This is a genomic window from Pseudomonas sp. DrBHI1 (assembly GCF_002205115.1).
Lineage (GTDB): Bacteria > Pseudomonadota > Gammaproteobacteria > Pseudomonadales > Pseudomonadaceae > Aquipseudomonas > Aquipseudomonas mosselii.
On sequence record NZ_NIBE01000007.1, the window covers coordinates 1 to 57,671 of the forward strand.

General features: G+C 63.4%; 50 protein-coding genes and 2 tRNA genes (1 of these 52 running past the window's edge). 28 read left to right on the top strand and 24 right to left on the bottom strand.

Translation table 11 applies throughout. The annotated features are described in order from the left end of the window. The 8 genes from purH to CC207_RS00835 all read right to left on the bottom strand — a co-directional run. On the bottom strand, positions 1-1,556 hold a 1,556-nt coding region (gene purH / locus CC207_RS00800; RefSeq protein ID WP_088851430.1), incomplete at its 3' end, for a bifunctional phosphoribosylaminoimidazolecarboxamide formyltransferase/IMP cyclohydrolase. A gap of 79 nt (positions 1,557-1,635) precedes the next feature. Then, on the bottom strand, positions 1,636-1,956 hold the full coding sequence (gene fis, locus CC207_RS00805; protein WP_011535876.1) for a DNA-binding transcriptional regulator Fis: 321 nt from the start codon (positions 1,954-1,956) through the stop codon (positions 1,636-1,638). Further along, a complete protein-coding gene (gene dusB / locus CC207_RS00810) occupies positions 1,953-2,966 on the bottom strand; it encodes a tRNA dihydrouridine synthase DusB (protein ID WP_028691277.1) in 1,014 nt (337 codons plus the stop codon). The genes fis and dusB overlap by 4 nt, the downstream gene beginning before the upstream one ends. Before the next feature lie 228 nt (positions 2,967-3,194). Continuing rightward, a complete protein-coding gene (locus CC207_RS00815) occupies positions 3,195-4,523 on the bottom strand; it encodes a DUF3426 domain-containing protein (RefSeq protein ID WP_088851431.1) in 1,329 nt (442 codons plus the stop codon). 43 nt (positions 4,524-4,566) lie between these two features. Then, positions 4,567-5,445: a 50S ribosomal protein L11 methyltransferase gene (prmA, locus tag CC207_RS00820; protein WP_088851432.1), complete on the bottom strand. Its 879-nt coding sequence runs from the start codon at positions 5,443-5,445 to the stop codon at positions 4,567-4,569. A gap of 170 nt (positions 5,446-5,615) precedes the next feature. Then, the gene (locus CC207_RS00825) at positions 5,616-8,426 is read right to left on the bottom strand and encodes an FAD-binding and (Fe-S)-binding domain-containing protein (protein WP_088851433.1); all 2,811 of its coding nucleotides are present in this window, start codon (positions 8,424-8,426) and stop codon (positions 5,616-5,618) included. A gap of 71 nt (positions 8,427-8,497) precedes the next feature. After that, positions 8,498-9,643, bottom strand: coding sequence for an FMN-dependent L-lactate dehydrogenase LldD (lldD, locus tag CC207_RS00830; RefSeq protein ID WP_028691273.1), 1,146 nt, complete (start codon positions 9,641-9,643; stop codon positions 8,498-8,500). A gap of 63 nt (positions 9,644-9,706) precedes the next feature. Further along, a complete protein-coding gene (locus CC207_RS00835) occupies positions 9,707-11,377 on the bottom strand; it encodes a lactate permease LctP family transporter (RefSeq protein ID WP_028691272.1) in 1,671 nt (556 codons plus the stop codon). A 260-nt stretch (positions 11,378-11,637) separates the two neighbouring features. On the opposite strand from CC207_RS00835, the gene CC207_RS00840 reads away from it, so the two are divergent. Then, positions 11,638-12,405 (top strand): FCD domain-containing protein, encoded by a 768-nt coding sequence (locus tag CC207_RS00840; RefSeq protein ID WP_028691271.1) that lies wholly within the window; start codon positions 11,638-11,640, stop codon positions 12,403-12,405. A 126-nt stretch (positions 12,406-12,531) separates the two neighbouring features. Here CC207_RS00840 and smpB read toward each other — a convergent pair whose 3' ends face one another. After that, positions 12,532-13,014: an SsrA-binding protein SmpB gene (gene smpB / locus CC207_RS00845; protein ID WP_011532120.1), complete on the bottom strand. Its 483-nt coding sequence runs from the start codon at positions 13,012-13,014 to the stop codon at positions 12,532-12,534. 161 nt (positions 13,015-13,175) lie between these two features. On the opposite strand from smpB, the gene CC207_RS00850 reads away from it, so the two are divergent. Next, on the top strand, positions 13,176-13,610 hold the full coding sequence (locus CC207_RS00850; RefSeq protein ID WP_028691270.1) for a type II toxin-antitoxin system RatA family toxin: 435 nt from the start codon (positions 13,176-13,178) through the stop codon (positions 13,608-13,610). 85 nt (positions 13,611-13,695) lie between these two features. Here CC207_RS00850 and bamE read toward each other — a convergent pair whose 3' ends face one another. After that, entirely contained in the window at positions 13,696-14,214 is a 519-nt protein-coding gene (gene bamE, locus CC207_RS00855) for an outer membrane protein assembly factor BamE (RefSeq protein WP_028691269.1), read from the bottom strand. A gap of 97 nt (positions 14,215-14,311) precedes the next feature. Between bamE and fur the strand changes: the two genes are divergently transcribed. Then, positions 14,312-14,716, top strand: a complete 405-nt coding sequence (gene fur, locus CC207_RS00860) for a ferric iron uptake transcriptional regulator (protein WP_028691268.1) — start codon at positions 14,312-14,314, stop codon at positions 14,714-14,716. Between the two features lie 95 nt (positions 14,717-14,811). Here fur and recN read toward each other — a convergent pair whose 3' ends face one another. Beyond that, a complete protein-coding gene (recN, locus tag CC207_RS00865) occupies positions 14,812-16,485 on the bottom strand; it encodes a DNA repair protein RecN (RefSeq protein WP_028691267.1) in 1,674 nt (557 codons plus the stop codon). Positions 16,486-16,667: 182 nt separating this feature from the next. On the opposite strand from recN, the gene grpE reads away from it, so the two are divergent. The 8 genes from grpE to CC207_RS00905 all read left to right on the top strand — a co-directional run bounded on the left by grpE (position 16,668) and on the right by CC207_RS00905 (position 26,989). Beyond that, the gene (gene grpE / locus CC207_RS00870) at positions 16,668-17,222 is read left to right on the top strand and encodes a nucleotide exchange factor GrpE (protein WP_028691266.1); all 555 of its coding nucleotides are present in this window, start codon (positions 16,668-16,670) and stop codon (positions 17,220-17,222) included. 101 nt (positions 17,223-17,323) lie between these two features. After that, positions 17,324-19,249 (top strand): molecular chaperone DnaK, encoded by a 1,926-nt coding sequence (gene dnaK, locus CC207_RS00875; protein ID WP_088851434.1) that lies wholly within the window; start codon positions 17,324-17,326, stop codon positions 19,247-19,249. 211 nt (positions 19,250-19,460) lie between these two features. Further along, a complete protein-coding gene (dnaJ, locus tag CC207_RS00880) occupies positions 19,461-20,582 on the top strand; it encodes a molecular chaperone DnaJ (protein ID WP_088851435.1) in 1,122 nt (373 codons plus the stop codon). A gap of 13 nt (positions 20,583-20,595) precedes the next feature. Then, on the top strand, positions 20,596-21,402 hold the full coding sequence (dapB, locus tag CC207_RS00885; protein ID WP_028691263.1) for a 4-hydroxy-tetrahydrodipicolinate reductase: 807 nt from the start codon (positions 20,596-20,598) through the stop codon (positions 21,400-21,402). Positions 21,403-21,628: 226 nt separating this feature from the next. Beyond that, entirely contained in the window at positions 21,629-22,765 is a 1,137-nt protein-coding gene (gene carA / locus CC207_RS00890) for a glutamine-hydrolyzing carbamoyl-phosphate synthase small subunit (protein WP_023629348.1), read from the top strand. Between the two features lie 105 nt (positions 22,766-22,870). Next, positions 22,871-26,092, top strand: a complete 3,222-nt coding sequence (gene carB / locus CC207_RS00895; RefSeq protein WP_028691262.1) for a carbamoyl-phosphate synthase large subunit — start codon at positions 22,871-22,873, stop codon at positions 26,090-26,092. Next, positions 26,089-26,571, top strand: a complete 483-nt coding sequence (gene greA, locus CC207_RS00900) for a transcription elongation factor GreA (RefSeq protein WP_011532131.1) — start codon at positions 26,089-26,091, stop codon at positions 26,569-26,571. The genes carB and greA overlap by 4 nt, the downstream gene beginning before the upstream one ends. Continuing rightward, entirely contained in the window at positions 26,549-26,989 is a 441-nt protein-coding gene (locus CC207_RS00905) for a hypothetical protein (RefSeq protein WP_011532132.1), read from the top strand. Before greA ends, CC207_RS00905 begins: the two co-directional genes overlap by 23 nt. 146 nt (positions 26,990-27,135) lie before the next feature. Here CC207_RS00905 and yhbY read toward each other — a convergent pair whose 3' ends face one another. Next, the gene (gene yhbY / locus CC207_RS00910; RefSeq protein WP_003249945.1) at positions 27,136-27,444 is read right to left on the bottom strand and encodes a ribosome assembly RNA-binding protein YhbY; all 309 of its coding nucleotides are present in this window, start codon (positions 27,442-27,444) and stop codon (positions 27,136-27,138) included. 102 nt (positions 27,445-27,546) lie between these two features. Between yhbY and rlmE the strand changes: the two genes are divergently transcribed. The 16 genes from rlmE (at position 27,547) to CC207_RS00990 (ending at position 43,520) form a co-directional block, all read left to right on the top strand. Continuing rightward, positions 27,547-28,173: a 23S rRNA (uridine(2552)-2'-O)-methyltransferase RlmE gene (gene rlmE / locus CC207_RS00915; protein WP_011532133.1), complete on the top strand. Its 627-nt coding sequence runs from the start codon at positions 27,547-27,549 to the stop codon at positions 28,171-28,173. A 203-nt stretch (positions 28,174-28,376) separates the two neighbouring features. Continuing rightward, positions 28,377-30,284, top strand: a complete 1,908-nt coding sequence (gene ftsH / locus CC207_RS00920; RefSeq protein ID WP_028691259.1) for an ATP-dependent zinc metalloprotease FtsH — start codon at positions 28,377-28,379, stop codon at positions 30,282-30,284. An 8-nt stretch (positions 30,285-30,292) separates the two neighbouring features. Then, positions 30,293-31,144 (top strand): dihydropteroate synthase, encoded by an 852-nt coding sequence (gene folP / locus CC207_RS00925; RefSeq protein WP_088851436.1) that lies wholly within the window; start codon positions 30,293-30,295, stop codon positions 31,142-31,144. A gap of 16 nt (positions 31,145-31,160) precedes the next feature. Further along, positions 31,161-32,501 carry a phosphoglucosamine mutase gene (gene glmM, locus CC207_RS00930; protein WP_088851437.1) on the top strand — a complete coding sequence of 447 codons (1,341 nt, stop codon included), beginning with the start codon at positions 31,161-31,163 and terminating at the stop codon, positions 32,499-32,501. Positions 32,502-32,567: 66 nt separating this feature from the next. Beyond that, complete coding sequence (gene tpiA, locus CC207_RS00935) at positions 32,568-33,323, top strand: triose-phosphate isomerase (protein ID WP_062572734.1); 756 nt, start codon at positions 32,568-32,570, stop codon at positions 33,321-33,323. A gap of 4 nt (positions 33,324-33,327) precedes the next feature. After that, complete coding sequence (gene secG / locus CC207_RS00940) at positions 33,328-33,720, top strand: preprotein translocase subunit SecG (RefSeq protein WP_028691255.1); 393 nt, start codon at positions 33,328-33,330, stop codon at positions 33,718-33,720. A gap of 21 nt (positions 33,721-33,741) precedes the next feature. After that, positions 33,742-33,827, top strand: a tRNA-Leu gene (locus tag CC207_RS00945). A 98-nt stretch (positions 33,828-33,925) separates the two neighbouring features. Further along, a tRNA-Met gene (locus CC207_RS00950) sits at positions 33,926-34,002 on the top strand. A 130-nt stretch (positions 34,003-34,132) separates the two neighbouring features. Next, positions 34,133-34,591 (top strand): ribosome maturation factor RimP, encoded by a 459-nt coding sequence (gene rimP, locus CC207_RS00955; RefSeq protein WP_036986186.1) that lies wholly within the window; start codon positions 34,133-34,135, stop codon positions 34,589-34,591. Positions 34,592-34,650: 59 nt separating this feature from the next. Then, positions 34,651-36,132, top strand: a complete 1,482-nt coding sequence (gene nusA / locus CC207_RS00960) for a transcription termination factor NusA (RefSeq protein WP_028691253.1) — start codon at positions 34,651-34,653, stop codon at positions 36,130-36,132. A gap of 27 nt (positions 36,133-36,159) precedes the next feature. Then, positions 36,160-38,700, top strand: a complete 2,541-nt coding sequence (gene infB, locus CC207_RS00965) for a translation initiation factor IF-2 (protein WP_028691252.1) — start codon at positions 36,160-36,162, stop codon at positions 38,698-38,700. Between the two features lie 116 nt (positions 38,701-38,816). Then, complete coding sequence (gene rbfA / locus CC207_RS00970) at positions 38,817-39,215, top strand: 30S ribosome-binding factor RbfA (protein WP_028691251.1); 399 nt, start codon at positions 38,817-38,819, stop codon at positions 39,213-39,215. Positions 39,216-39,218: 3 nt separating this feature from the next. Next, on the top strand, positions 39,219-40,136 hold the full coding sequence (gene truB, locus CC207_RS00975; RefSeq protein ID WP_062360905.1) for a tRNA pseudouridine(55) synthase TruB: 918 nt from the start codon (positions 39,219-39,221) through the stop codon (positions 40,134-40,136). 149 nt (positions 40,137-40,285) lie between these two features. Continuing rightward, positions 40,286-40,555 carry a 30S ribosomal protein S15 gene (gene rpsO, locus CC207_RS00980; protein ID WP_003249971.1) on the top strand — a complete coding sequence of 90 codons (270 nt, stop codon included), beginning with the start codon at positions 40,286-40,288 and terminating at the stop codon, positions 40,553-40,555. A 248-nt stretch (positions 40,556-40,803) separates the two neighbouring features. Continuing rightward, complete coding sequence (pnp, locus tag CC207_RS00985; RefSeq protein ID WP_028691249.1) at positions 40,804-42,909, top strand: polyribonucleotide nucleotidyltransferase; 2,106 nt, start codon at positions 40,804-40,806, stop codon at positions 42,907-42,909. Positions 42,910-43,169: 260 nt separating this feature from the next. Continuing rightward, positions 43,170-43,520 carry a BON domain-containing protein gene (locus tag CC207_RS00990; RefSeq protein ID WP_028691248.1) on the top strand — a complete coding sequence of 117 codons (351 nt, stop codon included), beginning with the start codon at positions 43,170-43,172 and terminating at the stop codon, positions 43,518-43,520. A gap of 94 nt (positions 43,521-43,614) precedes the next feature. Here the strand turns inward: CC207_RS00990 and CC207_RS00995 are convergent, their stop codons facing one another. Beyond that, entirely contained in the window at positions 43,615-43,917 is a 303-nt protein-coding gene (locus CC207_RS00995) for a putative quinol monooxygenase (RefSeq protein WP_028691247.1), read from the bottom strand. A gap of 61 nt (positions 43,918-43,978) precedes the next feature. Between CC207_RS00995 and CC207_RS01000 the strand changes: the two genes are divergently transcribed. Then, positions 43,979-44,392, top strand: a complete 414-nt coding sequence (locus CC207_RS01000) for a VOC family protein (protein ID WP_028691246.1) — start codon at positions 43,979-43,981, stop codon at positions 44,390-44,392. 69 nt (positions 44,393-44,461) lie between these two features. Here CC207_RS01000 and CC207_RS01005 read toward each other — a convergent pair whose 3' ends face one another. From CC207_RS01005 to CC207_RS01055, 11 genes are all read right to left on the bottom strand, one after another. Continuing rightward, positions 44,462-47,398, bottom strand: coding sequence for a DUF748 domain-containing protein (locus CC207_RS01005; RefSeq protein WP_088851438.1), 2,937 nt, complete (start codon positions 47,396-47,398; stop codon positions 44,462-44,464). A 79-nt stretch (positions 47,399-47,477) separates the two neighbouring features. Then, positions 47,478-48,347, bottom strand: a complete 870-nt coding sequence (locus CC207_RS01010; protein WP_088851439.1) for an oxygenase MpaB family protein — start codon at positions 48,345-48,347, stop codon at positions 47,478-47,480. A gap of 31 nt (positions 48,348-48,378) precedes the next feature. Continuing rightward, positions 48,379-48,732 carry an antibiotic biosynthesis monooxygenase gene (locus tag CC207_RS01015; protein ID WP_028691243.1) on the bottom strand — a complete coding sequence of 118 codons (354 nt, stop codon included), beginning with the start codon at positions 48,730-48,732 and terminating at the stop codon, positions 48,379-48,381. Positions 48,733-48,759: 27 nt separating this feature from the next. Then, complete coding sequence (locus CC207_RS01020) at positions 48,760-49,743, bottom strand: zinc-dependent alcohol dehydrogenase family protein (RefSeq protein WP_088851440.1); 984 nt, start codon at positions 49,741-49,743, stop codon at positions 48,760-48,762. 169 nt (positions 49,744-49,912) lie between these two features. Further along, the gene (locus tag CC207_RS01025; RefSeq protein ID WP_028691241.1) at positions 49,913-50,215 is read right to left on the bottom strand and encodes a helix-turn-helix transcriptional regulator; all 303 of its coding nucleotides are present in this window, start codon (positions 50,213-50,215) and stop codon (positions 49,913-49,915) included. A 76-nt stretch (positions 50,216-50,291) separates the two neighbouring features. Then, a complete protein-coding gene (gene acs, locus CC207_RS01030) occupies positions 50,292-52,226 on the bottom strand; it encodes an acetate--CoA ligase (protein ID WP_088851441.1) in 1,935 nt (644 codons plus the stop codon). A gap of 156 nt (positions 52,227-52,382) precedes the next feature. Then, the gene (gene pgi, locus CC207_RS01035) at positions 52,383-54,047 is read right to left on the bottom strand and encodes a glucose-6-phosphate isomerase (protein ID WP_028691239.1); all 1,665 of its coding nucleotides are present in this window, start codon (positions 54,045-54,047) and stop codon (positions 52,383-52,385) included. A 188-nt stretch (positions 54,048-54,235) separates the two neighbouring features. Continuing rightward, on the bottom strand, positions 54,236-55,099 hold the full coding sequence (panC, locus tag CC207_RS01040; RefSeq protein ID WP_028691238.1) for a pantoate--beta-alanine ligase: 864 nt from the start codon (positions 55,097-55,099) through the stop codon (positions 54,236-54,238). Next, positions 55,096-55,896: a 3-methyl-2-oxobutanoate hydroxymethyltransferase gene (panB, locus tag CC207_RS01045; RefSeq protein ID WP_028691237.1), complete on the bottom strand. Its 801-nt coding sequence runs from the start codon at positions 55,894-55,896 to the stop codon at positions 55,096-55,098. The genes panC and panB overlap by 4 nt, the downstream gene beginning before the upstream one ends. Positions 55,897-56,146: 250 nt before the next feature. Continuing rightward, positions 56,147-56,626, bottom strand: a complete 480-nt coding sequence (gene folK, locus CC207_RS01050) for a 2-amino-4-hydroxy-6-hydroxymethyldihydropteridine diphosphokinase (protein ID WP_088851442.1) — start codon at positions 56,624-56,626, stop codon at positions 56,147-56,149. 2 nt (positions 56,627-56,628) lie between these two features. Next, positions 56,629-57,671, bottom strand: partial view of a polynucleotide adenylyltransferase PcnB gene (locus CC207_RS01055; protein ID WP_028691235.1) — the 3' portion only. It continues 352 nt past the right edge of the window; the window shows 1,043 of its 1,395 coding nt (coding positions 353-1,395); its start codon lies off the right edge, out of view; its stop codon occupies positions 56,629-56,631.

Genomic DNA, 57,671 nt, shown 5'->3' on the forward strand with positions numbered 1-57,671 from the left:
TCGGCAGCGGCGATGACTTCGGCATCACGCATCGAGCCACCCGGCTGGATCACGGCGCTGATACCCACTTTAGCCGCATTGTCGATGCCGTCGCGGAACGGGAAGAACGCGTCCGAGGCCATCACCGCGCCCTGCACCTGCAGACCGGCGTGTTCGGCCTTGATCGCGGCGATGCGCGCGGAGTTGACGCGGCTCATCTGGCCGGCGCCGACGCCGATGGTCTGGCGGTTCTTGGCGTAGACGATGGCGTTGGACTTGACGAACTTGGCCACTTTCCAGGCGAAGACCAGGTCGTGGACCTCCTGCTCGGTCGGTGCGCGCTGGGTGACGATCTTCAGGTCGTCGGCGCTGATCATGCCGATATCGCGGCTCTGCACCAGCAGGCCACCGTTGACGCGTTTGAAGTCCCAACCGGCGGCGCGCTCGGCTGGCCACTCGCCGCACTCCAGCAGGCGTACGTTCTGCTTGGCGGCCACGACTTCGCGGGCGGCCTGGGAGATTGTCGGGGCGATGATCACTTCGACGAACTGACGTTCGACGATAGCTTTGGCGGTTTCGCCGTCCAGTTCGCGGTTGAAGGCGATGATGCCGCCGAAGGCCGATTCGGTATCGGTGGCGTAGGCCAGGTCATAGGCCTTGCGGATGCCGCCCTCATCTTCAGGCACCACGGCCACGCCGCATGGGTTGGCGTGCTTGACGATGACGCAGGCCGGCTTGACGAAGCTCTTCACGCACTCCAGCGCGGCGTCGGTGTCGGCCACGTTGTTGAACGACAGCTCCTTGCCTTGCAGCTGGATCGCGGTGGAGATGCTGGCCTCGCCCTTCTTGGCCTCGACGTAGAACGCCGCGCTCTGGTGCGGGTTCTCGCCGTAGCGCATTTCCTGGGCTTTGACGAACTGACTGTTGAAGGTGCGCGGGAATTCGCTGCGGCCTTCGGTCGACAGGGTCTGCTTGGCCTGGTCGATGGTGCCCATGTAGTTGGCGATCATGCCGTCGTAGGCGGCAGTGTGCTCGAACGCCTTGAGCATCAGGTCGAAGCGCTGGGCGTAGGTCAGGCCACCGGCCTTGAGGCCCTCGACGATACCGGCGTAGTCACCAGTGTTGACCACGATGGCCACGTCTTTGTGGTTTTTCGCTGCCGAACGGACCATGGTCGGGCCGCCAATGTCGATGTTCTCGATGGCGGTCGGCAGGTCGCAGCCCGGCTTGCTGATGGTGGCTTCGAACGGGTACAGGTTGACCGCGACCAGGTCGATCGGCTTGATGCCGTGCTCGTTCATGATGGCGTCGTCGGTGCCGCGACGGCCGAGGATGCCGCCGTGGATCTTCGGATGCAGGGTCTTGACCCGGCCGTCCATCATTTCGGCGAAGCCGGTGTAATCGGCCACTTCCACCGCGCTCACGCCATTGTCCTTGAGCAGCTTGTAGGTGCCGCCGGTGGACAGGATCTCGACACCGAGCTGTTGCAGCTCACGGGCGAATTCGAGGATACCGGTCTTGTCGGAGACGCTGATCAGGGCGCGGCGGATCGGCAGGCGGGTAGTCTGGTCGGTCATTTCAGATTCCATAACGCGGTGGAGTCAGCAAAAAAGGCGCCTCTTTGCATGAGCGCCTTTTCTGGTTGGGGTTCTGGCCTTACAACAGATCGTACTGCTTGAGCTTCTTGCGCAGCGTGCCTCGGTTGAGTCCGAGCATCTCGCTGGCCTTGGTCTGGTTGCCCTTGACGTAGTTCATCACGCATTCGAGCAAGGGCGCCTCGACTTCCGAGAGCACCAGGTTGTACACGTCCGTGACGGTAGCGCCTTCCAGGTGGGCGAAGTAGTTGTGCAGCGCCTTCTCGACGCTGTCGCGCAGGGTCTGGCCCTCCTCGCTCGGCGTGTTCAGGTGCTGCTTGAGGTTGGCGTTGTCGCTCACGGGCGTTGTTCCACTCACTAATGTCTCGGTCATCATCGTCATGCGGCCACCCCTTGTTCGTCCTCTGTCCCAAGGCTCTGTCGACGTTCGGCGAAAAACGCCTGAACGTTGGCGCACTGCGCTTGTGTGTCTTCCAAAGCGTTGAACCGGCTGCGGAACTCCTTGCCGCCGGGTCGGGTCGCCAGGTACCAGCCCACGTGCTTGCGGGCGATACGCACGCCCATCACATCGCCGTAGAAGGCGTGCAGCGCAGCCAGGTGCTCCAGCAGAATGCGTTCCACTTCGTCCAGCGCCGGTGCGGGCAAATGCTCGCCCGTGCGCAGGTAATGCTCGATCTCGCGGAAAATCCACGGCCGCCCCTGGGCGGCACGGCCGATCAGCAGGCCGTCGGCACCGGTGGCGTGCAGCACCGCCCGGGCCTTTTCCGGCGAGGTGATGTCGCCGTTGGCAAATACCGGGATCGACACCGCCTGCTTGATCGCGGCGATGGTGTCGTACTCGGCGTCACCGGTGTACAGGTCGGCGCGTGTGCGGCCATGCACCGCCAGCGCCTGGATGCCGGCCTGTTCGGCGATCTTCGCCACATTCAGGCCGTTCTTGCTCGCCCGGTCCCAGCCGGTGCGGATCTTCAGCGTCACCGGGACGTCCACGGCGCCGACGACGGCGTGGAGGATCTCGGTGACCAAGGCTTCATCTCTCAATAAAGCAGAGCCTGCGGCCTTGTTGCAGACTTTTTTCGCTGGGCAACCCATGTTGATGTCGATGATCTGGGCGCCGGCCTCGACGTTGGCCCGGGCCGCCTCGGCCATCATCTGCGCGTCGCCGCCGGCGATCTGCACCGAGCGCGGCTCGGGATCACCTTCGTGGATGCGGCGCAGGCTCGACTTGCGGCTGTTCCACAGGCGCATGTCGCTGGAGACCATCTCCGAGACCACCATGCCCGCCCCGAGGCGTTTGCACAGGGTGCGAAAAGGCTGGTCCGTGACGCCGGCCATGGGAGCCAGGATCAGGTTGTTCTGCAGTGTGTAAGGGCCGATGCGTACCGCCGACATAGGTGTTCCCTGTTGTGGGGCCGAATCATTGGAGTTCGAAAAAGGGATGGCATGATACCCGCTCTCGATGACCGGATAAAGATGAATCTGGATAAAATCTGAACAGTTGCAGCGTTATGACCGATGCCGCGGGTACTGGAAATTCAGCACGTTGCGCTGAACCTGGGGCCGCTTTGCGGCCCGTTCGCAACGCTGGCAAGCCAGTAGGGCGGGCTTGCCGCCGGTCGCTTATTCCGGCGAGCGGAAGCTCAGGCTGTAGTTCACCGCCTTCGGCCCCGGGTCGAGGATGTCCAGGGCGATATGGATCGGCGTTTGGCTGGGCATCTCGCCGCGGCCGGCCAGTTCGCCCGACAGGTATTCGCTGGGCTTGAAGCGCCGGCTGGCGATCAGCTGGCCGTTGAGGTCGGCGAAGCGCAGTTCCAGCAAGGGGAAGGGCTGGGCGAAGGGGGCACGGTTGTAGATGATCGCGTCGACGATCAGCGCGCCCTTGAAGTCCGGGTGGCTGCGCACCACCAGATTGCTGCTCTTGATCCGCGAGATGTCCACGCGGGTCGGCACCTGGCAGCCGAGCGCCGGACACAGTTGCTGGAACCAGGGGCGGTACTGGTCCTGGCGGGCCATCTCGTCGAAGTGGAACCAGACGTACTGGAACGCCAGCAGGGCGGCGGCCAGCAGCGTCAGGAAGCTCCACAGCAGGCGCTTGCCCCAGTTCGGCGCGGGCTTTTCCCAGTCCAGCTGCAACGGATCGTCGACCACATTGACCAGCGGCTCCTTGCGCGTGCGCTCGGGCTTGATCGCCAGGCTCGGCTCCATGCGCTGCCCGTGCTGTTCATCGGGCTCCTCGTCGCGGGCCGAGAGCGGCTCGCTGCGGACCTCGTCGTCCAGCGCCGACAGCCCCTTTTGCGGAACCGGCTCGTCGTTGACGGACAACCGCTCCAGTGGCTCGTCGAGGTCGTCGGCCGGTGGCTGGTGGCGCACCGGCGGTTCGTCGTCCAGGTCGAGATCGGCGTTGCCGAGCGTCGGTTCGGTGCGTTCGTCGGCCGCGGCTTCCAGGTCCAGCGGTTCCTGTTCGACCAGTACCGGCGCTTCCTCGCGCACCTGTGCGGGCGTCAGGTCGTCATCGGTGGCCGTGCCGAACAGTTCATCGCCATGTCCATCGCCGACTTGCTCATCGCGACGGGCTTGCAGCACGCTCTGCGCCGCGCCGCGCCGGTCACCCGGGCTGCGTCGTTCAAGGCGCGCCAGTTCCTGGTCGAGGTCGAGGGCGTCCAGTTCCTCGGCGGTGACGCTCCAGTTGTCGTCGCCCGGTGCCGGGGTTTCGGCCGCCGGCTCGGCTGCCGTGGCCACCGGTGCGACCGGCTCGGCCACGGCGGGCGGTGCCTCGGCGCTGCCTTCGGCGGTGGCGGCGCGGTTCTGCTCCAGCAGCTGTTTCGCCGCGTTGAACACCTGCAGGCAATGGCCGCAACGCACCACGCCGCGGGCCACGCTCAACTGGTGATGGGTGACGCGAAAGCTGGTCTGGCAATGCGGGCACTGGGTGACGAAACTGTCGGTCATGCGGCTGTCCGGGGAGCTGTGCAGGAAATGAGTCTAGGCGCGCTTAGCGGCGGCGACCACTGATACGTACCCAGCCGTCGCGCACGACGATCGGGTCCAGGTCGAAGTCGGCCGTATAGGCGGCGGCCACTTCCTCGCCTTGTTCGGCAAGGATGCCCGACAGCGCCAGCAGGCCTCCGGGCCGCACCAGGCCGGACAGTTGCGGCGCCAGCGAGACCAGCGGGCCGGCCAGGATATTGGCCACCAGCACGTCGGCCTGCATGGCCGGCATCTGCTCGGGCAGGTGCAGGGCGAACCGCGCGTCGGCGATACCGTTGCGCTGGGCATTGTCGCGGGAGGCTTCCAGCGCCTGCACGTCGATGTCGGTGCCGACCGCCTCGCGGGCGCCCAGCAGCAGCGCGGCGATGGCGAGGATGCCCGAGCCGCAGCCGAAGTCCAGCACCTGCGTGCCTTCCAGTTGCTGGCCGTCAAGCCATTCCAGGCACAGCGCGGTGGTTGGGTGGGTGCCGGTGCCGAACGCCAGGCCCGGGTCGAGCAGCAGGTTGACGGCGTCCTTTTCAGGTGCTTCGTGCCAGCTCGGCACGATCCACAGGCGCTGGCCGAAGCGCATGGGCTGGAAGTTGTCCATCCAGCTGCGTTCCCAGTCCTGGTCCTCGATCACCTCGGCGTGGTGCTCGGGCAGCTCGGCGCCGGTCAGCAGGTGCAGGTGGGCGAACACCTGCTCGGGCTCGGCATCGGCCTCGAACAGCGCCAGCAGGTGCGTGTGCGACCACAGCGGGGTGGTGTTGAGGTCCGGTTCGAAGATCGGTTGGTCTTCGGCGTCCATGAAAGTCACCGAGACGGCGCCTACTTCGAGCAGGGCATCTTCGTAGGTTTCGGCTTGTTCCGGGCTGATGGCCAGGCGTACTTGCAGCCAGGGCATGGCGGGCACCTTTGGTAAATCGACAGGGGCAGCCCGAGGCTGCGCGAAAAGGCCGCCAGTTTACTTGAGTGCGGGGGCTTTGTGCAGGACGCAGTTGTGGGGCCGCAATTAACCGGTGCCATCGCCGGGCTAGCCCGCTCCCACGGGAGAGCGCGGGGCAGCCCTGCGGTTCAGAGGCTTCGCGCGCGGGTAACCCGGTCGACCAGGTACACCAGGCCGTGATAGTCGATGCCGCTGTGGCTCGACAGGCCGATTTCGCAGGTGCGGCTGGTGGAGATCCCTTCGCTGCAATACTGCACGGCGTCCTTGAGTGTGCGCAGGGAGTGGGCGTTGAGCTCCGGGGTGGTGAAGCCCTTGTCGCCGGCGAAGCCGCAGCAATGGATGCCCTCGGGGATCACCACCTGCCGGCTGCAGCGGCGCGCCAGGTCGATCAGCGCCTGGCTTTCACCCAGGTGCTGGGTGCTGCAGGTCACGTGCACCGCCACCGGCTCGTCCTGGGGGGTGAACTCCAGCCTGTCGACCAGGTGGGTGCGGATGAAGCGCACCGGGTCGTACAGGTCCAGCCGCGACTCGCCCAGGTCCTGCACCAGGCGCAGGGTGCAGGGACTGGTGTCGCAGTAGATCGGGTCGAGGCCGCCGCGGCTGGCGTGCAGCAGGGCGTTGATCAACTGCTGGCGCTTGTGCTCGGCCTGCTCGGGATAGCCCTTGGAGGCGAACGGCTGGCCGCAGCACAGGCTGTCGGCGTTGTCCGGGAATACCACCTGGTAGCCGGCCTTTTCCAGCAGGGCGCAGGTCTTGTCCAGCAGCGAGCTCTGTTCGCGGTCGGCGTAGGCCGGGCCCATCACTCGCGACACGCAGGCGGCCAGGTAGACGACCCGTGGTCGGGCATCGTGGCTCGGCGCGGGGAAGTCGATGGCGCGCAGCGGCTGCGGCATGGCGGGCGTCCACTGCGGCAGGCGGCCCTTGCTGGCCCTGCTCAGGCTGGCGCTGAGGCGGCTCATGCGTGGAGCGCCGAGCAGCTTGCGCGCGCCATTGGCGGCGGCCAGGGTGAAGCGGGCGCCGCGCAGGGTGGTGTGGAAATGCTCGGCCAGCCAGTCGGCGGCCTTGCCGTGCTCAGCGGCCTGGCCGCGCAGCTTCTTCACCAGCTCGCCGGTATTGATGCCCACCGGGCAACGCTGGGCGCACAGGCCCGTGGCGGCGCAGGTGTCGATACCTTGGTACTGATAGGTGCGCAGCAGTTCGCGGGTGTCGACGCCGGCGCGCTTCCTCGCCTGGATGTCGCGCCACATGGCGATGCGCTGGCGTGGGCTCAAGGTCAGCCCTTTCGATGGGCACACCGGCTCGCAGAACCCGCACTCGATGCATTTGTCGACGATCTCGTCGGCGGCCGGCAGCGGCTTGAGGTTCTTCAGGTGGATGTCAGGATCCTGACTCAGCACCACATCGGGGTTGAGGATGCCGTTCGGGTCGAGCAGGCGCTTGAGCTGCCACATCAGCTGGTAGGCGTCGTTGCCCCATTCCAGCTCGACGAACGGCGCCATGTTGCGCCCGGTGCCGTGCTCGGCCTTGAGTGAGCCGCCGAACTCCACCGCCACCAATTGCGCCACATCGTCCATGAACGCCTGGTAGCGCGCCACTTCTTCGGCATTGTTGAAACCCTGGGTGAAGACGAAGTGCAGGTTGCCTTCCAGGGCGTGACCGAAAATGATCGCCTCGTCGTACCGGTGCTTGTCGAACAGCTGGATCAGGCGGTTGACGCCTTCGGCCAGTTGCTCGATGGGGAAGGTAACGTCCTCGATGATCACCGTGGTGCCGGTCTGGCGCACGGCACCGACGGCGGGGAAGGTGTCTTTGCGAATCTTCCACAGCTGGTTGTACACCGCCGGGTCTTCGCTGAAGGCGACCTTCTGCTCCAGCGGGAACTCGGCGATGGCTGCCATCACCTGGTCGAGCTGCTCGTGCAGCAGGCTCTGGCTGGCGGCGCGCGACTCGATCAGCAGGGCGCAGGCGTTGTCGGAAAGGCCTCTCACCCATGCCGGCATGCCAGGCATCTCTTGCACCGAACGCAGGCTGCGGCGGTCGAGCAGCTCCACGGCGGACACCGGTTGCGGCTTGAGCAGGGTCACCGCTCGGCAGCAGCTTTCGACGCTCGGAAACACCAGCAGCGCGCTGGCCTTGTGCGGATGGTCGGGCACGGTGTCGTAGGTGACGGCGCTGATGAAACCGAGGGTGCCTTCGGAGCCCACCAGAAGATGCTGCAGGATGTCGAGCGGCTGGTCGTAGTCCACCAGCGCGTTGAGCGACAGGCCCGTGGTGTTCTTCAATCGGTACTTGTGGCGGATGCGATCGGCCAGCTCGGTGTTGGCGCGGGTCTCGCGACCAAGGCGCGCGAGTTCATCCAGCAGGCCGGCGTGGCTTTGCTCGAACGCGGCAACACTGGCCGGGTCCTCGCTGTCCAGGCGGGTGCCGTCGGCCAGCACCAGGCGCAGGCCGGCAAGGGTGTGGTAGGTGTTCTGCGCGGTGCCGCAGCACATGCCGCTGGCGTTGTTGGCGACGATGCCGCCGATCTTGCAGGCGTTGATCGAGGCCGGGTCCGGGCCGATCTTGCGCCCGAAGGGTGCGAGCCAGGCGTTGGCCTGGGCACCGATTACCCCGGGCTGCAGACGGATCTGCGTGCCCTGGCCGCGAATCTCCCGGCCGTTCCAGTTGTCGCCGAGCACGATCAGCACCGAGTCGCTGATGGCCTGGCCCGACAGGCTGGTGCCGGCGGCGCGGAACGTCACGGGTACCCGGTCACGCTGGGCCAACTGGAGCAGGGCGACCACTTCGTCCTCGGATTCCACGCGCACCACCAGCTTGGGAATCAGTCGGTAGAAACTGGCGTCGGTACCGAACGCCAAGGTCGAGGTCGGGTCGTCGAAGCGGCGTTCGGCAGGGATCAGGCGCTCGGCATCACGCAGGAACGCGGCGGGCAGGCTCATGCAGTCTCCTCGCGGGGCCGCGGCGTCTTGTGCGCGGCGTGCCCCGGGTAATCAGGCGTTGGCGGGCGCGCTCAGGCGCCCAGTTCGCGGACCAGCGAGTCGCGGGTGATCTCGCCGATGGACTTGGCGCCAGTCAGCACCATGGCCACGCGCATTTCTTTCTCGAACAGCGCCAGCAGGTTCTTCACGCCCGCTTCGCCATGGGTGGCCAGGGCATAAAGGAAGGCGCGGCCGATCAGCACGGTATCGGCGCCCAGGGCGACCATGCGCACTACGTCCAGGCCGTTGCGGATTCCGGAGTCGGCGAGGATCTTGATGTCGCCCTTCACCGCGTCGGCGATCGCCGGCAGGGCGCGGGCGCTGGACAGCACGCCGTCGAGCTGGCGGCCACCGTGGTTGGAGACGACGATGCCGTCGGCGCCGAACTTGACCGCGTCGCGGGCGTCATCGGCGTCGAGTATGCCTTTGATGATCATCGGGCCGTCCCAGAATTCGCGGATCCACTCCAGGTCTTTCCAGGAGATGGACGGGTCGAAATTGTTGCCCAGCCAGCCGATGTAGTCGGCCAGGCCTGTGGGGTTGCCCCGGTATTTGGAGATGTTGCCCAGGTCATGGGGGCGGCCGAGCAGGCCGACATCCAGCGCCCACTGCGGGTGAGTCATGGCCTGCCACATGCGGCGCAGCGGCGCGTTCGGGCCGCTCATGCCGGAGTGGGCATCTCGGTAGCGGGCGCCGGGCACGGGCATGTCGACGGTGAACACCAGGGTCTTCACGCCGGCCGCCTTGGCGCGCTCCAGGGCGTTGCGCATGAAGCCACGGTCTTTCAGTACATACAGCTGGAACCACATCGGCCGGTCGATGGCCGGGGCCACCTCTTCGATCGGGCACACCGATACCGTGGACATGGTGAATGGGATGCCGTGGGCCGCCGCCGCGCGCGCCGCCTGCACTTCGCCACGGCGGGCGTACATGCCGGTGAGGCCGACCGGGGCCAGGGCCACAGGCATGCTCAGGGTTTCGTCGAACAGCCGGGTCTCCAGGCTCAGGTCCGACATGTTCTTCAGCACGCGCTGACGCAGGGCGATGCTGGCCAGGTCCGAGACGTTGTGGCGCAGTGTGTGCTCGGCGTAGGCGCCGCCGTCGGCGTAGTGGAAGAGGAAGGGGGGCAGCTTGCGTTGGGCCGCGGCGCGATAGTCGGTGGAGGCGGAAATGATCATGGATTCTCGCAGCGTGGGTTGAAGGAGGTGCCGGGCGCTGGTCGGCGCCCGGGCCCTTTCACTTTAGTGATGAACCAGCATGCCGGTCAGCCAATAGGCCTGGATCAGGGTGATCAGGCCGACGATGGTGGCGAAGAACAGGCTGTGCTTGACGGTGAAGCGGAACAGGTCGGATTCCTTGCCGACCAGGCCGGTGGCGGCGCAGGCCACGGCGATCGACTGCGGCGAGATCATCTTGCCGGTCACGCCGCCGCTGGTGTTGGCCGCCACCAGCAGGGTGTCGTTGACCCCGATCTGGTGCGCGGTGGTGGCCTGCAACGAGCTGAACAGGGCGTTGGACGAGGTGTCGGAACCGGTCAGGAACACGCCCAGCCAGCCCAGGAACGGCGAGAAGAACGGGAACGCGGCGCCCGTGCCGGCCAGCACCAGAGCCATGGTCGAAGACATGCCCGAGTAGTTGGTGACGAAGGCGAAGGCCAGCACCATGCCGATCGACAGGATTGGCCAGCGCAGTTCCCAGAAAGTCTCCTTGAAAGTGGTCAGACCAGTTTTGAAGTTGATCTTCAATACCCACATCGAGATCAGCGCCGAGAGGAAGATCGCGGTGCCGGTGGCGGAGATCGGGTCGAGCTTGAAGACCGCCGGCATGGCGGTCGGCGCGGTGACGATCGGCGCGGTCTTGATCACCAACTGGTCGAGGTGCGGGATGGCGAAGTTGAACACGAAGTTGTACATCGCGCCGCCCGGGGCGAAGGCCGCCTTGAACGGCTTCAGGGTCCAGATCGTGACCAGCACGGTCAGGATCAGGAACGGCGACCAGGCCTTGAAGATCTCGCCGAAGCTGTACGGCGAAGGCTGGCTGCCTCCCGATTGCACGACGGCGGCGCCGACGCTGCCCTTGGCTTCGGCGAACGAGCGCTTGGGCTGCCAGACCTTGAGGAACAGGGTCAGGGCGATCAGGCTGGCCAGGGCAGAGGTGATGTCCGGCAGCTCCGGGCCGATGAAGTTGGAGGTGAAGTACTGGGTGACGGCGAAGCTCAGGCCGGCCACCAGGGCGGCGGGCCAGGTCTCTTTCACGCCGCGCACGCCGTCCATCATGAACACCAGCCAGAACGGCACGAACAGCGACAGCAGCGGCAGCTGGCGGCCAGTCATGGCGCCGATGTGGAAGGCGTCGATACCGGTCACTTGCCCGGCGACGATGATCGGGATGCCCAGGGCGCCGAAGGCCACTGGCGCGGTGTTGGCGATCAGGCACAGGCCGGCGGCGTACAGCGGGTTGAAGCCCAGGCCCACCAGCAGCGCGGCGGTGATGGCCACCGGGGCGCCGAAGCCGGCCGCGCCTTCGAGGAAGGCACCGAAGCAGAAGCCGATCAGCAGCACTTGCAGGCGCTGGTCGTCGGTGATCGACAGCACCGAGCTGCGAATCACCTCGAACTGGCCGCTCTTGACCGTGAGCTTGTAGAGGAATACCGCAGCGACGATGATCCAGGCAATCGGCCACAGGCCGTAGAGGAAGCCATAACCCGCGGCGGCCAGGGCCATGTCGACAGGCATCTGGAAGGCGAAGATCGCCACCAGGATCGACAGCGCAAGGGTGATGCTGCCGGCGACGTGGCCCTTGAGGCGGAACACGGCAAGGGCGAGGAAGAAGAATACGATGGGGATGACCGCCGCCAGCGCGGACAGGCCTAGGCTACCAAGCGGAGTATAGAGTTGTTGCCAGGTTTGCATATGGGGTGGCCCCTAATTGTTGTTGGTCAAGGCTCTGGCATTGGATAATTGGTAATACCAATTTACAATGGCTGGGCGCTAGGTTAAGAGCGCCGCGCAGGGTGTGTCAATTTGTCCTGTGGAAAACTTTGGTCGGATGCCGATGAGCGGGCATCTGAGCGGCAGGGAAAATCGCCGCCTGATGGGTGTCGGCGCCGGCCGGATAGGCGCAGAATAGGCGCCCCCGGATTCGCATCCCCGGGGTTCGTGGAGAGCAAGCAATGGTTTTTGATCAGGTCCGTCAGCGGCGCCTGTCCGACGACATCGTCGACCGGTTGGAAGGGATGATTCTCGAGGGCACGCTGACTTCGGGGCAGCGCCTTCCCGCCGAGCGCGTCCTGGCCGAGCAGTTCGGCGTGTCTCGTCCGTCACTGCGCGAGGCCATCCAGAAGCTGGTCGCAAAGGGGCTGCTGGTCAGCCGTCAGGGTGGCGGCAACTATGTGGCCGAAGCCCTGGGTTCCACCTTCAGCGACCCGCTGTTGCAGCTGTTGGAGCGCAATCCGGAGGCTCAGCGCGACTTGCTGGAGTTCCGTCATACCTTGGAGGCGTCATGCGCCTACTACGCGGCCCAGCGTGCTACCGAGCCTGATCGCGAGCGTTTGAAGACGGCGTTCGATGCGCTGCAGGATTGCTACAGCCGTGTCGGCGAGGTGGACCGGGTGGAGGAGGGCGCGGCCGATGCGCGTTTCCACCTGGCCATTGCCGAAGCCAGTCACAACGCTGTGCTGCTGCATACCATCCGCGGCTTGTTCGACCTGCTCAAGCGCAACGTGGTGACCAACATCGGCGGCATGTACCAGCAGCGCACGGAGACCCGCGACATGCTGATCAGTCAGCATCGCGAGTTGTACCTGGCGATTGTCGAGGGGCGGGCGGACGATGCGCGGGAGGTGTCGAGCCGGCACATCCTGTATGTGCAGGAGGTGCTGCAGGAGGCGCAGCAGGAGGCCCAGCGGGTGGCCCGGGCGGAGCGGCGCAGCGGGCGCTGAGAGACGGCGTACGCGGTTCTTGTGGGAGCGGCCTCGGGATCTTTGTACCACTCAAGATCGTCGGGGCTGCTTCGCAGTCCTATCGCGACACGAGGCCGCCCCTACAGTGACCGAGCAGGGCAGGAATTATTCTTCCTTGCCCTTGTTGCGCATCGTGCGTTGCAGTTCGCGGTTGGAGTCGCGTTCGCGCACGGTGTCGCGCTTGTCGAACTCCTTCTTGCCCTTGCCGAGCGCGATTTCGCACTTGATCAGGTGCTTGCTCCAGTACAGCGACATCGCCACGCAGGTGTAGCCCTTCTGCGCCACGGCCGCTTCCAGGCGCTCCAGCTCGCGCTTGTTCAGCAGCAGCTTGCGGGTGCGGATCGGGTCGGCGATGACGTGGGTGCTGGCGGTTGTCAGCGGGGTGATGTGGCTGCCGAACAGCCAGGCTTCGCCATCCTTGAGCAGCACGTAGCTGTCGGTCAGGTGCGCCTTGCCGGCCCGCAGGCTCTTTACTTCCCAGCCGGACAGGACCAGCCCGGCCTCGAACTTGTGTTCGATGAAGTAATCGTGTCGCGCCTTCTTGTTCTGCGCGATGGTCCCGGTCGGATGTTTCTTTTGCTTAGCCATAGGGGCGGCATTATAGGGAGAGTCCGCGTCCTCGGCTATGGGGTTTAGGTGCGCTTGAGCCAGTTGTGTGAATCCCGGACAATACAGGCCTCGTTCTGCCACACAGAACCGTATTCGAGGCGCTGCGACGCGCCGCCGCCCAGATTGGAAGTGACGCCTGGATGACTACCCATATTCAACGCTCCGCCCTGCTGCCGTTCCCTGCCCAGGCGCTCTACGACCTGGTCAATGATGTGGCCAGCTACCCGGAGTTCCTGCCCTGGTGCTCGGCTTCCACCGTGCTCGAGGCCAGCGACACGCACATGCGGGCCAGGCTGGAAGTGGCCAAGGGCGGTATGAGCCAGCAGTTCACCACGCGCAATGTGCTGGTGCCGGGCCAGTCGATCGAAATGAACCTGGAAGATGGGCCGTTCACCCAGCTGCACGGTTTGTGGGTGTTCAAGCCGCTGGGCGAGAAGGCCTGCAAGATCAGCCTCGACCTGTCGTTCGATTATGCCGGCGCCCTAGTGCGGGCGACACTGGGGCCATTGTTCAATCAGGCGGCCAATACCATGGTCGATGCGTTTTGCCAGCGTGCCAAGCAGATCAATGGCTGATTAGGGCTCGTGGTCTGATCCGCAGGCTTTTCGACAGCGCAATAAAAAGCCCGGACTGGATCCGGGCTTTTTAGTGTCGGCGCATTTACTGCGGCGAGGTTTCCAGCGGTGCTGGCGTCGGGACCGGGGTGGTCTCGATGTTGTCGATTTCTTTTTGCAGTGTGTCTTCCAGCGAGCCTGGCTTGGCCGGCTTTTCGGATTGGCTGGGCTGCTTGACCGGGCTGACCGTGGTGTCGCCGCTGCCGCCGAGGATTTCCTGGTCGCGGCTGACGCCCGGCATGAAGTCGCCGGAGAGGCTGACCAGTTGGTCGCTCTCGTTGAAGAAGATGCTCATGCGCTCTTGCTGGCGCTGGCCGCCGCCGGGCTGCAGGCTGTACAGGTAGTCCCAGCGGTTGGTGTGGAAAGTGTCCTGCAGCAGCGGGTTGCCCATGATAAACCTTACTTGCCGGCGGGTCATTCCCGGACGCAATTGGTCTATCATGTCCTGCGTGACGACATTGCCCTGCTGGATGTCGATTTTGTAAACCCCGGGAAACGAGCAACCGGCGAGTGCGAGCAGTCCCACTAGGGTGAGGCTGGTTAGCAAGAGCTTGGTGTTTTGCATCGGTGGGCGACTTCCACTATCTTGGCTGGACAACGTAAACCCCGATCATACCCGTATTAAGAGAAGCTGCGAAGCAGCATCGGCGAGAAAGCTGACCATGGTTGAAAATAGCGAATTGCGCAAAGCGGGCCTCAAGGTTACCCTGCCTCGAGTCAAGATTCTTCAGATGCTCGACTCCGCCGAGCAGCGTCACATGAGTGCCGAGGATGTCTACAAGGCGCTGATGGAAGCTGGCGAGGATGTCGGTCTGGCGACCGTGTACCGCGTACTGACCCAATTCGAAGCGGCGGGCCTGGTGGAGCGCCACAACTTTGATGGCGGCCACGCGGTGTTCGAGCTGGCGGATGGCAAGCACCACGATCACATGGTCAACGTGGACAGCGGTGAAGTCATTGAATTCTTCGATGCCGAAATCGAGAAGCGCCAGAAAGAGATCGTTGCCGAGCATGGCTTCGAGCTGGTGGACCACAATCTGGTTCTGTATGTGCGTAAAAAGAAGTAACGATTTAGATCGTTATTGATGACAAAGGCGACCTTCGGGTCGCCTTTGTGCTTTGTGGTGCCTCAAGTCTTGCGCGATTTCTGGAGCGCGAAGGCTCAGGCCTTGCTGCTCACTACCATCTTGCGCGCATGGGCCAGCGACTCCTTGGTCAAGTCGATCCCACCCAGCATCCGCGCCACTTCCTCGACCCGCTCGCGCTTGCCCAGGCTGGCCACGGCGGTGTGCGTGGTGTCGCTGTTGCGCACCTTGTGCACGAACAGGTGGTGATGGCCCTGCGCTGCCACCTGGGGCAGGTGGGTCACGGTCAGGACCTGGCCGCGCTCGCCGAGGCGGCGAAGCAGTTGGCCGACGATCTCTGCCGTCGGGCCGCCGATCCCCACGTCCACTTCGTCGAACACCAGGGTCGGAATGCGCGAGGTCTGCGCGGTGATCACCTGGATCGCCAGGCTGATACGCGACAGCTCACCGCCCGAGGCGACCTTGGCCAGGCCCTTGAGTGGCTGGCCGGGGTTGGCGCTGACCAGCAGTTCGATCTGCTCCAGGCCATGGGGCGAAAGGTCGCCGTTGTCGAAGGGCGTAAGTTCGATGCAGAAGCGCCCGCCGGGCATGCCCAGGCGCTGGATTTCCTGCTCGACGGCGGTGGCCAGTTGCTTGGCGGCCTGCTGGCGCAGCGCGCTCAGCTCGCTGGCTTTCTCTTTATAGTGCTGGGCGTAGGCGGCCAGCTCCTCGCCCAGGCGCTCAACCGACTCGTCGCTGGCGTTAAGTCCCTCGAGCTCCTCCATCAGGCGTTGTTGCAGGTGCGGCAGCTCGGTAGGGTGTACACGGTGTTTGCGGGCGAGGGTATAGATGGTGTCCAGGCGCTCTTCCAAGGCCTGAAGGCGCATCGGGTCGGCGTCGAAGTTGTCGAGGAAGCGGTTGAGTTCGCCAACGGCCTCCTCTACCTGGATCTGCGCGCTGGCGATCAGGTTGACCGCCTCGTCCAGCGCCTTTGGGCCGTTGACGACTGCGGTGAGCCGGTTGAGGCTGACAGTCAGGGCGCTCAGCACGTTGCCCGAGTCGCTTTCGCTGCACTGCTCGATGACCTGGCGGCAGATGCCGAACAGCGCCTCGGCGTTGGTCAGGTTCTTGTGTTCCTGTTCCAGCTGTTCCAGCTCGTTCTCGCCAAGGCCGAGGTTGTCCAGTTCTTCCAGTTGGTAGCTGAGCAGTTGATGGCGCGCCCGTTGCTCGTCTCCGGAATTGCTCAGGCGCTCCAGCTCCTGGCGTGTCTGGTTCCAGCGCTTGGCGGCCAGTTGGACCTGGCGGGCCAGGTCGCTGGCGCCGGCGTATTCGTCAACCAGTCGGCGGTGGGTGTCGGTCTTGAGCAGTGACTGGTGTTCATGCTGGCTGTGGATGTCGATCAGCAGTTCGCCCAGGGCCTTGAGGTCGCCCAGTGGGCAGGGGGTGCCGTTGATGTAGCCTCGGCTGCGGCCCTCGGCGGTAATCACCCGGCGCAGGATGCACGGCCCGTCGCTTTCCAGGTCGCGCTCGGCGAGCCAGGCGTGGGCCTCGGGGATGTCGATCAGGTCGAAGGTGGCGAGGATGTCTGCCTTGTCGGTGCCCGGGCGCACCACGCCGCTGTCGGCGCGGTCGCCCAGGGCCAGGCCGAGGGCGTCGAGCATGATCGACTTGCCAGCCCCGGTCTCGCCGGTGATCACGGACATGCCGCGGGCGATTTCGAGGTCGAGGTGTTCGACGATGGCGTAGTTGTGAATGGACAGGTGCACCAGCATGGGGCGGCTCCCGGAAGGTCGTGTCTGGATATTTATACAGTGCTTTTCGCGAGTCTGCCAATAGCCGGTCGACGAATGTGGAAAAGCACCTTCCCCCTTGAACCTGGTTTTTCCGACCCCATATAGCCGGCAAGACATGGCGAGCCTGGCTCGCACGACAGAAATCGTGGAGGAGAAACCCAATGGCTGACGAACAGCTGGATGAGAAGAACCTGAATTCCGAAGAAGCAGGCGCCGCGAATGCCGATGCCCGTGTCCTGGAGCTCGAGGAGCAGCTGGCCGCCGCCAAGGACCAGTCCCTGCGCGCCGCCGCCGACCTGCAGAACATCCGCCGCCGTGCCGAGCAGGATGTCGAGAAGGCCCACAAGTTCGCCCTGGAGAAGTTCGCCGGCGACCTGCTGCCGATCATCGACAGCCTGGAGCGTGGCCTGGAACTGTCCAATGCCGACGACGAGACCATCAAGCCGATGCGCGAAGGCATCGAGCTGACCCTGAAGATGTTCCAGGACACCCTCAAGCGCTACAACCTCGAGGCCATCGATCCGCACGGCCAGCCATTCAACGCCGAGCACCACCAGGCGATGGCCATGCAGGAAAGCGCCGAGGTCGAGCCGAACAGCGTGCTGAACGTGTTCCAGAAAGGCTACCTGCTCAACGGCCGCCTGCTGCGCCCCGCCATGGTGGTGGTCAGCAAGGCGCCGAGCGCTGCGCAGCCTTCGATCAATGAAAAGGCTTGAAATCTTTCCGGGCACCCCCATCTAGGTGTCAAGCCTTCAAGTATTAGTGCAGTGGGCCAAGGCAGTCGCTGCTATCAAATTCAAGTTTCGGGAGAATCAACATGGGTAAAATCATCGGTATCGACCTGGGGACCACCAACTCCTGCGTCTCCGTGCTGGAAAACGGCACCGCCAAGGTCATCGAGAACGCTGAAGGCGCGCGTACCACGCCTTCGATCATCGCCTACGCAAACGACGGCGAAATCCTGGTCGGTCAGTCGGCCAAGCGCCAGGCGGTCACCAACCCGCACAACACCCTGTTCGCTGTGAAGCGCCTGATCGGCCGCCGTTTCGAAGAAGATGTCGTGCAGAAAGACATCAAGCTGGTGCCTTACAAGATCGTCAAGGCCAGCAACGGTGACGCCTGGGTCGAGGCCTCCGGCAAGGAAATGGCTCCGCCGCAGATCAGCGCCGAAGTCCTGAAGAAGATGAAGAAGACTGCCGAAGATTACCTCGGCGAGCCGGTCACCGAAGCGGTCATCACCGTGCCGGCCTACTTCAACGACAGCCAGCGTCAGGCCACCAAGGATGCCGGTCGCATCGCCGGTCTGGACGTAAAACGCATCATCAACGAACCGACCGCCGCTGCGCTGGCGTACGGCATGGACAAGGCCAAGGGCGACCACACCGTCATCGTTTATGACCTCGGTGGTGGTACCTTCGACGTTTCGGTCATCGAAATCGCCGAAGTCGACGGTGAGCACCAGTTCGAAGTACTGGCCACCAACGGCGACACCTTCCTGGGTGGCGAAGACTTCGACATGCGCCTGATCGACTACCTCGTCGACGAGTTCAAGAAAGAGTCCGGCATGGATCTGAAGAACGATCCCCTGGCCCTGCAGCGCCTGAAAGAAGCCGCTGAAAAGGCCAAGATCGAGCTGTCCTCGAGCCAGCAGACCGATGTCAACCTGCCGTACATCACCGCAGATGCGACCGGGCCGAAACACTTGAATGTGAAGATCTCCCGCTCCAAGCTGGAGTCGCTGGTCGAAGACCTGGTCAACCGTACCATCGAGCCATGCCGCATCGCCCTGAAGGACGCCGGCATCGACGCCAGCAAGATCGACGACGTGATCCTGGTCGGTGGCCAGACCCGTATGCCGATGGTGCAGAAAGCCGTTGCCGACTTCTTCGGTAAAGAAGCGCGCAAGGACGTCAACCCGGACGAAGCCGTTGCCATGGGTGCCGCCATCCAGGGCGCTGTTCTGGCTGGTGACGTCAAGGACGTGCTGCTGCTGGACGTCAGCCCGCTGACCCTGGGTATCGAAACCATGGGCGGCGTGATGACCGCGCTGATCGAGAAGAACACCCCCATCCCGACCAAGAAGTCGCAGGTGTTCTCGACCGCCGATGACAACCAGGGCGCCGTGACCATCCACGTGCTGCAGGGTGAGCGCAAGCAAGCTTCGCAGAACAAGTCGCTGGGCAAGTTCGACCTGGCCGACATCCCGCCAGCTCCGCGCGGCGTGCCGCAGATCGAAGTGACCTTCGACATCGACGCCAACGGCATCCTGCACGTCGGCGCGAAGGACAAGGCCACCGGCAAGGCGCAGTCGATCGTGATCAAGGCCAACTCCGGCCTGTCCGACGAAGAAATCGAGAAAATGGTGCGTGACGCCGAGGCCAACGCCGAGGAAGATCGCAAGTTCGAAGAACTGGCCGCCGCCCGTAACCAGGGTGACGCGCTGGTTCACTCGACCCGCAAGATGGTCGCTGAAGCCGGTGACAAGGTCACCGCTGAAGAGAAGACCGCCATCGAGGCCGCCGTGGTCGCCCTGGAAGCCGCCGTCAAAGGCGACGACAAGGCCGCCATCGACGCCAAGGTCGAGGAGCTGTCCAAGGTCTCGGCGCCTGTTGCCCAGAAGATGTACGCCGAGCAGCAGGCCGAGCAGCCACAGGGCGGCGCCCAGCAGGCCGAGCCGGAAGCCAAGCACGACGACGTGGTTGACGCCGAGTTCGAAGAAGTGAAAGACAACAACAAGCAGTAATTCCTGCATGTTGTCGGCCGGTTCACCGTCGTTTGCTGGTGAACTGGTAGGATGTCGCCGCGCGGGAGCTTGCTCCCGCGTTGGCGTGTCTGGAACACGAGAATTATTTACGGCATCTGTCGCGGCGCATTCGCCCATGACGGCAGGTGCTGGTGGCATGGCGCACGATGCGCCGAGGTATGCCGAACGCCCCCAAGAGTGCAAATGACCTATGGCAAAGCGTGATTTTTATGAGGTCCTGGGTGTCGAGCGTGGCGCCAGTGAAGGTGATCTCAAGAAGGCCTACCGCCGTCTGGCGATGAAGTACCACCCGGATCGCAACCCGGGCGACAAGGAGTCGGAAGACCTGTTCAAGGAGGCCAACGAGGCCTACGAGGTGCTGTCCGATGCCAGCAAGCGCGCGGCATACGACCAGTATGGCCACGCCGGTGTTGACCCGAGCATGGGTGGCGGCGGTGCCGGTTTCGGTGGTGCCAACTTCTCCGACATCTTTGGCGATGTCTTCAGCGACTTCTTCGGCGGCGGCCGCGGCGGTCGTGGTGGTGCCCAGCGCGGCAGCGACCTGCGCTACACCCTCGAGCTCAACCTCGAAGAGGCGGTGCGCGGCACCACGGTCAACATTCGTGTGCCCACGCTGGTCAACTGCAAGCCGTGCGACGGCTCCGGCGCCAAGAAGGGCTCGACACCGTCGACCTGCCCGACCTGCGGCGGTATCGGCCAGGTGCGCATGCAGCAGGGCTTCTTCGCCGTGCAGCAGACCTGTCCGCGTTGCCATGGCCAGGGCAAGATCATCACCGACCCTTGCGGTTCGTGCCACGGCGAAGGTCGTGTAGAGGAGTACAAGACGCTGTCGGTCAAGGTTCCGGCCGGTGTCGATACCGGTGATCGCATTCGCCTGTCCGGCGAAGGCGAGGCGGGCGCCCATGGTGGTCCTACCGGTGACCTGTATGTGGTCGTCAATGTGCGCGAGCACCCGATCTTCCAGCGCGACGGCAAGCACCTCTACTGCGAAGTGCCGATCAGCTATACCGATGCCGCCCTGGGTGGCGAGCTGGAAGTGCCGACCCTCGATGGTCGCGTGAAGCTGAAGATCCCCGAAGGCACCCAGACCGGCAAGCAGTTCCGCTTGCGCGGCAAGGGCGTGGCGCCGGTGCGCGGTGGCGCGGCAGGCGACCTGCTGTGCCGGGTGGCGGTGGAAACGCCGGTCAACCTCAGTCGTCGCCAGCGCGAGCTGCTCGAAGAGCTGCGCGATTCGCTGGAGGGCGACAGCTCCCATTCGCCCAAGGCCAGCGGCTGGTTCGAGGGTGTGAAGCGCTTCTTCGGCGATCTCTGAGAAGGAACAGGCTATGCGACGTATTGCGGTAATGGGCGCGGCGGGGCGGATGGGCAAGACCCTCGTCGAGGCTGTGCAGCAGCAGGCGCCCCAGGCCGGGCTGACAGCGGCGATTGATCGCCCGGACAGCTCGCTGGTCGGGGCCGATGCCGGTGAGCTGGCGGCCCTGGGGCGTATCGGCGTGCTGATCTGCGATGACCTGGCCAAGGTCGCCGACGAGTTCGATGTGCTGATCGATTTCACGCATCCTTCGGTGACCCTGAAGAACCTGGCGTTCTGCCGCAAGGCGGGCAAGGCCATGGTCATCGGCACCACCGGTTTCACGCCGGAAGAGAAAGGGTTGCTGGCGGAGGCGGGCAAGGAGATTCCGATCGTCTTCGCCGCGAACTTCAGCGTGGGCGTGAACCTCAGCCTCAAGCTGCTGGACATGGCGGCCCGGGTGCTGGGCGATGATGTGGATATCGAGATCATCGAAGCTCATCACCGGCACAAGGTCGACGCGCCGTCGGGGACCGCTCTGCGCATGGGTGAAGTGGTTGCCAATGCGTTGGGGCGCGACTTGCAGGAAGTGGCCGTTTATGGCCGTGAAGGCCAGACTGGCGCCCGTGATCGCAAGACCATCGGTTTCGCTACTGTACGTGCCGGTGATGTGGTCGGTGACCACACCGTGCTGTTCGCCGCCGAAGGCGAGCGCCTGGAGATCACCCACAAGGCCTCCAGCCGCATGACGTTCGCCAAGGGCGCCGTACGCGCTGCGCTGTGGCTGGAAGGGCGTGAGCCTGGCCTGTACGACATGCAGGACGTGCTTGAGCTGCGTTAATGTCGCGGGGCTGCCTGGCAGCCCCTTGTCGCATTAGTGTGGTTTAGAGACACATCTACGGTAGACCCAAAACGCACTTTTCTGTAAGCTACAGCTTTAGTGTGTCCACTAAAAGCGCGCAGCGAATTGAATTCAGCACTTAAAAGCGGGGTGACGTGTCCATACGTCACTCCGCTTTTTTGCAACCTGCGATCGCCCTTTCATGCTTGATTTACGGGAGGTCTTCTTGACAAAGCCAGCCATACTCGCCCTTGCCGACGGCAGTATTTTTCGCGGTGAAGCCATTGGTGCCGACGGTCAGACCGTTGGCGAGGTGGTATTCAACACCGCTATGACCGGCTACCAGGAAATCCTTACAGACCCTTCCTACTCGCAGCAAATCGTCACCCTGACCTACCCGCACATCGGCAATACCGGCACCACCCCGGAAGACGCCGAATCCAACCGCGTCTGGTCCGCCGGCCTGGTCATCCGCGACCTGCCGCTGTTGGCCAGCAACTGGCGCAATACCCAGTCGCTGCCTGAGTACCTCAAGGCCAACAATGTTGTCGCCATCGCCGGTATCGATACCCGTCGCCTGACCCGTATCCTGCGTGAAAAAGGCGCCCAGAACGGTTGCATCCTCGCCGGTGACAACATCACCGAAGAGCAGGCCATCGCCGCTGCCCGTGCCTTCCCGGGCCTGAAGGGCATGGACCTGGCCAAGGTCGTTTCCACCAAGGAGCGCTACGAGTGGCGTTCCAGCGTCTGGGAACTGAAGACCGACAGCCACCCGACCATCGACGCTGCCGACCTGCCGTACCACGTGGTTGCCTTCGACTACGGCGTCAAGTTGAACATCCTGCGCATGCTGGTCGCGCGTGGTTGCCGCGTGACCGTGGTGCCTGCCCAGACCCCGGCCAGCGAAGTGCTCGCGCTCAACCCCGATGGTGTGTTCCTGTCCAACGGCCCTGGTGATCCGGAGCCATGCGACTACGCCATCCAGGCGATCAAGGAAATCCTCGAGACCGAGATTCCGGTCTTCGGCATCTGCCTCGGCCACCAACTGCTGGCCTTGGCCTCCGGCGCCAAGACCGTGAAGATGGGTCATGGCCACCACGGTGCCAACCACCCGGTCCAGGATCTGGACACCGGCGTGGTCATGATCACCAGCCAGAACCACGGCTTTGCCGTCGATGAAGCCACCTTGCCGGCTAACGTACGCGCCATTCACAAGTCGCTGTTCGACGGTACCCTGCAGGGTATCGAGCGCACCGACAAGAGCGCGTTCAGCTTCCAGGGTCACCCTGAAGCGAGCCCAGGCCCGACCGACGTCGCGCCACTGTTCGATCGTTTCACCGATGCCATGGCCAAGCGCCGCTGAGCATCCTGCTTCAAGGCCCCGGGCCGGCTCGCGCCGCGCCCGGCAGTGCCTGACCCAGATTGTTCAAAGCGGCTTGCCGACTGACCCCGGATTTGAGTGACAACCATGCCAAAACGTACAGACATCAAAAGCATCCTGATTCTCGGCGCTGGCCCGATCGTGATCGGCCAGGCCTGCGAATTCGACTACTCCGGCGCCCAGGCCTGCAAGGCCCTGCGCGAGGAAGGTTTCCGTGTCATCCTGGTGAACTCCAACCCGGCCACCATCATGACCGACCCGGCCATGGCCGACGCCACCTACATCGAGCCGATCAAGTGGCAGTCGGTGGCCAAGATCATCGAGAAAGAGCGCCCTGACGCCGTTCTGCCGACCATGGGTGGCCAGACCGCGCTGAACTGCGCCCTGGACCTGGAGCGCCATGGCGTCCTGGAGAAGTTCGGCGTAGAGATGATCGGCGCCAACGCCGACACCATCGACAAGGCTGAAGACCGTTCGCGCTTCGACAAGGCGATGAAGGACATCGGCCTGGAGTGCCCGCGCTCCGGTATCGCCCACAGCATGGAAGAGGCCAACGCGGTCCTCGAGAAGCTCGGCTTCCCATGCATCATCCGCCCATCGTTCACCATGGGCGGCACGGGCGGTGGTATCGCCTACAACCGTGAAGAGTTCGAAGAAATCTGCACCCGTGGTCTGGACCTGTCGCCGACCAAGGAGCTGCTGATCGACGAATCGCTGATCGGCTGGAAGGAATACGAGATGGAGGTGGTCCGCGACAAGAAGGACAACTGCATCATCGTCTGCTCGATCGAGAACTTCGACCCGATGGGCGTGCACACCGGTGACTCGATCACCGTTGCTCCGGCACAGACCCTGACCGACAAGGAATACCAGATCATGCGCAACGCCTCGCTGGCGGTGCTGCGTGAAATCGGTGTCGAGACCGGCGGCTCCAACGTGCAGTTCGGTATCTGCCCGAACACTGGCCGCATGGTCGTGATCGAGATGAACCCGCGGGTTTCCCGTTCCTCGGCCCTGGCTTCCAAGGCCACCGGCTTCCCGATCGCCAAGATCGCCGCCAAGCTGGCCATCGGCTACACCCTCGACGAGCTGCAGAACGACATCACCGGTGGCCGCACCCCGGCGTCCTTCGAGCCGTCGATCGACTACGTCGTCACCAAGCTGCCACGCTTCGCCTTCGAAAAATTCCCGAAAGCCGACGCCCGCCTGACCACCCAGATGAAGTCCGTGGGTGAAGTCATGGCCATCGGCCGCACCTTCCAGGAATCCCTGCAGAAAGCCCTGCGCGGCCTGGAAGTCGGTGCCTGCGGCCTCGACCCGAAAGTCGACCTGGCCAGCCCGGAAGCGGCCAGCATCCTCAAGCGCGAGCTGACCGTGCCGGGCGCCGAGCGTATCTGGTACGTCGCCGACGCGATGCGTTCGGGCATGACCATCGAGGAAATCTTTGCCCTGACCGGCATCGACCTGTGGTTCCTGGTACAGATGGAAGACCTGATCAAGGAAGAAGAAAAGGTCAAGACCCTGGCCCTGTCGTCGATCGACAAGGACTACATGCTGCGCCTCAAGCGCAAGGGCTTCTCGGACCAGCGCCTGGCCAAGCTGCTCGGCATCACCGACAAGAACCTGCGCCGTCACCGCCACAAGCTGGAAGTGTTCCCGGTGTACAAGCGCGTCGACACCTGCGCCGCCGAGTTCGCCACCGATACCGCCTACCTGTACTCGACCTACGAGGAAGAGTGCGAGGCCAACCCGTCGACCCGTGACAAGATCATGATCCTGGGTGGCGGCCCGAACCGTATCGGCCAGGGCATCGAGTTCGACTACTGCTGTGTGCACGCCGCGCTGGCCCTGCGTGAAGACGGTTACGAGACCATCATGGTCAACTGCAACCCTGAGACCGTCTCCACCGACTACGACACCTCCGACCGCCTGTACTTCGAGCCGCTGACCCTGGAAGACGTGCTGGAAGTCTGCCGCGTCGAGAAGCCGAAGGGCGTGATCGTCCACTACGGCGGCCAGACCCCGCTGAAACTGGCGCGTGCCCTGGAAGAAGCCGGCGTACCGATCATCGGTACCAGCCCGGACGCCATCGACCGCGCCGAAGACCGCGAGCGCTTCCAGCAGATGGTTCAGCGCCTGAACCTGCTGCAGCCGCCAAACGCCACCGTTCGCAGCGAAGACGAAGCCATCGCTGCCGCTGGCAAGATCGGTTACCCGCTGGTGGTTCGCCCGTCCTACGTGCTGGGCGGCCGCGCCATGGAGATCGTCTACGAACTGGACGAGCTCAAGCGCTACCTGCGTGAAGCGGTGCAGGTCTCCAACGACAGCCCGGTGCTGCTCGACCACTTCCTCAACTGCGCCATCGAGATGGACGTGGACGCGGTCTGCGACGGCACCGACGTGGTGATCGGCGCGATCATGCAACACATCGAGCAGGCCGGCGTTCACTCCGGCGACTCGGCGTGCTCGCTGCCGCCTTACTCGCTGAGCAAGGAAGTACAGGACGAAGTCCGCGTCCAGGTCAAGAAAATGGCCCTGGAGCTGGGCGTGGTCGGCCTGATGAACGTGCAGCTGGCCCTGCAGGGCGACAAGATCTACGTGATCGAGGTCAACCCACGCGCCTCGCGTACCGTGCCATTCGTCTCCAAGTGCATCGGCACTTCCCTGGCGATGATCGCGGCCCGCGTCATGGCCGGCAAGACCCTGAAAGAGCTGGGCTTCACCCAGGAAATCATCCCGAACTTCTACAGCGTCAAGGAAGCCGTCTTCCCGTTCGCCAAGTTCCCGGGGGTTGACCCGATCCTCGGCCCTGAGATGAAATCGACTGGTGAAGTCATGGGCGTCGGCGACAGCTTCGGCGAAGCCTTCGCCAAGGCCCAGATGGGCGCCAGCGAAGTGCTGCCGACCGGTGGTACCGCGTTCATCAGCGTGCGTGACGACGACAAGCCGCAAGTGGCTGGCGTTGCCCGCGACCTGATCGCCCTGGGCTTCGAAGTGGTCGCCACTGCCGGCACCGCCAAGGTAATCGAAGCGGCCGGCCTGAAAGTGCGTCGCGTGAACAAGGTGACCGAGGGGCGTCCGCACGTGGTCGACATGATCAAGAACGACGAAGTGTCGCTGATCATCAACACCACCGAAGGTCGCCAGTCGATCGCTGACTCCTACTCGATTCGTCGCAATGCGTTGCAGCACAAGATCTACTGCACCACCACCATTGCGGCCGGTGAAGCCATCTGCGAGGCGCTGAAATTCGGTCCGGAAAAGACCGTTCGTCGCCTGCAGGATCTGCATGCAGGACTCAAAGCATGAGCATTACCAAATACCCGATGACCGTCCAGGGCGCTCGCGCCCTGGAGGAAGAGCATCTGTTCCTGAGCAAGACCGAGCGCCCACGCCTGAGCCAGGCGATCGGCGAGGCTCGCGAGCTGGGCGATCTCAAGGAAAACGCCGAATACCACGCCGCCCGTGAGGAGCAGGGCATGGTCGAGGCGCGTATCCGCGATATCGAAGGCCGTCTGCAGAACTCGGTGGTGATCGACGTCACCACCATCGCCCACACCGGCAAGGTGATTTTCGGCACCACCGTGGTGCTGGCGAACACCGAGACCGATGAAGAGGTGACCTACCAGATCGTCGGCGAAGACGAAGCCGACGTGAAGCAGGGCAAGCTCTCCAGCGGTGCGCCGATTGCCCGCGCCATCATCGGCAAGGAAGAAGGTGATACTGTCGTCGTCAAGACGCCAAGTGGCACGGTCGAGTACGAGATTGTCGAAGTCAAGCACATCTGACCGGCGCCTGCGGGCGCCATCCCTCGAGGGGATCCTCTGGCAGCTGGCCCAGGTGTTCTGGGTCGGCGGCCTGTGGGTGTTCCACGTGGGGCTGGTGCCGGCGCTCAAGGTCAGTGGCCTGGCGCCTTTGCTGGTGCACGACGTGGCTGCGCAGATCGACCGCTGGTTGATTGGCGTGGCCATGCTCGGGTTGTTGACCCAGTTGGCAGTGCTGGCGAGGGTGGATGGCCTGGCGGCCTGGTGGCGGCAGTTCCGCGGCCAGATGCTGCTGCTCGGCTTCGGCGCCTGCGTCAGCTACTACACGCTGCGCTACGGGATCTCCGTGGGCGAGCGTTGGCAGATGTTCTGCTTCCTGGTGCTGGGCTTCTCCGGCATCGTGCTGGTGGCCCAGCCGGTCCCGGTCAGGGCGCGGCGGTAAGCGACTCAATATCGCCGGGGCCGCTTTGCGGCCCTTTCGCGATGCAAGGCCGCTCCCGCAGGGATTGCGCTGCGCCGGAGGTCGGTGCGGCCCCCTGTGGGAGCGGCCTTGTGTCGCGAAAGGGCTGCGCAGCAGCCCTGCTACCGTTACTTGTAACGGTGGATGTTGGACAGCTGCTTGTTCGGCTGTGGGTTCTTGCGGTAGATCAGCGCTTTCTTGCCGATGGTCTGCACCAGTTCGGCGCGGCCGGCCTTGCACAGTTCGGCGATGGTCTCGGCGCGTTCCTCGCGATCTTCCGAGCGAATCTCGACCTTGATCAGCTCATGGTCGACCAAGGCGCGCTCCAGTTCGGCGATCACGCCTTCATTCAAACCGTTGCCAGCAACGATCAGGACCGGCTTCAGGTCGTGACCAATGGACTTGTATTGCTTCTTCTGCTCGTTATTGAGCGGCATAATCTGACCCTTTTCGTCTGATTCTGTAAAATTGACGGGCATTTTACCCGAGGGCCTGTGGCTCCGCCCAGTCAAACACGACGCATATCATCGAGGTGCCCCGTGGTACAACGTTCCAAAAGCAGCGCAAACTGGCTGCGTGAACATTTCAACGATCCTTTCGTCAAGCAGGCGCAGAAGGATGGCTACCGCTCGCGCGCGAGCTACAAGCTGCTGGAGATCCAGGAGAAAGACCGCCTGATCCGTCCGGGCATGAGCGTGATCGACCTCGGTGCGGCTCCCGGTGGCTGGTCGCAGGTAACCAGTCGTCTGATTGGCGGGCAGGGCCGCCTGATCGCCTCGGACATACTGGAAATGGATTCGATCCCCGACGTTACCTTCATCCAGGGCGATTTCACCCAAGACGAAGTGCTGCAACAAATCCTGCAGGCGGTCGGCGATTCGCACGTCGACCTTGTGATTTCCGATATGGCCCCCAATATGAGTGGTACGCCTGCAGTGGACATGCCGCGCGCCATGTTCCTCTGTGAACTGGCCCTGGATCTTGCGACCCGTGTGCTCAAGCCCGGCGGAGATTTCCTGATCAAGATCTTTCAGGGCGAAGGCTTCGACATGTACCTCAAGGACGTGCGCAGCAAGTTCGACAAGGTGCAAATGCGCAAGCCGTCCTCCTCGCGAGACCGTTCCCGTGAACAGTACCTGCTGGGCAAGGGTTTCAAGGGTGCATGAAAGGCGTGTTGCGGGGTTGCCGATAGTTATTTCCAATCGGCCGTCCCGACTGGATCGTCCGAACTTCGTGTAGTCTAGCTTTCACAAAGGGTTACAGACGGTGCCTGCGGATGCGTGGGTAATGTAGTAAGTTAGGGCGATGAATATCATGCGAGGCACGGCTGCGTCGTGCGCCGGCCTCAGAGGGTAGCGAATTGAACGACATGGCAAAGAATCTGATCCTGTGGTTGATCATTGCCGCCGTCCTAGTGACGGTGATGAACAACTTCTCCAGCCCTAACGAGCCGCAGACCCTCAACTATTCCGACTTCATCCAGCAAGTCAAGGATGGCAAGGTTGAGCGGGTGACCGTCGACGGCTATATCATTACCGGCAAGCGCACTGACGGCGACAACTTCAAGACCGTACGCCCGGCGATTACCGACAACGGCTTGATCGGAGACCTGGTCGACAACCACGTCACCGTCGAAGGCAAGCAACCTGAACAACAGAGCATCTGGACCCAGTTGCTGGTTGCGAGCTTCCCGATCCTGGTGATCATCGCCGTTTTCATGTTCTTCATGCGCCAGATGCAGGGCGGTGCCGGTGGCAAGGGCGGGCCAATGAGCTTCGGCAAGAGCAAGGCGCGCCTGCTGTCCGAAGACCAGGTGAAAACCACCCTGGCTGACGTCGCCGGCTGCGACGAGGCCAAGGAAGAGGTTGGCGAACTGGTCGAATTCCTGCGCGATCCGGGCAAGTTCCAGCGCCTGGGTGGTCGTATCCCTCGCGGCGTGCTGATGGTCGGCCCGCCGGGTACCGGTAAAACCCTGCTGGCCAAGGCCATTGCCGGTGAAGCCAAGGTGCCGTTCTTCACCATTTCCGGTTCCGACTTCGTCGAGATGTTCGTCGGCGTGGGCGCCAGTCGTGTTCGCGATATGTTCGAACAGGCCAAGAAGCACGCGCCGTGCATCATCTTCATCGACGAGATCGACGCTGTCGGTCGTCATCGTGGCGCCGGCATGGGTGGCGGTCACGATGAGCGCGAGCAGACCCTGAACCAGTTGCTGGTCGAGATGGACGGCTTCGAGATGAACGATGGCATCATCGTCATTGCAGCCACCAACCGTCCCGACGTGCTCGACCCGGCGCTGCTGCGTCCCGGTCGCTTCGACCGCCAGGTGGTGGTTGGCCTGCCGGACATTCGCGGTCGTGAGCAGATCCTCAAGGTGCATATGCGCAAGGTCCCGGTTGGCGAGAACGTCAACGCGGCGGTCATTGCCCGTGGTACCCCGGGCTTCTCCGGTGCCGACCTGGCCAACCTGGTCAACGAGGCGTCGCTGTTCGCCGCCCGTGCCAGCAAGCGCCTGGTCGAGATGAAGGAGTTCGAACTGGCCAAAGACAAGATCATGATGGGCGCCGAGCGCAAGACCATGGTCATGTCCGAGAAAGAGAAGCAGAACACCGCGTATCACGAGGCGGGCCACGCCATCGTTGGTCGCGTCGTTCCCGAGCACGACCCGGTCTACAAGGTCTCGATCATTCCCCGTGGCCGCGCCCTGGGCGTGACCATGTTCCTGCCGGAAGAAGACCGCTACAGCCTGTCCAAACGTGCGCTGATCAGCCAGATCTGCTCGCTGTACGGTGGCCGTATCGCCGAAGAGATGACCCTGGGCTTCGACGGTGTTACCACCGGGGCCTCCAACGACATCATGCGCGCCAGCCAGATCGCCCGGAACATGGTCACCAAGTGGGGCCTGTCCGAGAAACTCGGCCCGCTGATGTACGCCGAAGAGGAGGGCGAGGTATTCCTCGGTCGCAGCGCGGCGAGCCAGCATGCCAGCGTCTCGGGCGAAACCGCCAAGATGATCGACTCCGAAGTGCGCAGCATCATCGATCAGTGCTACGCCACGGCCAAGCAGATCCTTACCGACAACCGCGACAAGCTCGACGCCATGGCCGAGGCCTTGATGAAGTACGAAACCATCGATGCCGACCAGATCGACGACATCATGGCTGGCCGTACCCCGCGCGAGCCACGTGACTGGGACAATGATTCCGGAACCTCCGGCAACCAGGCTTCCCAGGATGATCGTCCGGAGTCGCCGATCGGCGGTCCAGCGGCTCAACACTAAGGGTATCTATGAGCTTGACGCAGTACCCGACCCGGTTGCCTTGCGGCAACCGGGCTCTTGATTTGTCCCGTACCCATGTCATGGGTATCCTCAATGTCACCCCAGACTCGTTCTCCGATGGTGGGCGCTTCAGCCAGCGCGATGCGGCCTTGCGCCATGCCGAGGATATGGTTGCGGCCGGTGCGACCCTGATCGACGTGGGCGGGGAGTCTACCCGTCCTGGGGCTCGCGCCGTCTCGCCTATCGAGGAACTGGAGCGCGTTGCGCCAATTGTCGAGGCGATCAGCAGTCGGCTCGACGTGATCATCTCGGTCGATACCTCGACGCCCTCGGTCATGCGCGAGACGGCCCGCCTTGGTGCAGGGCTGATCAACGATGTGCGCGCCCTGGAGCGTGACGGCGCGCTCGATGCGGCGGCCGATACCGGCCTGCCGGTGTGCTTGATGCACATGCGTGGCGAGCCGGGCAACATGCAGGACAATCCGCAGTACGAGGATGTGACAGCCGATGTAACGCGCTATCTTGAGCAGCGTATGGCCGCCTGCGCGGCGGCCGGCATCGGGGCTGAGCGCATCATCCTCGATCCAGGGTTCGGCTTTGCCAAGACCCTTGAGCACAACCTGAGCCTTTTCAAACACATGGAAGCGCTCTATCGCCTGGGGCGCCCGCTGCTGGTGGGCGTTTCGCGCAAGAGCATGATCGGTCTCGCGCTGGGCCGTCCGGTCGGTGAGCGGCTCTATGGCAGTCTGGCCCTGGCCGCCCTGGCCATGACCAAGGGCGCGAGCATCCTGCGGGTACATGACGTCGCCGAAACCGTCGATGTCGTGCGCATGATCGCCGCGGTCCAGAGCGCCGAATAAGAACATTGGAGTCACTATGAGCAGAAAATACTTTGGTACCGATGGTATCCGCGGTCGCGTCGGCCAATTCCCCATCACCCCTGATTTCATGCTGAAACTCGGCTGGGCCGCCGGCATGGCCTTCCGCAAGCAGGGCAACTGCCGGGTACTGGTGGGCAAGGACACGCGGATCTCCGGCTACATGTTCGAATCCGCGCTCGAGGCGGGCCTGTCCGCCGCCGGTGCCGATGTGATGCTGCTCGGCCCGATGCCGACGCCGGCCATCGCCTACCTGACTCGCACTTTTCACGCCGAAGCCGGCATCGTCATCAGTGCTTCGCACAACCCCCATGACGACAACGGTATCAAGTTCTTCTCCGGTGCCGGCACCAAGTTGCCGGACGAAGTCGAACTGATGATCGAGGAGTTGCTCGACCAGCCGATGAATGTCGTCGAGTCCGGCAAGCTGGGCAAGGTCTCGCGCATCAACGACGCGGCGGGGCGCTACATCGAGTTCTGCAAGAGCAGTGTGCCCAGCAGCACCAGCTTCGAAGGCTTGAAGATCGTCGTGGACTGCGCCCATGGCGCCACCTACAAGGTCGCGCCGAGCGTGTTCCGTGAGCTGGGGGCTGACGTCACCGTGCTGCACGCCGCCCCGGATGGCCTGAACATCAACGAGAACTGCGGTTCGACCCATATCGAGTCGCTGCAGGCGGCGGTCCTGGTTGGTCATGCGGATATCGGCATCGCCTTCGATGGCGACGGCGACCGCGTGCTGATGGTCGATCACACCGGCGCCATCGTCGACGGTGACGAACTGCTGTTCATCATCGGTCGCGACATGCAGGAGCGCGGCAAGCTTCAAGGCGGCGTGGTCGGTACCCTGATGAGCAACCTGGGCCTGGAGCTGGCGTTCAAGGAACTGGACATCCCGTTCGTGCGGGCCAAGGTGGGCGACCGCTACGTCATGGCCGAACTGCTCGAGCGCGAGTGGCTGCTGGGTGGCGAAAACTCCGGTCATGTCGTCTGTGGCAGCCACACCACCACCGGTGATGCGATCATCGCCGCGCTGCAGGTGCTGATGGCGCTCAAGCGCCGTGGCGAAAACCTTGCCCAGGCCCGACAGGCCGTGCGCAAGTGCCCGCAGGTGCTGATCAACGTGCGCTTCGCGGCGGGCAAGAACGACCCGCTGGAAAACCCCCTGATCAAGGAAGCCAGTGCCAAGGCCACCGAGGCCATGGCCGGTCGTGGGCGGGTGCTGCTGCGCAAGTCCGGTACCGAACCGCTGGTGCGGGTGATGGTCGAGGGCGACGATGAAAACCAGGTACGTGGCCATGCCGAGGCCCTGGCCAAGCTGGTCGAAGAAGTTTGTGCCTGAAAGAGGCTTGCCAGCGCAGATCGGGTTGGGTAAGATCTGCGCCCACTTTGACCGACGAGGTAAAGCATGCGTCGCCCCATGGTAGCTGGTAACTGGAAGATGCACGGTACCCGCGCCAGCGTCGTAGAGCTGACCCAGGGCTTGGGCAAGTTGTCCCTGCCGAGCGGAGTGGAAGTCGCGGTGTTTCCGCCATCCCTGTTCATCAATCAAGTGATTGATGGCTTGGAGGGAAAAGGAATCAACGTAGGCGCACAGAATTCTGCGGTACAATCTGAGCAAGGCGCGCTGACCGGCGAAGTTGCACCGAGTCAGTTGGCTGAAGTCGGTTGCAAATATGTATTGATTGGGCATTCCGAGCGTCGCCAGATTATTGGTGAAAGCGATGAAGTGCTGAATCAGAAGTTTGCAGCCGCTCAGAAAAGTGGTTTGACGCCAGTGCTGTGTATAGGGGAAACTCTTGCAGAGCGCGAGGCAGGTGAGACGCTTGAAGTTGTAGGGCGTCAACTAAGCAGTGTTATCGACGTGTTCGGTATCAAGGCTTTCGCCAATGCAGTTATTGCCTATGAGCCTGTTTGGGCCATTGGTACTGGTTTGACGGCCTCGCCACAGCAAGCCCAGGATGTGCATGCAGCCATCCGCAAGCAGTTGGCGGCGAAGGACGCCGAAGTTGCAGAAAACGTGCAACTTCTCTACGGCGGCAGCGTGAAGGCGGCCAATGCGGCTGAACTGTTCGGCATGCCGGATATCGATGGGGGGCTCATTGGTGGAGCGTCCCTGAACGCAGACGAATTCGGTGCAATTTGTCGCGCCGCAGGAAACTGAACAAATGCTGGAAACAGTCGTAGTTGTTTTTCATCTGTTGGCAGCGTTGGCACTGGTTGTAATGGTGCTGCTGCAACAGGGTAAAGGTGCGGAAGCAGGTGCATCTTTCGGCGCAGGTGCTTCAAATACTGTGTTCGGAAGCCAAGGTTCCGCTACCTTTTTGAGTAAAGTTACTGCTATACTTGCTGCCACTTTCTTTTTGACTGCACTTGGGTTAGGATATTTCGCCAAGCAGCAGGCTCACCAGCTGACTCAAGCTGGTCTGCCAGATCCAGCAGTGCTGGAAGTCAAAGAGCCAAAGCCGGCAGTCAATGATGATGTACCGGTGCTCCAGCAGCAGAAGAGCGAAACCACCAACTCTGGTGACGTACCTCCTCCAGCCAAAGAGCAGCAGTAACGGGTTTCAAGAAGTAGTATTGCCGAGGTGGTGGAATTGGTAGACACGCAACCTTGAGGTGGTTGTGCCCATAGGGTGTAGGGGTTCGAGTCCCCTTCTCGGTACCAATTGAAGCATGAGAGCCCGCTTTAGCGGGCTTTCTTGCAGGTGGAGGTCGGATTGACCCGGCAAAGGGTTCAGTCTTATACTTTCGCCCCAGCTTTGTCGCGGGGTGGAGCAGCTTGGTAGCTCGTCGGGCTCATAACCCGAAGGTCGTTGGTTCAAATCCAGCCCCCGCAACCAGCTTCAGCAGAGCCCCTTTTCAGGGGCTTTTTGCTAGCCGAACAGTTTTCGGCGCCGTTGTCCAACGGCGCTTTCAGGGATGGGCGCTTCGCCCATTTTTTATTTGCACAGCATGCACGAGGGGGTTCAGGTGTCGAGCAAGCTAGAACAGTTGCAGGCCTTGTTGGCCCCGGTTGTCGAGGGCCTGGGCTACCAATGCTGGGGGATCGAATACGTCTCCCAAGGCAAGCATTCGGTACTGCGTATCTACATCGACAAAGAAGACGGGATCCTGGTGGACGACTGCGAAGCCGTCAGCCGTCAGGCCAGCGCCATTCTCGATGTGGAAGATCCGATCAGCTCTGAATATACCCTCGAGGTGTCCTCTCCAGGCATGGACCGCCCGCTGTTCACTCTGGAACAGTTTGCTGCGCATGCCGGCGAGCAGGTGAAGATCAAGCTGCGTACGCCCTTCGAGGGCCGTCGTAACTTCCAGGGCCTTCTCCGCGGTGTGGAGGAGCAGGATGTGGTGGTCCAGGTGGACCAGCACGAGTTCCTGTTGCCGATCGACTCGATCGACAAGGCCAATATTATTCCCAGTTTTGACTGAGACGTGCCGGACCCGGCGAAACACCCGGGGCCAATGGCTTGCGCAAGGCGAGGCGTACGATGAGCAAAGAAGTACTGCTGGTTGTTGAATCGGTATCCAACGAAAAGGGTGTACCGCCCGGCGTCATTTTCGAGGCGCTGGAAGTGGCCCTGGCCACTGCAACCAAGAAACGTTTTGAGGACGAAGTCGACCTGCGTGTGGAAATCAACCGCCACACCGGTAGCTACGAGACCTTCCGCCGCTGGACCGTGGTCGACGAGAACGACCTGGACGATCCGGCGATCGAGACCTGGCTGGAAAAGATCCAGGACACGCACCCGGACGCCAAGATCGGTGACGTGATCGAAGAGAAGATCGAGTCGATCGAGTTCGGCCGCATCGCCGCCCAGACCGCCAAGCAGGTCATCGTGCAGAAGGTCCGCGAGGCCGAGCGCGCCCAGGTGGTCGACGCTTACCGCGAGCGCGTGGGCGAGATCATCTCCGGTACCGTGAAGAAGGTCACCCGCGACAACGTCATCGTCGACCTGGGCAACAACGCCGAGGCGCTGCTGGCCCGCGAAGACATCATTCCCCGTGAGACCTTCCGTGTCGGCGTGCGCCTGCGTGCGTTGCTCAAGGAAATCCGCACCGAGAACCGTGGTCCTCAGCTGATCCTGTCGCGCACTGCGCCGCAGATGCTGATCGAGCTGTTCCGCATCGAAGTGCCGGAAATCGCCGAAGGCCTCATCGAAGTCATGGCCGCCTCCCGTGATCCGGGATCGCGCGCCAAGATCGCCGTCCGCTCCAAGGACAAGCGCATCGACCCGCAAGGCGCCTGCATCGGCATGCGTGGTTCGCGTGTCCAGGCCGTATCCGGCGAGCTGGGTGGCGAGCGTGTGGATATCGTCCTGTGGGACGAGAACCCGGCGCAGTTCGTCATCAACGCCATGTCGCCAGCAGAGGTTGCTGCGATCATCGTTGACGAGGACGCCCATGCGATGGATATCGCCGTGGCCGAGGACAACCTCGCTCAGGCCATCGGACGTGGCGGCCAGAACGTCCGTCTGGCCAGCCAGCTGACTGCATGGACCCTGAACGTGATGACCGAGAAGGACATCCAGGCCAAGCAACAGGCTGAGACAGGCGACATCCTGCGTAACTTCATTGAGGAACTGGAAGTCGACGAAGAGCTGGCACAGGTGCTGGTCGACGAAGGCTTCACCAGCCTCGAAGAAATTGCCTACGTACCGTTGGAAGAAATGCTCAACATCGATGGCTTTGACGAAGATATCGTCAATGAGCTGCGCGCTCGTGCCAAGGACCGTTTGTTGACCAAAGCCATCGCTACCGAAGAAAAGCTGGCAGACGCCCATCCGGCCGACGACCTGCTCTCCCTTGAGGGCATGGACAAGGACCTGGCGGCGGAACTGGCGGTGCGCGGCGTGGTTAACCGCGAAGACCTGGCCGAGCAGTCGATTGACGACCTGCTCGACATCGACGGCATCGACGAAGAGCGTGCCGGCAAGTTGATCATGGCCGCCCGAGCCCACTGGTTCGAGTAATTAGGCGCGGCCTGAGGAGAGAAGTGCATGACGCAAGTCACGGTGAAAGAACTGGCCCAAGAGGTCGAGGCACCGGTAGAGCGCCTGCTGCAGCAGATGCGTGAGGCAGGTCTGCCGCACACCGACGCCGGTCAGGTAGTGACCGACAATGAGAAGCAGACCCTGCTGACTCATTTGAAGAGCAGCCACAAGAGCAAGGCGGAAGAGCCGCGCAAGATCACCTTGCAGCGCAAGACCACCAGCACTCTGCGTGTCGCCGGTAGCAAGAGCATCAGCGTAGAAGTACGCAAGAAGAAAGTATTCGTGCAGCGCAGCCCGGAGGAAATCCAGGCTGAGCAGAAGCGTGAGCAGGAAGAGCGCCGCGCCGCCGAAAACGCCGCGCGCGAAAAGGTTGAAGCCGAAGTGCGCCAGCGCAACGAGGAGCAGGCCCGCCGTCAGGCTGCCGAGGCCCCGGCCGCTGCACCAGTGGCCAAGGCCGAGCCTGCACCTGTTGCAGCCCCGGTAATGGCCAACGCGCCGGTGTCCGAAGACGCCGCCGCTCGTGCCGCCGAGCGCAAGAAGGACGAGAGCCGTCGTAACGAAAGCCGTACCCGCGATGACGATCGTCGCGGTGGTGGCCCGGCTGCGGCCGGTCGTGGCGAAGCGCCGCGCATGTCGGTCAAGGTCAAGGTCAAGGAGAAGGAAAAGGCTCCGACTCCACGTGCAGCGCCACGCACCACCGACGAAGAGAGCGATGGTTTCCGTCGTGGTCGCGGCGGCAAGGGCAAAGGCAAGAAGCGCAACCAGCACGGCTTCCAGAACCCGACCGGTCCAGTCATTCGTGACGTGACCATCGGCGAGACCATCACCGTCTCGGAACTGGCGCAACAGATGTCGGTCAAGGCCGCTGAAGTCGTCAAGTTCATGTTCAAGCTGGGTACTCCGGTCACCATCAACCAGGTGCTCGATCAGGAGACCGCTCAACTGGTCGCCGAAGAGCTGGGCCACAAGGTCACCCTGGTCAGCGACACGGCCCTGGAAGATTCCCTGGCCGAATCGCTGAAGTTCGAAGGCGAGACCACATCGCGTGCGCCGGTCGTGACCGTCATGGGTCACGTTGACCACGGTAAGACCTCGCTGCTCGACTATATCCGTCGTGCCAAGGTTGCCGCCGGCGAAGCCGGTGGTATTACCCAGCACATCGGTGCCTACCACGTCGAAACCGACCGTGGCATGGTCACCTTCCTCGACACCCCGGGCCACGCTGCGTTTACCCAGATGCGTGCACGGGGTGCCAAGGCGACCGACATCGTCATCCTGGTGGTGGCGGCGGACGACGGCGTGATGCCGCAGACCCGCGAAGCCGTGCAGCACGCGAAAGCGGCTGGCGTTCCGCTGGTTGTCGCCGTGAACAAGATCGACAAGCCGGGTGCCGACCTCGATCGCATCCGTAACGAGCTGTCGGTCGAAGGCGTGACCTCCGAGGACTGGGGTGGTGACACGCCGTTCGTCAAGGTTTCGGCGAAGATGGGTACCGGCGTCGACGAACTGCTCGAAGCTGTCCTGCTGCAGGCCGAGATCCTCGAACTCAAGGCCACTCCGACCGCTCCTGGTCGTGGTGTCGTGGTCGAGTCGCGTCTGGACAAGGGCCGCGGCCCGGTGGCCACCATCCTGGTTCAGGACGGTACCCTGCGTCAGGGCGACATGGTCCTGGTCGGTTCCAACTATGGCCGCGTACGTGCCATGCTCGACGAGAACGGCAAGCCTGTGAAGGAAGCTGGCCCGTCGATCCCGGTCGAGATCCTTGGCCTGGACGGCACACCGGACGCAGGCGAAGAGATGTCGGTGGTTGCTGACGAGAAGAAAGCGCGTGAAGTTGCGCTGTTCCGTCAAGGCAAGTTCCGCGAGGTCAAGCTGGCCCGTGCTCACGCCGGCAAGCTGGAAAACATCTTCGAGACCATGGGGCAGGAAGAGAAGAAGACCCTCAACATCGTCCTCAAGACCGATGTGCGTGGTTCCCTCGAAGCGCTGCAGGGTTCGCTCGGCAGCCTGGGCAATGACGAAGTTCAGGTACGCGTCATTGGTGGCGGCGTCGGTGGTATCACCGAGAGCGACGCCAACCTGGCACTGGCCTCGAACGCGGTGCTGTTCGGCTTCAACGTGCGTGCCGATGCCGGTGCGCGCAAGATCGTCGAGCAGGAAGGTCTGGATATGCGTTACTACAACGTGATCTACGACATCATCGAAGACGTCAAGAAGGCCCTGACCGGCATGCTCGGCAGCGATGTTCGCGAGAACATCCTGGGTGTGGCCGAAGTGCGTGACGTGTTCCGTTCGCCGAAGTTCGGCGCCATCGCCGGCTGTATGGTCATCGAGGGTACCGTGTACCGCAACCGTCCGATTCGCGTACTGCGCGATGACGTGGTGATCTTCGAAGGCGAGCTGGAATCGCTGCGTCGCTTCAAGGACGACGCCTCCGAAGTGCGTAACGGCATGGAGTGTGGTATTGGCGTCAAGAGCTACAACGACGTCAAGGTCGGCGACAAGATCGAAGTCTTCGAGAAAGTCCAGGTGGCTCGCACACTGTAAGGGCCGAGCCGGGTGCAGGCCCCGTCGCAAGGCGGCTGGCGGCGCCTCTGAAGGTAGCGCCCGGTCAGGCTTAAGCCTGACCGGGCGTTTGCCGCTTTACGTTACAGGTAGCAAGAATGGCAAAAGAATACAGCCGTACCCAACGTATCGGCGATCAGATGCAGCGTGAGCTGGCAGAACTGATCCGCCGTGAAGTCAAAGACCCGCGTGTCGGTCTGGTGACCATCACCGCTGTCGACGTCAGCCGTGACCTGGGTCATGCGAAGGTTTTCATCACCGTCATGGGCGAAGAAACGCCCGACGCAGTGAAGCAGTCGCTCAAGGCGCTGAACAGCGCCGCCAGCTTCCTGCGCCTGCACTTGGGGCGCTCGATGCAACTGCGCAGCGTGCCACAGTTACACTTCCACTTCGATGAAAGCGTCAGCCGTGGTGTCCACCTGTCTGCGCTGATCGAGCGTGCGGTGGCCGAAGACCGCCTGCACAAGGATGCCGACGAGCTGGACGCCAAGGAGTAAACGGTGGCCCAGGTCAAACGTATCCGCCGCAATGTCAGCGGCATCATCCTGCTCGACAAGCCGTTGGGATTCACCTCCAACGCCGCCCTGCAGAAGGTTCGTTGGTTGCTCAACGCGGAAAAGGCCGGCCACACCGGCAGCCTCGATCCGCTGGCAACCGGCGTGCTGCCACTGTGCTTTGGTGAGGCGACCAAGTTCTCCCAGTACCTGCTCGATTCCGACAAGGGCTACGAGACGGTCATGCAGCTAGGGCAGACCACCACCACCGCGGACGCCGAAGGCGAGGTCCTGCAGACCCGCGAAGTAACCGTTGGTCGCGCCGACATCGAGGCCGTGATTCCGCGTTTCAAGGGTGAAATCCTTCAGGTGCCGCCGATGTACTCGGCCCTCAAGCGCGATGGCCAGCCGCTCTACAAGCTGGCACGTGCAGGAGAGGTAGTGGAGCGCGAGGCGCGTTCTGTTACTATTGGCCGCTTGGAGTTGCTCGAGTGCGAAGGCACCCGTGCGCGCCTGTCGGTTGGATGCAGCAAAGGCACCTATATTCGCACCCTGGTGGAGGATATCGGTGAGGCGCTGGGCTGTGGTGCCTATGTCGCCGAACTGCGCCGTACGCAGGCGGGCCCCTTCGAGCTGGCACAAACGGTGACGCTCGAGGAACTCGAGCAAGCCCATGCCGAAGGCGGCAACGAAGCGCTTGATCGCTTCCTCATGCCTTCGGACAGCGGGCTGCAGGACTGGCCACTGGTGCTGCTGTCCGAGCACAGCGCGTTCTACTGGCTGCATGGCCAGGCGGTACGTGCGCCGGACGCGCCGCAGTTTGGCATGGTTCGGGTACAGGATCACAATGGTCGCTTCATCGGTATCGGTGAAGTGAGCGAAGACGGGCGCATCGCGCCGCGTCGGCTGATTCGGTCGGAATGACCGGAACCACGGGCAGAGGCTTCGGCTGAAACCGGTGGATACGAGGGTGGCTGTTATTAGGCACGGTCACACCTCTTCTTTTTAATACGGGGACTTGTCCCTGGCCTATTGGAGACCGTTCGCGGGATCCGTTTATCAGGAGAAGCCAAATGGCCCTCAGCGTCGAAGAAAAAGCTCAGATCGTTGCCGAATACCAGCAAGCCGCCGGCGATACCGGTAGCCCGGAAGTGCAGGTTGCTCTGCTGACCGCCAACATCAACAAGCTGCAAGGCCACTTCAAGGCCAACGATAAAGACCACCACTCCCGTCGTGGTCTGATCCGTATGGTCAACCAGCGTCGTAAGCTGCTGGACTACCTGAAGGGCAAAGACACCACCCGTTACAGCGCCCTGATCGGTCGCCTGGGTCTGCGTCGCTAATAGCGGCCTGGCCAGTGGTGTTGCATGGCGTGTCGCATGCATCGGCAGGGTTGCCCGGCAACCCTGGCGTTGGACACGCCACGCGATCTGCGAGGTTGGCAGCCTGGTCCGTCGTGCGGTTCATCCGCCCGGCGCCAGGCTCCCAGCCTCGTGTTGTATCTGGACGGTCAATGGGGCCGATTCCCCGTTCTGCCCAAGAATTCGCAAGAACCAGTTCCCCCAAGAGCCACTGAAGAAGGTAGGAAACCGTGAACCCGGTAATCAAGAAATTCCAGTTCGGTCAATCGACCGTAACCCTCGAAACGGGCCGCATTGCCCGTCAGGCCACCGGCGCCGTGCTGGTCACCGTCGACAATGATGTCACCGTACTGGTGACCGTGGTCGGTGCCAAGCAGGCTGATCCGGGCAAGGGCTTCTTCCCGCTGTCCGTGCACTACCAGGAAAAGACCTACGCCGCCGGCAAGATCCCAGGTGGTTTCTTCAAGCGTGAAGGCCGTCCTTCCGAGAAGGAAACCCTGACCTCGCGCCTGATCGACCGTCCGATCCGCCCGCTGTTCCCTGAAGGCTTCATGAACGAAGTCCAGGTCGTCTGCACCGTGGTTTCCACCAGCAAGAAGACCGATCCGGACATCGCCGCGATGATCGGTACCTCGGCTGCCCTGGCCATCTCCGGCATTCCGTTCGAAGGCCCGATCGGCGCCGCCCGTGTCGCCTTCCACGAAAGCACCGGCTACCTGCTGAACCCGACCTACGAGCAACTGGCTGCCTCGAGCCTGGACATGGTCGTTGCCGGTACCGAGTCCGCCGTGCTGATGGTCGAATCCGAAGCCCAGGAGCTGACCGAAGACCAGATGCTGGGCGCCGTGCTGTTCGCCCACGACGAATTCCAGGCCGTGATCAAGGCGGTCAAAGAGCTGGCTGCCGAAGCTGCCAAGCCAACCTGGGACTGGAAACCTGCCGTTGCCAACACTGAGCTGTTCAACGCCATCCGTGCTGAATTCGGCGAAGCCGTTTCCCAGGGCTACACCATCACCGTCAAGGCCGACCGCTACGCGCGCCTGGGCGAGCTGCGTGACCAAGCCATTGCCAAGTTCTCCGGCGAAGAAGGCCAACCGTCGGCCGGCGAAGTCAAAGAGATCTTCGGCGAAATCGAATACCGCACCGTTCGCGAAAACATCGTCAACGGCAAGCCGCGTATCGACGGTCGCGACACTAAGACCGTGCGTCCGCTGAACATCGAAGTCGGCGTTCTGCCGAAGACCCACGGTTCGGCGCTGTTCACCCGCGGCGAAACCCAGGCCCTGGTCGTCGCGACCCTGGGTACTGCCCGTGACGCCCAGTTGCTGGACACCCTCGAAGGCGAGAAGAAAGACCCCTTCATGCTGCACTACAACTTCCCGCCGTTCTCGGTGGGCGAGTGTGGCCGCATGGGCGGTGCCGGTCGTCGCGAAATCGGCCACGGCCGTCTGGCCCGTCGTTCGGTCCAGGCCATGCTGCCGGCCGCCGACGTGTTCCCGTACACCATCCGCGTGGTGTCGGAAATCACCGAGTCCAACGGTTCCAGCTCCATGGCTTCGGTCTGCGGCGCCTCGCTGGCCCTGATGGACGCCGGCGTGCCGATGAAAGCACCGGTTGCCGGTATCGCCATGGGCCTGGTCAAGGAAGGTGACAAGTTCGCCGTCCTGACCGATATCCTGGGTGACGAAGACCACCTGGGCGACATGGACTTCAAGGTAGCGGGTACCGCCAAAGGCGTCACCGCGCTGCAGATGGACATCAAGATCAACGGCATCACCGAAGAGATCATGGAAATCGCCCTGGGCCAGGCCCTGGAAGCGCGCCTGAACATCCTCGGCCAGATGAACCAGATCATCGGCGAGTCGCGTACCGAGCTGTCGGCCAACGCCCCGACCATGATCGCGATGAAGATCGATACCGACAAGATCCGTGACGTCATCGGCAAGGGCGGCGCCACCATCCGCGCCATCTGCGAAGAGACCAAGGCTTCGATCGATATCGAAGACGATGGCTCGATCAAGATCTTTGGCGAGACCAAGGAAGCCGCGGACGCTGCCAAGCAGCGCATCCTGGGCATCACCGCCGAGGCCGAGATCGGCAAGATCTACGTCGGCAAGGTCGAGCGCATTGTCGACTTCGGCGCCTTCGTCAACATTCTGCCGGGCAAGGACGGCCTGGTGCACATCTCCATGCTGAGCGATGCTCGCGTCGAGAAAGTCACCGACGTGCTGAAGGAAGGCCAGGAAGTCGAAGTGCTGGTACTGGACGTGGACAACCGCGGCCGTATCAAGCTGTCGATCAAGGACGTTGCCGCTGCCAAGGCATCGGGCGTCTAAGCCTTCCCAGGCTGAAAGGAAGGACCCTTCGGGGTCCTTTTTTTATGCCTGCGGCTTTGTCTTGTGGACTTGCATCTTGCATGCAGGATTTTGCCCGGGCTTGCAAAATGCACGACCAGCTATCTATTGGTTAATTGTTAACTTATTGATTTAAAAGATAAAAAATAAAATCAAAAAGCTGGCACACGCCCTGCAACATCACTTCTACCTGACGCCAGGAACCACGGCGCAGACCTTTCGAAAAAACAGGAGTGACCCACATGAAGAAGTTCGCCATTGCTGCCGCTACTGCCACCGCTCTGACCCTGACCATGGCTAACGCGGCGTTCGCTGCCCAGTCCACCCAGGCCCCGATGACGCTGGCGGCCGGTGAGGTGACCAAAGCCAAGGAAGCTACTTCCGACACCTGGATCACCACCAAGGTGAAGGCCGACTTGATGACCGAGAAAGGCGTGCCAGGCAGCGACATCAAGGTCGAAACCAACAAAGGCGTAGTGTCCCTGTCCTCGGACGTGGCCATTACCGATGCGCAGAAGGAGATGGCGGTTGCCATCGCCAAAAAGATCAAGGGCGTGCAGGCCGTGTCTGCTGATGGCCTGAAGTCCGAATAAGGAATGTCCCGTCGGCCAAAAGGATTTGGCCACCCCTTCAAGCAAAAGCCCCGGCATTAGCCGGGGCTTTTGCTTGCGCTCATGCAGGCGCGCTTCAGTTCACCGGATTGCGTGCGATCACATCGCTCTCGAAGCACACCTGCTCCACGATCAACGGTTCCACCAGCGGCCTGCTGTCCCGGAAATGCGCGGTCTGGGTATGGGTCTCATACGCAGCGTCGTCCTGGTAGATCTCGTACAGGTAGATCACATCTGGATTTTCCCGATCCTGGGCCACATCGAACACCAGGCAGCCCGGTTCGGTAGCCACCGAAGCGGCGGCGTTGGCCTTGATTGCAGTGAGGAAGGCCTCGGCAGTTCCGGGTTTCACGCGGGTCTTGATAAACAGACAGTACACAGGAATCTCCTTTTGTTTTAAATTCTTTTCTGAATTGTATACAAAAATAGGAGCCGCGATCATGTCCCAACTACCTGTGCGACCAGGCCGCCTGAATGGCCTGCGTCATATCGCCTTGCTGGTCCCCAATCTGGAGGAATGCGAGCGCTTCTACGTGGATGTTCTAGGCATGGAGGTGCTGAACCGCGCCAATGAAGACCTGGTCTACCTGACCTGTGGCAACGACAACTTGTCACTGGGGCGCGGAGCAGGGGCGGCCAATGGGCTGCAGACACTGGACCACTATGGCTTCATCGTCGACAGCGTGGAGGAGCTGGAAGACTGGTACCAGTACTTCAAGGCCCATGGCGTGACGCTGCTGGATCGCCCGTTCAATCACGGCGATGGGGCGCGCAGCTTCCATTTGCTGGACCCGGCGGGGAACAAGGTGCAGCCGCTGTATCACCCGGCGGTGTCGGGGCAACGGCTGGCCTGATGGTATTGATCGCCAGCGCTACCCTCATCGCCGGCAAGCCGTCGATGAGGGCGATTGGGTCGAGATGCTTTACTCGGCATCCAGGTGCATCGGCGTCACCACGCGGCCATCGCTCTCGGCCTGGCCGAGGTTGGTGTCGATGAAGTACACCCGGTCATCTTCCAGCTGGCCCTTATCCACGAGGTAGTCCTTGATGCTGCTGGCCCGCTCCTGGCCCAGGTTGCGCAGCAGCACGGTACTTTCCGCCCAGGACTTGATCACCGCCTCGCGCAGCTTGGCGCTACGCTCGTCACGGCTCAGGTCCTGCCATTCAGCCGGGGGCTGCTGTTTCAAGCGGGTACGGTAGATGCCTTCGAGCATTGCCGGCTTGTCGCTGTCGTCCACCACCAGCAGCGAGGCGTTGGCCGGTACCTTGTCGCCGCGGCGCTGGAGGATCTTGTACCAGGTGGCCTGGTACTCGCGCTCCAGGCGCTGCTGGGCGATCAGCGGGCCGTCGCTGCTCTGGGCGGCGGTGCCTTCGATCTCCAGGCGCAGTTCGGGGCGTGCCTTGAGGGCTGAGGCGAGCTTGTCGAGGGAGGCCTGCACATCAGGGGTCAGGTCGCTGGAGCCCGCCGCGAAAGAGACGTTGCCCAGGTCTTGCGCGCCGCCGCCGGAGACCAGCCCGCCGAGCAGCTTGAACGGCGCCTGTGCCGCGCGCAGCACCAGGTTGCGCAGGGTCTGCCAGACGATCGGCATCACGCTGAATTGCGGGTTGTTGAGGTCGCCCGACACGGGCAGCTCGATGGAGATCCTGCCTTCGGTGTCCTTGAGCAGCGCCACCGCCAGGCGGATCGGCAGGTCCACGGCGTCCGGGCTGTCGACTTTCTCGCCCAGTTGCAATTGCTCGATCACTACCTTGTTCTCGGCCTTGAGCTGACCGTTGGTGATCAGGTAGTGCAGGTCCAGGTTCAGCCGGCCCTTGCGGATGCGCATGCCCGCGAACTTGCCTGAATAGGGGGTGAGGGTGGTCAGCTCGACACGCTTGAAGCTGGTGGCGATGTCCAGGCTGGCCAGCGGGTTGAACGGGTTGAGCGCGCCCTTGATGGTGACCGGCGCGTAGCGGTCCACCTTGCCCTTGATGTCCACTTTGGCCGGCAGCGGCTTGCGGTTGTCGATGGTGCCGATCTGGCCATTGAGCTGCTGCACGGCGGTGGCGAAGTTGGGTGTAAGGGTCAGGTCGGCGAAGTTGGCCGAACCGTCATTGATGCTGATCTGGCCGATACGAATGCCCAGTTCCTTGCCACCGCCGGACGCCGCCGACTTGCTCGGCGCCGCAGCCGGTTTGTCCGCGGGTTGCGGGATCAGCAGGTCGTCGACGTTGGTGGTACGGTCTTCGTTGATGATGAAGCGCGCATAGGGTTGCAGCAGAGTGACCTTGTCGATCGACAGGGCATCACCGTGCACGTAGGACAGGCCATCGACGTTGACCTGCTGCCATTTGACGAAGTCGCGGTTCTTGATGGTGTCCAGGGTGTGCAGCTGGTTGGCCTGGGCCTTGCCGGTGATGCTGAAGGCCAGTGGTTCGGTGCTCTTGAGGTCGACCTTGAGGTCGCTGGAGAGCATGCCGCTGCGCAGCTCCAGGCGGATGAACGGGCTGATGTAGGCCTGGGCGACCCGCAGGTCGATGTCGCGGGTGGCCACGTCGAGTTTCGCCGTGACCGGTGCCAGGTTGACCTGGCCGGCGGCCTGCAGCTTGCCCTGCTTGCCCACGCCGGTGTCGAGCTTGAGGGTGAAGGGTGACTGGTTGAGGCTGTCGAAGTTCTGCAGGTCGAGGTTGAGCGGGCCGACATCCAGGGCCACGGGCTCCTTCTGGCTACGGTCGGCCAGGTGGACCAGGTAGTTGCGCGCCTGCACATCCTTGAGCAGGACCTGCCAGGGCTTGCCCGGCTCCTTGGCGGCCTGCTCTTCAGGGGTCGGCTCGGCGGCGGCGGGCTCGGCCTTTTCCTTCGGCGTGGCCTTGGCGGGCTGGCTGGCGAACAGCTTCTGCCAGTCGAGCTGGCCGTCCTTCTCCAGGGCTGCCCAGGTCTCCAGCTTCTCGCTACGGATCTTGCCGACGGTGACCAGCTGTTTGGCCAGGTCGATGGAGGTCTCGCTGACTTCCAGGCTGGCCAGGCGGGCCAGCGGGCGACCGTCCGGGGCCTTTATGGCAAAGGGCGCGACCCGCACCGAGGTGTTGTCGAGCAGGAACTCGGTTTCCTTGGCGAGGTTGAGCTTGTAGTGGGTGTCGAGGCTGACCATGCCGTCTTCCAGCACCAGCGGCACGGCGTCACGCACATAAGGCCAGAACAGCTTCATCTTGCCGTCGGTGACCTTGAGGGTGCCTTCGGAGGTGATCGGCGTCAGGCTCAGGGTGCCGCTCCAGTCGATGCGCCCACCTGACGGGCCGTTGGCCACCAGGGTCATGTCGGCGTTGTCGTCGGGCAGGGTGCTGAGGTTCTTCAGTTCCAGGTTCATCGAGTCGTAGAGGAACTCGATCGGCTCGCTCGGGCGCAGGTCCTGGAAGTGCAGGTAGCCCTCGCTGAGCTTGATGCTGGCGATGCGCAGCGGGAACGGATCGCTGGGCGGCTCGTCCGGCTTGGGCTCGCTCGGCGGAATCTTGAACAGCTGGGTCAGGTTGAGGCTGCCGTCCTTGGCGAACAGCAGCTCGGTGCGCGGCTTGTCCAGTTCCACGGCGTCGAGGCGCAGGGCCTTGGTCCACAGGCTGTCGAGGGCGAGGTTGGCGTACAGGCGTTCGAAGCCGACCTGCTCCTTGCCGGGTTCGCCGATCTGCAGACCCCAGAGCGTCAGCTCAAGGCTGAACGGGTTGAGCTCGATGCGCTGCAGGTGTGCCGGCACCGTGGCGTATTGCGCCAACTGCTGGTTGGCAATGCGCAGGGCGACACCTGGAAGAATGAAAAAGCCGAGCAGGCCGTACAGGGCCACGAGGGCCAGCAGTGCGCCGATAGCGCGGGTCAATCCTTTGGGCATGTGTCGCATCGTCTGTATCAGGCTGGAGTGCTTGGAGTATGGCACGTTAAATCGGTTCCGATGAACGGAGCAAAATACCTCATTCGAGGCCCATGCGCCGCCGTGCTCGGTGCGCCGAACCGTCGCGCATGGCCCAGCGCAGTACCGGGGCGGTGTTGTTCAGGCCCAGGCGGATCATGCGCCGTTCGACCGCGCCCAGGTGCAGGCCGAGCATGGCGCAAGCCCACTCTGGCAGCAGGTCGATGCCGGCCTTGAGCATCAGCTTGCCCACCGGTTCTGCCATCCGGCTGGGCGCCGGGGCCTTGAGCAGGATGTCCACCACCTCCAGGCTGCGTGCGTCGCACTGCAGTTGCGGGCGCATGCGTTGCAGGTACTCGTCGACCTCGGCGCAGGAACGTGGCACGTCACGTGCACCGAGGCGTTCGGCGATCAGTGCGATCTCGTCGTAGTAGGCGTCCTGTTCGGCACGCGGCAGGCGGGGGTTGCGATAGCGCAAGTGGGCGGCGAGGAAGCTGCTGACTTCGGCCACATGCACCCAGGTCAGCAGGTCTGGGTCGCTGGCCGCATAGGGGCGGCCGTCGGGCGCGGTGCCGGTGACCTTGAGGTGGATGGTGCGGACCTTGTCGATCAGCCACTCGGCGTCGCGGGTGGAGCCGAAGGTGGTGCCGGAGATGAACTGACTGGTGCGGCGCAGGCGTCCTAACAGGTCCTGACGGAAATTCGAATGATCCCACACCCCGGCCAATGCCAGCGGGTGCAGCAGTTGCAGCATCAACGCGCTGATCCCGCCCACCAGCATGCTGGGGAAGTCGCCATGTACCCGCCAGCTGATGCTCTGTGGGCCGAACAGGCCGGGATCGCCTTTGGGCGATTCCAGGTCGAGCTGGCCGAGGGCCAGCCCGGTGAGGCTCATTACCTGGGTTTCGATGCGACGGCGTAGGACTTCCATGGCGACCTGTGCTGGCCGCCATGGCGGCCGTCTATGAATTGAGGCGTTTATCGTTCAGCCGGTCATCAGCCGGGCCTGAGGTGGAGCGCGTCTCGAACGTGCCACCCTGGACATGATAAACCGTGGGCTCCTCGGAAAAATACGGCGACAGGTGGGCCATGAAGACCTGGTGATCTTCACTGGCCTCGAAGCCAGGCGTGTGATCCTCGAGGGATTGCCACTGCACGATCAGGTTGAATTGATAGGGTGCTTCGATCCCTTGCGCGAGCAGGTGGCTGATGTGCCCATTGGCCCGGCTGAGCAGAGGGGCCACTTCGGCGAAGGCGTGCCTGAAGCTGTCGATATGTGCCGGCTGGATGGGAAGTATGGCGATTTCGTAGATCATGGCAGTTCTCGTTGGGTGATGGGGGCGTCAAACGCTGGCTGGGGTGTTCGCAGGCACGACCGCAATGGCGATCTTTCCTTGCAGGCCATTGTTGGGGCTTTGCAGCCGGGCGTGGGCGAGCGCAACGTCGGCCAGGGGGTAGACGGCGCCCACATGTGGCCGCAGTTGGCCGCGTTCGACCAGCGCGCTCAGCTCATCGAGCTTGCCGCGCTGCTGGCGGGTAAAGACAAAGTGATAGCTCGCGTTCTTGCCCCAGGCCTGCAGGAGGTTCTGCGGCTGCGCAATGTCCACGATCGACACCACGCGGCCCAACTGGGCCAAGGCGTCCGGGCTGCGAGACAGGGCATCGCCGCCGATGGTGTCGAACACCACGTCGACGCCATGGCCAGCGGTTTCCTTGAGGATGACATCGACATAGTCCTGGCGCTCGTGGTCGATGACCACATCGGCGCCCATGCGCCGAACGAATTCGGCGTTCGCTTCGCGCGCCGTGGTAAAGACCCTGGCGCCCATGGCCTTGGCCAGCTGGATCGCCACATGACCGACTCCGCCGGCACCGCCATGCACCAGGATGCTCTCGCCCACCCTGAGCGCCGCGCGGACCACCAGCGCCTCCCAGGCCGTGCCGCCGACCAGGCTCAGGCTTGCCGCCTCGAGATGGCTCAGCGACGGCGGCTTCAGGCCGACGATGCCTTCGGCGGCGACGTGGTATTCGGCATAGCTGCCGGCGCTTTCGAAGATCTGCGGGGTGTACCACACTTCGTCACCGGGGCTGAACGCCGTCACCCCAGGCCCGACGGCTTCGACGACGCCGGAGACGTCGTGCCCGGTGATGGCCGGCAGCGGCACCAGGTCGGGATAGTCGCCGCGGCGGACCTGGTAGTCCAGCGGGTTGACGGAGGTGGCATGCACCCGGACCAGCACCTGCCCGGCCTTTGGCACCGGTTTGGCGGTGTCACGATAGACGAACGCATCCGGGCCGCCGAAGGCATCCAGTATTAACGCTTTCATGGTGTTTCCTCGCTTCGATAAAAAGGGATATCGAGAAATATCGATATAATAAGTGGGATCAAACTGCCTTTCTGGTTCTGGGCGCCTGGCAGGCACCTCGGTGATTGCTCCGTGGTTTCGTTAAAACGGGATATCGGGAAATGCCGATATATTGAGATAAAAGCAAACCCTACAGTTCGCTCCCGATCAGCTCCGCGAGCGCGCTGATGGCCGTTTCGTTGCGCTTGTAGTAGGTCCACTGGCCAATGCGGCGGACCTCGACCAGGCCTGCACGCTGCAGGGTGGCCAGGTAGTCGGACACCGTTGACTGCGACAACCCCACGCCTTCCTGGATACTGCTCACACAGACACCCACGGTGTGAACGTCACCTTCGTCCTGCGGAGGAAAGTGTTTCACCGGGTCTTTCAGGCCTTTGAGGATCTCGAGGCGTGTGCGGTTCGAGAGTGCCTTGAATACGTCGAGCAGTTCCATGACGCGATAATATCGGGATTTACCGATATGTCAAATCGCCCCAGGGCGGCCGGCAGAGACCGCCCTGTGAAGCTGCTTACTGATTCAGGCGTTTGTCGATCAGCCCCTGGACCACACTCGGGTCGGCGAGGGTGGACGTGTCGCCCAGGTTGTCCAGTTCGTTGCAGGCGATCTTGCGCAGGATGCGCCGCATGATCTTGCCCGAACGGGTTTTGGGCAGTGCGGGCGCCCACTGGATCAGTTCAGGCTTGGCGAAGCTGCCGATCTCCTTGCTGACCAGGGCCAGCAGTTCGGCCTTGAGCGCGTCGTCCGGCACGACGCCGTTCATGGGGGTGACGAAGGCGTAAACCCCCTGGCCCTTGAGGTCATGGGGGTAACCGACCACGGCGGCCTCGGCGACGCTGTCGTGCAGCACCAGGGCGCTCTCCACCTCGGCGGTGCCGATACGGTGGCCGGAGACATTGATCACGTCGTCGATGCGCCCGGTGATCCAGTAGTCGCCATCGGCGTCGCGGCGGGCTCCGTCACCGGTGAAGTAGTAGCCGGGCATCGGCTTGAAGTAGGTGTCGACCATGCGCTGGTGGTCGCCGTAGACGCTACGGATCTGCCCGGGCCAGCTGGCCTTGATCGCCAGCAGCCCGGCTCCGGGGCCTTCGATCAACTTGCCTTTGTCGTCCAGCAGTACCGGTTGCACGCCGAACATCGGCTGGGTGGCGCAGCCAGGCTTGAGCCTTGGCGTGCCGGGGAGGGGGGTGAGCATGATGCCGCCGGTCTCGGTCTGCCACCAGGTGTCCACGATGGGGCAGCGTTTCTGTCCGACGGCCTCGAAGTACCATTCCCAGGCTTCCGGGTTGATCGGCTCACCGACACTGCCGAGCAGGCGCAGGCTCTGGCGCGAGGTACTTTGCAAGGGCTCGGGGCCTTCGCGCATCAGCGCGCGCAGGGCGGTGGGCGCGGTGTAGAAGATGTTCACCCGGTGCTTGTCGACCACCTGCCAGAAGCGCGAGGTGTCGGGGTAGTTGGGCACGCCCTCGAACATCAGCGAGATCGCGCCATTGGCCAGCGGGCCGTAGACGATATAGCTGTGGCCGGTGACCCAGCCGACGTCGGCGGTGCACCAGAACACCTCGCCGTCACGGTAGTCGAACACGATCTTGAAGGTCATGGTCGCCTGCAGCAGGTAGCCAGCGGTGGTGTGCAGCACACCCTTGGGTTTGCCGGTACTGCCCGAGGTGTAGAGGATGAACAGCGGGTCCTCGGCGTTCATCGGTTCGGCCGGGCAGTCGTCACCGGCTTTTTCCGTCACCTCGTGGTACCAGAGGTCGCGGCTTTCGCTCCAGGCCACGTCAGCGCCGGTGCGCTTGATCACGAAAACGCTGCTCACCGCCGGGCAACTGGTAAGGGCCTTGTCGACGTTCTGCTTGAGGGGGATGCGCTTGCCGCCACGCACGCCTTCGTCGGCGGTGATCACTGTACGGCAGTCGGCGTCGAGGATGCGGTCGCGCAGTGCGTCGGGGGAGAAGCCGCCGAACACCACCGAATGGATGGCGCCGATGCGCGTGCAGGCGAGCATGGCGTAGGCGGCTTCGGGGATCATCGGCATGTAGATGCAAACCCGGTCGCCTTTTTTCACGCCACGGGCTTTCAGGGCGTTGGCCAGGCGGCAGACCTGGCGGTGCAGTTCGCGGTAGCTGATGGCCTTGCTGTCCGCGGGATCGTCGCCCTCCCAGAGCAGGGCGGTCTGCTCGCCGCGCTGGGCCAGGTGGCGATCGATGCAGTTAAGGCTGGCATTCAGCTGGGCGCCGTCGAACCAGCGGGCGCTGCCAGTGTTCAGGTCGCATTGCTGCACACTCGACCAGGGCTTGATCCAGTCCAGGCGCCTGGCCTGTTCGGCCCAGAAGGTGTCGGGGGCATCTACCGACTGGCGGTAGAGGCGGCGGTAGTCGTCGTCGCTGAGGGCGGCGGACTGGCTCACGGCCAGGGCCTGGGGATAGTCGCGGAGATCGAACATGGCGGGTGGTCCTGCTCTTGTTAGGGGCGAGGGACTGCAACGGCTTATTCGATGGACAGTGTAGAAGGTGGGGGTGTTCCCGGGTGCAAAGCATCGCGGGGCAAGTCGCATCGGCGCACCGATGCGACTTGCCCCGCGATTGGTCTTGCTGGTCGATCAGCCGCGGTGACGGCCGCGGAAGTAGTTGATCAGGCCCTGGGTCGAACCATCCTCGGCGTTGTCCTCTTGGGCGCCGACCAGGCGCTGGTAGACACCCTTGCCCAGTTCCTTGCCCAGCTCGACGCCCCACTGGTCGAAGGCGTTGATGCCCCAGACCACGCTCTGCACGAACACCTTGTGCTCATACATCGCCACCAGCGCACCAAGACGGCGCGGGCTGATGCGCTCGACCACCAGGGTGTTGCTCGGACGGTTGCCCGGGATCACCTTGTGCGGTGCCAGCTTGGCGATATCGGCCTCGTTCAGGCCCTTGGCGCGCAGCTCGGTCTCGGCTTCCTCGCGGGTCTTGCCGAGCATCAGCGCCTGGCTCTGCGACAGGCAGTTGGCGTACAGCCACTGATGGTGGTCCGCCACCGGGTTGAAGCTCACCACCGGAACGATGAAGTCGGCCGGGATCAGCTGGGTGCCCTGGTGCAGCAACTGGTGGTAGGCGTGCTGGCCGTTGCAGCCGACGCCGCCCCAGATCACCGGGCCAGTGTCGGTCTTCACCGGGCTGCCGTCCTGCAGAACGCTCTTGCCGTTGGATTCCATGTCCAGCTGCTGCAGGTGTTTGGTGATGTTGCGCAGGTAGTGGTCGTACGGCAGGATCGCGTGGGCCTGGGCACCCCAGAAATTGCCGTACCACACGCCCAGCAGGGCCAGCAGCACCGGCATGTTCTTTTCGAACGGCGCGGTCTGGAAGTGCTGGTCCATGGTGTAGGCGCCGGACAGCAGTTCCTTGAAGTTGGCGGTGCCGATGGCCAGGGCGATTGGCAGGCCAATGGCCGACCACAGCGAGTAGCGGCCGCCGACCCAGTCCCACATCGGGAAGATGTTCTCTTCGCGGATGCCGAAGGCCACGGCCGCGGCCTTGTTGCTCGACACGGCGATGAAGTGACGGTACAGCTCTGCCTCCGAACCGCCCTGGGCGAGGTACCAGGTGCGCGCGGCCTGGGCGTTCTTCAGGGTTTCCAGGGTGTTGAACGACTTCGACGAGACGATGAACAGGGTGGTCTCGGCGCGCAGGTTGGCCGACAGCTCGTGGAACTCGCTGCCGTCGATGTTCGCCAGGTAGTGGCAGCGCACGCCGCGCTGGGCGTAGGGCAGCAGCGCCTCGGAGACCAGCTCGGGGCCGAGGAACGAGCCACCGATGCCAATATTGACCACGTCGGTGATCGGTTTTTCGCTGTAGCCGCGCCACAGGCCGTCGTGGATGCGGCCGACCAGTTCGGTGATCTGGTTCAGTACCTTGTGCACTTCCGGCATCACGTTGACGCCGTTCACGCTGAGCTTGTCGCCGACCGGGCGGCGCAGGGCGGTATGCAGCACCGGGCGGCCTTCGGAGGCGTTGATGATCTCACCGCTGAACATCGACTTGATGGCCGCTTCCAGGTCGACTTCCTTGGCCAGGTTCACCAGCAGGTCACGGGTCTGCTCGGTGATCAGGTTCTTCGAGTAGTCGAGGAACAGGCCGCAGCTGCTCAAGGAGAACTGCTCGAAGCGCTTGCCGTCGGCGGCGAAGGCTTCGCGCATGCTGAAGCCCTGCATGGCGTCGCGGTGTTGCTGAAGCGCCTGCCAGGCGGGCAGCGCCGTCACATCGTGGGGGGTACGGTAATACGCCATTGCGGGTGGTTTCCTTGGTGCATGGTCAGGCTTGGACAGCGGCATTCGTTGCCGGTTGCAAGCTGGACATTATAGGCATTGGCGCCAAGGCGGGAATGGGGCGAGGCAAACGGTGTGGATTAAAAATTGTCACCACCTGGATACCTGGCGTGCGTGGGGCGACGATTCGCCGCGTCCACGCGCGGATGTCAGGCGGTCTGCTCTTCCAGGTGCAGGTATATGTTGTCGATCAGACGGGTATTACCCAGGTACGCCGCCGCGATCACCACAAGGTCACGGTCGTCGATCATCGCCGGGCGCAGCGTCAGGGCGTGGCGCACTTCCAGGTAGTCCTTGCGCAGGCCTGCCGCTTCCAGTTGCGCCTGGCCCTCGGCGATCAGCGCCGCGAAATCGCGCTGGCCATGGCGCAGGGCCTCGGCGATGCCGTTCAGGGTGCGGTACAGCGCCGGGGCGGTGGCTCGCTGTTCTGGCGTCAGGTAGCCATTGCGCGACGACAGCGCCAGGCCGTCCTCGGCGCGCACGGTCGGCTCGCCGATGATCTGGATCGGCATGTTCAGGTCGCGCACCATGGCGCGGATCACCGCCAGTTGCTGGAAGTCTTTTTCGCCGAACACGGCCAAGTCCGGCTGGACCATGTTGAACAGCTTGCTGACCACCGTCGCCACGCCTTCGAAGTGGCCGGGGCGGCTGGCGCCGCACAGGCCTTCGGAGAGCTGCGGCACGCTCACCCGGGTCTGCACCGCCATGCCGTCGGGATACATCTCCTCGACGGTGGGGGCGAACAGCAGGTGGCAGCCGGCCTGGAGCAGTGTTTCCTGGTCGGCGGCGAGGGTGCGGGGGTACTTGTCCAGATCCTCGCCGGCGCCGAACTGCAGCGGGTTGACGAAGATGCTGGCGACCACGAAGTCGGCGCGCTGGGCGGCCTTGGTCACCAGGGCGGCGTGGCCGCTGTGCAGGTTGCCCATGGTCGGCACGAAGGCGATGCGCTTGCCTTCGCCACGGGCGCGGGCTACGGCGGCGCGCAGTTCACGGACGGTCTTGACGGTATTCATGCGCTGAACCCATGTTCGCTGCCTGGGAAACTGACTTCCTTGACCGCACGGACATAGGCGGCCAGGGCACTCTGGATGTCCGGCTGGCCGGCCATGAAGTTCTTCACGAACTTCGGCACACGGCCGCTGAGCGACAGCCCGAGCATGTCATGCAGGACCAGCACTTGGCCATCGGTGGCGCTGCCGGCGCCGATGCCGATCACCGGAATGCTTACCGCCTGGGTGATTTCCGCCGCCAGTTCGCTGGGCACGCACTCAAGCAGCAGCATGGCCGCGCCGGCCTGCTCCAGGGCGATGGCGTCGGCGCGCATTTGCCGGGCCTGGGCTTCCTGGCGACCCTGGACCTTGTAGCCCCCCAGCACATTGACCGTCTGCGGGGTCAGGCCCATGTGCGCGCACACCGGCACGCCGCGCTCGGCCAGCAGGCGAATGGTTTCGGCCAGCCAGGCGGCGCCTTCGATCTTGAGCATGTGGGCGCCGGCGCGCATCAGTTCGGCGGCGTTGGCAAAGGCCTGTTCGGGAGTGGCATGGGCCATGAACGGCAGGTCGGCGAGGATCAGCGCGCCATCATTGCCGCGTTTGACGCACGCCGTGTGGTAGGCCATGTCGCGGTTGGTGACGGGCAGGGTGCTGTCATGGCCCTGCAGGACCATCCCCAGGGAGTCGCCCACCAGCAGGACTTCCACGCCGGCCTGGCTGGCGACCTTGGCGAAGGTCGCGTCGTAGCAGGTCAGCATGGTGATTTTTTCGCCCTTGGCCTTCAGGCCGTGCAGGGTGGTCAGGGTTACTTCAGGCATGTAGGGGAATCCTCGTTCAGGCGCTGTGAACAACAACTGCGTACAACGCGTGTATTCATCTTCCGGAGCGGCACATCATCGTCTGTGATGTTCGGGCACAGGTCCGTCCGGGCCTAAATGGGTGATTGCGGCAGAGTGGCGCCGCGGGACGCCTATAGTCGTGAGCGAGGTGGGGGAAGTCAACCAGGCGTGTTACCGCATTGTTACGGCACCGGTGTTACTGGCGTTACCGCGGTCGGAAACGCCCGAATTACAGGCGTTCCAGGCCGACGAACGGACAATCTTCGAGCAGCTGCGCCAGTGCGCGACCGTCGGCGAGGCGGAATTCGGCGGGCACCAGCTCGGCGAGCGGGTACAGCACAAAGGCGCGGGCATGCATGTGATAGTGCGGCACCTGCAGGCGCGGCACGTCGATGACTTGGTCCCCGAACAACAGCACGTCGAGGTCGAGGGTGCGTGGGCCCCAGCGCTCCTGGCGCACGCGGCCCTGGTCGTTCTCGATGGCTTGCAGCGCGTCAAGCAGCTCCAGCGGCGCCAAGGCCGTGTCGATGGCCGCCACGGCATTGGTGTAGCGCGGCTGGCCGGGCAGCAGCGAGTCGCTGGTGTAGAGCGCCGAGGCCGCCGCCAGGCGGGTGTCGGCGATCAGGTCCAGCGCCTGCAGGGCGCTGCGCAGCTGCTCGGCGGGCTCATCCAGGTTGCTGCCCAGGCCGATGAACGCACGGGTGTTCATGCTCAGTCCCAGGCCTGCTCGTCGTCGCGCTTGCGTTTGCCGCCGCTGCGCTTGCGCTTGCGTGGGCCGGCAGTGCCGCCGGCACCGTCGTCGCGGCTGCCTAGCTCGCGGATCATGTCGCGGCGCTGGCTGTCGTTGGCGTCCTGGTAGTCGGTCCACCATTCGCCCAGGCCGTCGGTTTCCTCGCCGGCGCTTTCACGCAGCAGCAGGAAGTCGTAGCCGGCGCGGAAGCGCGGGTTGTCCAGTAGCATGTCGGCGCGCTTGCCGCTGCGCCGTGGCAGGCGCTCCTGCATGTCCCAGATCTCGCGGATCGGCAGGGTGAAGCGCTTGGGAATGGCAATGCGCGCGCACTGCTCGGCGATCAGGTCGTGGGCCGCGCCGTTCATGGCCGGGATCGGCGGCACGCCTTGGCTCTGCAGGTACAGCGCACGTCCCGGCAGGGCCGGCCAGAGCAGGGCGGCGAAGAGAAACGCCGGGGTCACCGGCTTGCCCTGTTTGACGCGCAGGTCGGTGTTGCTCAGGGCCTGGCTGATCAGGGTGTGGGTGTAGGTCGGGCGCTCTTCCAGGGCCTGGCTGCTGGCTGGGAACAGCGGCTCGAACAGTTGCAGGTCGACCAGCATCTCGAAGGTGATCGCGCCCTGGCCGTTGAGGAACAGCTTGAGGCTTTCCTCGAACAGGCGTGCCGGCGGAATGTCACGCAGCATGGGCGCCAGCTCGCGGATTGGCTGCACGGTGTGCTTCTCGATGCCGAAGTCCAGCTTGGCGGCAAAGCGCACGGCGCGCAGCATGCGTACCGGGTCTTCCTGGTAGCGGTGCGTGGGGTCGCCGATCAGGCGCAGCAGACGATTACGGATGTCATGGACACCGTTGGCGTAGTCGAGGATGCGCTCGCTGACCGGATCGTAGTACAGGGCGTTGATGGTGAAGTCGCGGCGTTGCGCGTCTTCTTCCAGGGTGCCGTATACGTTGTCGCGCAGGATGCGGCCACTGGCGTTATGCGACGAGCGGTGGCTATCGGACTGGTCTTCATCCGAGTGCGGGGCAC

Bases quoted from the DNA above. Each gene is read 5' to 3' on its own strand.
- fis (WP_011535876.1), bottom strand. From the start codon at position 1,956: ATGACGATGATGACCGAGACATTAGTGAGTGGAACAACGCCCGTGAGC.
- dusB (WP_028691277.1), bottom strand. From the start codon at position 2,966: ATGTCGGCGGTACGCATCGGCCCTTACACACTGCAGAACAACCTGATC.
- CC207_RS00815 (WP_088851431.1), bottom strand. From the start codon at position 4,523: ATGACCGACAGTTTCGTCACCCAGTGCCCGCATTGCCAGACCAGCTTT.
- prmA (WP_088851432.1), bottom strand. From the start codon at position 5,445: ATGCCCTGGCTGCAAGTACGCCTGGCCATCAGCCCGGAACAAGCCGAA.
- CC207_RS00825 (WP_088851433.1), bottom strand. From the start codon at position 8,426: ATGAGCCTGCCCGCCGCGTTCCTGCGTGATGCCGAGCGCCTGATCCCT.
- lldD (WP_028691273.1), bottom strand. From the start codon at position 9,643: ATGATCATTTCCGCCTCCACCGACTATCGCGCCGCGGCCCAACGCAAG.
- CC207_RS00835 (WP_028691272.1), bottom strand. From the start codon at position 11,377: ATGCAAACCTGGCAACAACTCTATACTCCGCTTGGTAGCCTAGGCCTG.
- CC207_RS00840 (WP_028691271.1), top strand. From the start codon at position 11,638: ATGGTTTTTGATCAGGTCCGTCAGCGGCGCCTGTCCGACGACATCGTC.
- smpB (WP_011532120.1), bottom strand. From the start codon at position 13,014: ATGGCTAAGCAAAAGAAACATCCGACCGGGACCATCGCGCAGAACAAG.
- CC207_RS00850 (WP_028691270.1), top strand. From the start codon at position 13,176: ATGACTACCCATATTCAACGCTCCGCCCTGCTGCCGTTCCCTGCCCAG.
- bamE (WP_028691269.1), bottom strand. From the start codon at position 14,214: ATGCAAAACACCAAGCTCTTGCTAACCAGCCTCACCCTAGTGGGACTG.
- fur (WP_028691268.1), top strand. From the start codon at position 14,312: ATGGTTGAAAATAGCGAATTGCGCAAAGCGGGCCTCAAGGTTACCCTG.
- recN (WP_028691267.1), bottom strand. From the start codon at position 16,485: ATGCTGGTGCACCTGTCCATTCACAACTACGCCATCGTCGAACACCTC.
- grpE (WP_028691266.1), top strand. From the start codon at position 16,668: ATGGCTGACGAACAGCTGGATGAGAAGAACCTGAATTCCGAAGAAGCA.
- dnaK (WP_088851434.1), top strand. From the start codon at position 17,324: ATGGGTAAAATCATCGGTATCGACCTGGGGACCACCAACTCCTGCGTC.
- dnaJ (WP_088851435.1), top strand. From the start codon at position 19,461: ATGGCAAAGCGTGATTTTTATGAGGTCCTGGGTGTCGAGCGTGGCGCC.
- dapB (WP_028691263.1), top strand. From the start codon at position 20,596: ATGCGACGTATTGCGGTAATGGGCGCGGCGGGGCGGATGGGCAAGACC.
- carB (WP_028691262.1), top strand. From the start codon at position 22,871: ATGCCAAAACGTACAGACATCAAAAGCATCCTGATTCTCGGCGCTGGC.
- greA (WP_011532131.1), top strand. From the start codon at position 26,089: ATGAGCATTACCAAATACCCGATGACCGTCCAGGGCGCTCGCGCCCTG.
- yhbY (WP_003249945.1), bottom strand. From the start codon at position 27,444: ATGCCGCTCAATAACGAGCAGAAGAAGCAATACAAGTCCATTGGTCAC.
- ftsH (WP_028691259.1), top strand. From the start codon at position 28,377: ATGGCAAAGAATCTGATCCTGTGGTTGATCATTGCCGCCGTCCTAGTG.
- folP (WP_088851436.1), top strand. From the start codon at position 30,293: ATGAGCTTGACGCAGTACCCGACCCGGTTGCCTTGCGGCAACCGGGCT.
- glmM (WP_088851437.1), top strand. From the start codon at position 31,161: ATGAGCAGAAAATACTTTGGTACCGATGGTATCCGCGGTCGCGTCGGC.
- tpiA (WP_062572734.1), top strand. From the start codon at position 32,568: ATGCGTCGCCCCATGGTAGCTGGTAACTGGAAGATGCACGGTACCCGC.
- secG (WP_028691255.1), top strand. From the start codon at position 33,328: ATGCTGGAAACAGTCGTAGTTGTTTTTCATCTGTTGGCAGCGTTGGCA.
- nusA (WP_028691253.1), top strand. From the start codon at position 34,651: ATGAGCAAAGAAGTACTGCTGGTTGTTGAATCGGTATCCAACGAAAAG.
- infB (WP_028691252.1), top strand. From the start codon at position 36,160: ATGACGCAAGTCACGGTGAAAGAACTGGCCCAAGAGGTCGAGGCACCG.
- rbfA (WP_028691251.1), top strand. From the start codon at position 38,817: ATGGCAAAAGAATACAGCCGTACCCAACGTATCGGCGATCAGATGCAG.
- rpsO (WP_003249971.1), top strand. From the start codon at position 40,286: ATGGCCCTCAGCGTCGAAGAAAAAGCTCAGATCGTTGCCGAATACCAG.
- CC207_RS00990 (WP_028691248.1), top strand. From the start codon at position 43,170: ATGAAGAAGTTCGCCATTGCTGCCGCTACTGCCACCGCTCTGACCCTG.
- CC207_RS01000 (WP_028691246.1), top strand. From the start codon at position 43,979: ATGTCCCAACTACCTGTGCGACCAGGCCGCCTGAATGGCCTGCGTCAT.
- CC207_RS01005 (WP_088851438.1), bottom strand. From the start codon at position 47,398: ATGCCCAAAGGATTGACCCGCGCTATCGGCGCACTGCTGGCCCTCGTG.
- CC207_RS01010 (WP_088851439.1), bottom strand. From the start codon at position 48,347: ATGGAAGTCCTACGCCGTCGCATCGAAACCCAGGTAATGAGCCTCACC.
- CC207_RS01015 (WP_028691243.1), bottom strand. From the start codon at position 48,732: ATGATCTACGAAATCGCCATACTTCCCATCCAGCCGGCACATATCGAC.
- CC207_RS01020 (WP_088851440.1), bottom strand. From the start codon at position 49,743: ATGAAAGCGTTAATACTGGATGCCTTCGGCGGCCCGGATGCGTTCGTC.
- CC207_RS01025 (WP_028691241.1), bottom strand. From the start codon at position 50,215: ATGGAACTGCTCGACGTATTCAAGGCACTCTCGAACCGCACACGCCTC.
- acs (WP_088851441.1), bottom strand. From the start codon at position 52,226: ATGTTCGATCTCCGCGACTATCCCCAGGCCCTGGCCGTGAGCCAGTCC.
- pgi (WP_028691239.1), bottom strand. From the start codon at position 54,047: ATGGCGTATTACCGTACCCCCCACGATGTGACGGCGCTGCCCGCCTGG.
- panC (WP_028691238.1), bottom strand. From the start codon at position 55,099: ATGAATACCGTCAAGACCGTCCGTGAACTGCGCGCCGCCGTAGCCCGC.
- panB (WP_028691237.1), bottom strand. From the start codon at position 55,896: ATGCCTGAAGTAACCCTGACCACCCTGCACGGCCTGAAGGCCAAGGGC.
- folK (WP_088851442.1), bottom strand. From the start codon at position 56,626: ATGAACACCCGTGCGTTCATCGGCCTGGGCAGCAACCTGGATGAGCCC.